Annotated in this window: 68 protein-coding genes and 2 other annotated features (1 of these 70 cut by a window edge); of the genes, 64 read left to right on the forward strand and 4 right to left on the reverse strand. The window is 40.7% G+C overall.

Annotated elements, in window-relative coordinates:
* The first annotated feature begins 396 nt into the window (after window positions 1-396).
* From V7161_RS18795 to tuf, 31 genes are all read left to right on the forward strand, one after another.
* Complete coding sequence (locus V7161_RS18795; protein ID WP_335714473.1) at window positions 397-858, forward strand: CtsR family transcriptional regulator; 462 nt, start codon at window positions 397-399, stop codon at window positions 856-858.
* A gap of 25 nt (window positions 859-883) precedes the next feature.
* The gene (locus tag V7161_RS18800) at window positions 884-1432 is read left to right on the forward strand and encodes a UvrB/UvrC motif-containing protein (protein ID WP_335714474.1); all 549 of its coding nucleotides are present in this window, start codon (window positions 884-886) and stop codon (window positions 1430-1432) included.
* A 4-nt stretch (window positions 1433-1436) separates the two neighbouring features.
* Window positions 1437-2519 (forward strand): protein arginine kinase, encoded by a 1083-nt coding sequence (locus tag V7161_RS18805; RefSeq protein ID WP_335714475.1) that lies wholly within the window; start codon window positions 1437-1439, stop codon window positions 2517-2519.
* A gap of 4 nt (window positions 2520-2523) precedes the next feature.
* A complete protein-coding gene (gene clpC, locus V7161_RS18810) occupies window positions 2524-4965 on the forward strand; it encodes an ATP-dependent protease ATP-binding subunit ClpC (RefSeq protein ID WP_289989277.1) in 2442 nt (813 codons plus the stop codon).
* 114 nt (window positions 4966-5079) lie between these two features.
* Window positions 5080-6462, forward strand: a complete 1383-nt coding sequence (gene radA, locus V7161_RS18815; protein WP_335714476.1) for a DNA repair protein RadA — start codon at window positions 5080-5082, stop codon at window positions 6460-6462.
* A gap of 3 nt (window positions 6463-6465) precedes the next feature.
* Window positions 6466-7539, forward strand: coding sequence for a DNA integrity scanning diadenylate cyclase DisA (disA, locus tag V7161_RS18820; protein ID WP_335714477.1), 1074 nt, complete (start codon window positions 6466-6468; stop codon window positions 7537-7539).
* Between the two features lie 162 nt (window positions 7540-7701).
* On the forward strand, window positions 7702-8790 hold the full coding sequence (locus V7161_RS18825; protein WP_335714478.1) for a PIN/TRAM domain-containing protein: 1089 nt from the start codon (window positions 7702-7704) through the stop codon (window positions 8788-8790).
* 14 nt (window positions 8791-8804) lie between these two features.
* Window positions 8805-9506 carry a 2-C-methyl-D-erythritol 4-phosphate cytidylyltransferase gene (gene ispD / locus V7161_RS18830; protein ID WP_335714479.1) on the forward strand — a complete coding sequence of 234 codons (702 nt, stop codon included), beginning with the start codon at window positions 8805-8807 and terminating at the stop codon, window positions 9504-9506.
* An 81-nt stretch (window positions 9507-9587) separates the two neighbouring features.
* The gene (gene ispF, locus V7161_RS18835; RefSeq protein WP_335714480.1) at window positions 9588-10064 is read left to right on the forward strand and encodes a 2-C-methyl-D-erythritol 2,4-cyclodiphosphate synthase; all 477 of its coding nucleotides are present in this window, start codon (window positions 9588-9590) and stop codon (window positions 10062-10064) included.
* 51 nt (window positions 10065-10115) lie between these two features.
* Complete coding sequence (gltX, locus tag V7161_RS18840) at window positions 10116-11573, forward strand: glutamate--tRNA ligase (protein WP_335714481.1); 1458 nt, start codon at window positions 10116-10118, stop codon at window positions 11571-11573.
* 46 nt (window positions 11574-11619) lie between these two features.
* Window positions 11620-11851, forward strand: a binding site (T-box leader).
* Window positions 11852-11902: 51 nt separating this feature from the next.
* Window positions 11903-12571 (forward strand): serine O-acetyltransferase, encoded by a 669-nt coding sequence (gene cysE / locus V7161_RS18845; RefSeq protein ID WP_223595897.1) that lies wholly within the window; start codon window positions 11903-11905, stop codon window positions 12569-12571.
* Complete coding sequence (gene cysS, locus V7161_RS18850) at window positions 12552-13949, forward strand: cysteine--tRNA ligase (protein WP_335714482.1); 1398 nt, start codon at window positions 12552-12554, stop codon at window positions 13947-13949. Before cysE ends, cysS begins: the two co-directional genes overlap by 20 nt.
* Window positions 13950-13953: 4 nt before the next feature.
* Window positions 13954-14379 carry a Mini-ribonuclease 3 gene (locus V7161_RS18855; RefSeq protein WP_289989286.1) on the forward strand — a complete coding sequence of 142 codons (426 nt, stop codon included), beginning with the start codon at window positions 13954-13956 and terminating at the stop codon, window positions 14377-14379.
* Entirely contained in the window at window positions 14376-15119 is a 744-nt protein-coding gene (gene rlmB / locus V7161_RS18860) for a 23S rRNA (guanosine(2251)-2'-O)-methyltransferase RlmB (protein ID WP_223595891.1), read from the forward strand. The genes V7161_RS18855 and rlmB overlap by 4 nt, the downstream gene beginning before the upstream one ends.
* A gap of 2 nt (window positions 15120-15121) precedes the next feature.
* Window positions 15122-15631, forward strand: coding sequence for an NYN domain-containing protein (locus V7161_RS18865; protein ID WP_223595889.1), 510 nt, complete (start codon window positions 15122-15124; stop codon window positions 15629-15631).
* A 70-nt stretch (window positions 15632-15701) separates the two neighbouring features.
* A complete protein-coding gene (gene sigH, locus V7161_RS18870; RefSeq protein WP_335714483.1) occupies window positions 15702-16352 on the forward strand; it encodes an RNA polymerase sporulation sigma factor SigH in 651 nt (216 codons plus the stop codon).
* 100 nt (window positions 16353-16452) lie between these two features.
* On the forward strand, window positions 16453-16599 hold the full coding sequence (gene rpmG / locus V7161_RS18875; RefSeq protein WP_335714484.1) for a 50S ribosomal protein L33: 147 nt from the start codon (window positions 16453-16455) through the stop codon (window positions 16597-16599).
* Between the two features lie 50 nt (window positions 16600-16649).
* Window positions 16650-16832, forward strand: coding sequence for a preprotein translocase subunit SecE (gene secE, locus V7161_RS18880; RefSeq protein ID WP_223595884.1), 183 nt, complete (start codon window positions 16650-16652; stop codon window positions 16830-16832).
* A 115-nt stretch (window positions 16833-16947) separates the two neighbouring features.
* On the forward strand, window positions 16948-17481 hold the full coding sequence (gene nusG / locus V7161_RS18885; protein WP_223595883.1) for a transcription termination/antitermination protein NusG: 534 nt from the start codon (window positions 16948-16950) through the stop codon (window positions 17479-17481).
* Between the two features lie 179 nt (window positions 17482-17660).
* Window positions 17661-18086, forward strand: coding sequence for a 50S ribosomal protein L11 (rplK, locus tag V7161_RS18890; RefSeq protein WP_223595882.1), 426 nt, complete (start codon window positions 17661-17663; stop codon window positions 18084-18086).
* Window positions 18087-18195: 109 nt separating this feature from the next.
* Window positions 18196-18894: a 50S ribosomal protein L1 gene (gene rplA / locus V7161_RS18895; protein ID WP_335714485.1), complete on the forward strand. Its 699-nt coding sequence runs from the start codon at window positions 18196-18198 to the stop codon at window positions 18892-18894.
* A 53-nt stretch (window positions 18895-18947) separates the two neighbouring features.
* Window positions 18948-19093, forward strand: a sequence feature (ribosomal protein L10 leader region).
* A gap of 33 nt (window positions 19094-19126) precedes the next feature.
* Entirely contained in the window at window positions 19127-19627 is a 501-nt protein-coding gene (gene rplJ, locus V7161_RS18900; RefSeq protein WP_335714486.1) for a 50S ribosomal protein L10, read from the forward strand.
* Window positions 19628-19684: 57 nt separating this feature from the next.
* Window positions 19685-20047 (forward strand): 50S ribosomal protein L7/L12, encoded by a 363-nt coding sequence (gene rplL, locus V7161_RS18905; protein ID WP_223595879.1) that lies wholly within the window; start codon window positions 19685-19687, stop codon window positions 20045-20047.
* An 88-nt stretch (window positions 20048-20135) separates the two neighbouring features.
* Window positions 20136-20735: a class I SAM-dependent methyltransferase gene (locus V7161_RS18910; protein ID WP_335714487.1), complete on the forward strand. Its 600-nt coding sequence runs from the start codon at window positions 20136-20138 to the stop codon at window positions 20733-20735.
* A 257-nt stretch (window positions 20736-20992) separates the two neighbouring features.
* Window positions 20993-24553, forward strand: coding sequence for a DNA-directed RNA polymerase subunit beta (rpoB, locus tag V7161_RS18915; protein ID WP_335714488.1), 3561 nt, complete (start codon window positions 20993-20995; stop codon window positions 24551-24553).
* 101 nt (window positions 24554-24654) lie between these two features.
* Entirely contained in the window at window positions 24655-28254 is a 3600-nt protein-coding gene (gene rpoC, locus V7161_RS18920; RefSeq protein ID WP_335714489.1) for a DNA-directed RNA polymerase subunit beta', read from the forward strand.
* A gap of 136 nt (window positions 28255-28390) precedes the next feature.
* The gene (locus tag V7161_RS18925; RefSeq protein WP_335714490.1) at window positions 28391-28639 is read left to right on the forward strand and encodes a 50S ribosomal protein L7ae-like protein; all 249 of its coding nucleotides are present in this window, start codon (window positions 28391-28393) and stop codon (window positions 28637-28639) included.
* Between the two features lie 103 nt (window positions 28640-28742).
* Window positions 28743-29165 carry a 30S ribosomal protein S12 gene (gene rpsL / locus V7161_RS18930; RefSeq protein ID WP_027322663.1) on the forward strand — a complete coding sequence of 141 codons (423 nt, stop codon included), beginning with the start codon at window positions 28743-28745 and terminating at the stop codon, window positions 29163-29165.
* 41 nt (window positions 29166-29206) lie between these two features.
* On the forward strand, window positions 29207-29677 hold the full coding sequence (gene rpsG, locus V7161_RS18935; RefSeq protein ID WP_223595871.1) for a 30S ribosomal protein S7: 471 nt from the start codon (window positions 29207-29209) through the stop codon (window positions 29675-29677).
* Between the two features lie 48 nt (window positions 29678-29725).
* Window positions 29726-31807, forward strand: a complete 2082-nt coding sequence (gene fusA / locus V7161_RS18940; protein WP_223595869.1) for an elongation factor G — start codon at window positions 29726-29728, stop codon at window positions 31805-31807.
* Window positions 31808-31938: 131 nt separating this feature from the next.
* Window positions 31939-33126: an elongation factor Tu gene (gene tuf / locus V7161_RS18945; RefSeq protein WP_335714491.1), complete on the forward strand. Its 1188-nt coding sequence runs from the start codon at window positions 31939-31941 to the stop codon at window positions 33124-33126.
* A 67-nt stretch (window positions 33127-33193) separates the two neighbouring features.
* On the opposite strand, the gene V7161_RS18950 is transcribed toward tuf, so the two are convergent.
* The 3 genes from V7161_RS18950 to V7161_RS18960 all read right to left on the reverse strand — a co-directional run bounded on the left by V7161_RS18950 (window position 33194) and on the right by V7161_RS18960 (window position 36765).
* The gene (locus tag V7161_RS18950) at window positions 33194-34285 is read right to left on the reverse strand and encodes a GerAB/ArcD/ProY family transporter (protein ID WP_335714492.1); all 1092 of its coding nucleotides are present in this window, start codon (window positions 34283-34285) and stop codon (window positions 33194-33196) included.
* A gap of 61 nt (window positions 34286-34346) precedes the next feature.
* Window positions 34347-35543: a Ger(x)C family spore germination protein gene (locus V7161_RS18955; RefSeq protein ID WP_335714493.1), complete on the reverse strand. Its 1197-nt coding sequence runs from the start codon at window positions 35541-35543 to the stop codon at window positions 34347-34349.
* A gap of 19 nt (window positions 35544-35562) precedes the next feature.
* On the reverse strand, window positions 35563-36765 hold the full coding sequence (locus V7161_RS18960; protein WP_335714494.1) for a Ger(x)C family spore germination protein: 1203 nt from the start codon (window positions 36763-36765) through the stop codon (window positions 35563-35565).
* A gap of 187 nt (window positions 36766-36952) precedes the next feature.
* Between V7161_RS18960 and V7161_RS18965 the strand changes: the two genes are divergently transcribed.
* A complete protein-coding gene (locus V7161_RS18965; protein WP_335714495.1) occupies window positions 36953-37186 on the forward strand; it encodes a hypothetical protein in 234 nt (77 codons plus the stop codon).
* A 2-nt stretch (window positions 37187-37188) separates the two neighbouring features.
* Entirely contained in the window at window positions 37189-38334 is a 1146-nt protein-coding gene (locus tag V7161_RS18970; protein WP_335714496.1) for a GerAB/ArcD/ProY family transporter, read from the forward strand.
* Window positions 38335-38403: 69 nt separating this feature from the next.
* Here V7161_RS18970 and V7161_RS18975 read toward each other — a convergent pair whose 3' ends face one another.
* A complete protein-coding gene (locus V7161_RS18975; protein WP_420491644.1) occupies window positions 38404-40023 on the reverse strand; it encodes a spore germination protein in 1620 nt (539 codons plus the stop codon).
* 163 nt (window positions 40024-40186) lie between these two features.
* Here V7161_RS18975 and V7161_RS18980 point away from each other — a divergent pair, with 163 nt between their 5' ends.
* The 31 genes from V7161_RS18980 to V7161_RS19130 all read left to right on the forward strand — a co-directional run.
* The gene (locus V7161_RS18980; RefSeq protein WP_335714497.1) at window positions 40187-41302 is read left to right on the forward strand and encodes a GerAB/ArcD/ProY family transporter; all 1116 of its coding nucleotides are present in this window, start codon (window positions 40187-40189) and stop codon (window positions 41300-41302) included.
* Between the two features lie 352 nt (window positions 41303-41654).
* Window positions 41655-41963: a 30S ribosomal protein S10 gene (gene rpsJ / locus V7161_RS18985; protein ID WP_007085291.1), complete on the forward strand. Its 309-nt coding sequence runs from the start codon at window positions 41655-41657 to the stop codon at window positions 41961-41963.
* Between the two features lie 39 nt (window positions 41964-42002).
* Window positions 42003-42629 carry a 50S ribosomal protein L3 gene (gene rplC, locus V7161_RS18990; RefSeq protein WP_335714498.1) on the forward strand — a complete coding sequence of 209 codons (627 nt, stop codon included), beginning with the start codon at window positions 42003-42005 and terminating at the stop codon, window positions 42627-42629.
* 29 nt (window positions 42630-42658) lie between these two features.
* Window positions 42659-43282, forward strand: coding sequence for a 50S ribosomal protein L4 (gene rplD / locus V7161_RS18995; protein WP_335714499.1), 624 nt, complete (start codon window positions 42659-42661; stop codon window positions 43280-43282).
* Window positions 43282-43566 carry a 50S ribosomal protein L23 gene (gene rplW, locus V7161_RS19000; RefSeq protein ID WP_335714500.1) on the forward strand — a complete coding sequence of 95 codons (285 nt, stop codon included), beginning with the start codon at window positions 43282-43284 and terminating at the stop codon, window positions 43564-43566. Before rplD ends, rplW begins: the two co-directional genes overlap by 1 nt.
* A gap of 27 nt (window positions 43567-43593) precedes the next feature.
* Window positions 43594-44424 (forward strand): 50S ribosomal protein L2, encoded by an 831-nt coding sequence (gene rplB, locus V7161_RS19005; protein ID WP_335714501.1) that lies wholly within the window; start codon window positions 43594-43596, stop codon window positions 44422-44424.
* Window positions 44425-44484: 60 nt separating this feature from the next.
* Window positions 44485-44763: a 30S ribosomal protein S19 gene (gene rpsS, locus V7161_RS19010; RefSeq protein ID WP_026565526.1), complete on the forward strand. Its 279-nt coding sequence runs from the start codon at window positions 44485-44487 to the stop codon at window positions 44761-44763.
* A gap of 17 nt (window positions 44764-44780) precedes the next feature.
* Window positions 44781-45122: a 50S ribosomal protein L22 gene (gene rplV / locus V7161_RS19015; RefSeq protein ID WP_223595858.1), complete on the forward strand. Its 342-nt coding sequence runs from the start codon at window positions 44781-44783 to the stop codon at window positions 45120-45122.
* 3 nt (window positions 45123-45125) lie between these two features.
* The gene (gene rpsC / locus V7161_RS19020; RefSeq protein ID WP_289989307.1) at window positions 45126-45782 is read left to right on the forward strand and encodes a 30S ribosomal protein S3; all 657 of its coding nucleotides are present in this window, start codon (window positions 45126-45128) and stop codon (window positions 45780-45782) included.
* Between the two features lie 2 nt (window positions 45783-45784).
* Complete coding sequence (gene rplP, locus V7161_RS19025) at window positions 45785-46219, forward strand: 50S ribosomal protein L16 (protein ID WP_223595855.1); 435 nt, start codon at window positions 45785-45787, stop codon at window positions 46217-46219.
* The gene (rpmC, locus tag V7161_RS19030; protein ID WP_007085282.1) at window positions 46209-46409 is read left to right on the forward strand and encodes a 50S ribosomal protein L29; all 201 of its coding nucleotides are present in this window, start codon (window positions 46209-46211) and stop codon (window positions 46407-46409) included. Before rplP ends, rpmC begins: the two co-directional genes overlap by 11 nt.
* Before the next feature lie 21 nt (window positions 46410-46430).
* On the forward strand, window positions 46431-46694 hold the full coding sequence (rpsQ, locus tag V7161_RS19035; protein ID WP_019157093.1) for a 30S ribosomal protein S17: 264 nt from the start codon (window positions 46431-46433) through the stop codon (window positions 46692-46694).
* Between the two features lie 39 nt (window positions 46695-46733).
* Window positions 46734-47102: a 50S ribosomal protein L14 gene (gene rplN, locus V7161_RS19040; protein WP_335415953.1), complete on the forward strand. Its 369-nt coding sequence runs from the start codon at window positions 46734-46736 to the stop codon at window positions 47100-47102.
* Between the two features lie 36 nt (window positions 47103-47138).
* Window positions 47139-47447, forward strand: a complete 309-nt coding sequence (gene rplX / locus V7161_RS19045; protein WP_335513421.1) for a 50S ribosomal protein L24 — start codon at window positions 47139-47141, stop codon at window positions 47445-47447.
* A 26-nt stretch (window positions 47448-47473) separates the two neighbouring features.
* A complete protein-coding gene (rplE, locus tag V7161_RS19050; protein ID WP_335714502.1) occupies window positions 47474-48013 on the forward strand; it encodes a 50S ribosomal protein L5 in 540 nt (179 codons plus the stop codon).
* Window positions 48014-48037: 24 nt separating this feature from the next.
* Window positions 48038-48223, forward strand: coding sequence for a type Z 30S ribosomal protein S14 (locus V7161_RS19055; RefSeq protein ID WP_034676107.1), 186 nt, complete (start codon window positions 48038-48040; stop codon window positions 48221-48223).
* A 30-nt stretch (window positions 48224-48253) separates the two neighbouring features.
* Window positions 48254-48652 (forward strand): 30S ribosomal protein S8, encoded by a 399-nt coding sequence (gene rpsH, locus V7161_RS19060; RefSeq protein WP_223595849.1) that lies wholly within the window; start codon window positions 48254-48256, stop codon window positions 48650-48652.
* Between the two features lie 31 nt (window positions 48653-48683).
* Window positions 48684-49220, forward strand: coding sequence for a 50S ribosomal protein L6 (rplF, locus tag V7161_RS19065; RefSeq protein WP_335714503.1), 537 nt, complete (start codon window positions 48684-48686; stop codon window positions 49218-49220).
* Between the two features lie 32 nt (window positions 49221-49252).
* Entirely contained in the window at window positions 49253-49615 is a 363-nt protein-coding gene (gene rplR / locus V7161_RS19070) for a 50S ribosomal protein L18 (protein WP_335714504.1), read from the forward strand.
* A 24-nt stretch (window positions 49616-49639) separates the two neighbouring features.
* A complete protein-coding gene (gene rpsE / locus V7161_RS19075; RefSeq protein ID WP_223595843.1) occupies window positions 49640-50140 on the forward strand; it encodes a 30S ribosomal protein S5 in 501 nt (166 codons plus the stop codon).
* 13 nt (window positions 50141-50153) lie between these two features.
* Complete coding sequence (rpmD, locus tag V7161_RS19080; protein ID WP_223595841.1) at window positions 50154-50333, forward strand: 50S ribosomal protein L30; 180 nt, start codon at window positions 50154-50156, stop codon at window positions 50331-50333.
* Window positions 50334-50365: 32 nt separating this feature from the next.
* Window positions 50366-50806 (forward strand): 50S ribosomal protein L15, encoded by a 441-nt coding sequence (gene rplO, locus V7161_RS19085; protein WP_223595839.1) that lies wholly within the window; start codon window positions 50366-50368, stop codon window positions 50804-50806.
* Complete coding sequence (gene secY, locus V7161_RS19090; protein WP_335714505.1) at window positions 50806-52101, forward strand: preprotein translocase subunit SecY; 1296 nt, start codon at window positions 50806-50808, stop codon at window positions 52099-52101. The genes rplO and secY overlap by 1 nt, the downstream gene beginning before the upstream one ends.
* A gap of 58 nt (window positions 52102-52159) precedes the next feature.
* Window positions 52160-52810: an adenylate kinase gene (locus V7161_RS19095; RefSeq protein WP_335714506.1), complete on the forward strand. Its 651-nt coding sequence runs from the start codon at window positions 52160-52162 to the stop codon at window positions 52808-52810.
* Window positions 52811-53089: 279 nt separating this feature from the next.
* The gene (gene infA / locus V7161_RS19100) at window positions 53090-53308 is read left to right on the forward strand and encodes a translation initiation factor IF-1 (RefSeq protein ID WP_007085268.1); all 219 of its coding nucleotides are present in this window, start codon (window positions 53090-53092) and stop codon (window positions 53306-53308) included.
* Window positions 53309-53345: 37 nt separating this feature from the next.
* Window positions 53346-53459, forward strand: coding sequence for a 50S ribosomal protein L36 (gene rpmJ / locus V7161_RS19105; protein ID WP_000868344.1), 114 nt, complete (start codon window positions 53346-53348; stop codon window positions 53457-53459).
* 23 nt (window positions 53460-53482) lie between these two features.
* Window positions 53483-53848 (forward strand): 30S ribosomal protein S13, encoded by a 366-nt coding sequence (gene rpsM / locus V7161_RS19110; protein ID WP_223595834.1) that lies wholly within the window; start codon window positions 53483-53485, stop codon window positions 53846-53848.
* Between the two features lie 21 nt (window positions 53849-53869).
* Window positions 53870-54259 (forward strand): 30S ribosomal protein S11, encoded by a 390-nt coding sequence (rpsK, locus tag V7161_RS19115; protein WP_026574109.1) that lies wholly within the window; start codon window positions 53870-53872, stop codon window positions 54257-54259.
* A 173-nt stretch (window positions 54260-54432) separates the two neighbouring features.
* The gene (locus V7161_RS19120; protein ID WP_223595916.1) at window positions 54433-55377 is read left to right on the forward strand and encodes a DNA-directed RNA polymerase subunit alpha; all 945 of its coding nucleotides are present in this window, start codon (window positions 54433-54435) and stop codon (window positions 55375-55377) included.
* A gap of 52 nt (window positions 55378-55429) precedes the next feature.
* Complete coding sequence (rplQ, locus tag V7161_RS19125; RefSeq protein ID WP_223595833.1) at window positions 55430-55792, forward strand: 50S ribosomal protein L17; 363 nt, start codon at window positions 55430-55432, stop codon at window positions 55790-55792.
* A 347-nt stretch (window positions 55793-56139) separates the two neighbouring features.
* Window positions 56140-56158, forward strand: the beginning of a protein-coding gene (locus tag V7161_RS19130; protein ID WP_335714507.1) for an energy-coupling factor ABC transporter ATP-binding protein. It continues 821 nt past the right edge of the window; 19 of the gene's 840 nt are visible here — the first part of the coding sequence; its start codon is at window positions 56140-56142; the stop codon falls past the right edge of the window.

Below are 56158 nucleotides of genomic sequence, written 5' to 3' on the forward strand. Positions count from 1 at the left end.
TGCCAGGCACATGAAAAAGACAACCCGAGAGGGTTGTCTTTTTTGCATTAAGGACAAAACTTCTGGCTAAAATAATCGAATTGTCCCTAATAGCCCTTATTGAGGATAAAATTAACTATCAAACGAAACAAAATGTCCTTAATAAGCAATATGCAAAACAAGGCTAGATGTTAAATTATCAAAACTGCCCATCATCTCCATCCAATCCCACCCTCCATTCAGAATCACTCAAATCAACCACAAACAAATCAACATAAAAAAATTCACACGTTTCCCATCTGCAGAATTTGGAGAAAATCATTAGTAGCGAAACGTTGCATCCAGATAAAAAAATGAGTATAATTTATGTCAAATATAGTCAAAGTCAGATAAAATAATAACAAAGGGGGTGGGAAGATGAGAAACATCTCCGATATTATTGAAAAATATTTGAAGCAAGTATTAGAAATGAGTGATGAGGACCTTGTTGAAATAAAGCGGAGTGAAATCGCCGATAAATTTCAATGCGTTCCGTCCCAAATCAATTACGTCATCAATACACGCTTTACCATCGAAAGAGGTTACATTGTTGAGAGTAAAAGAGGAGGCGGTGGGTATATACGAATTATGAAGGTTCAATCCCATGATTTAGCTCATCTAATCGACCATTTGCTATCGTTGATTCAAAGTCGAATTAGTCAAACAAGTGCTGAAGACGTCATCCTCAGGCTTGTCCAGGAAGAAATTATAACAACCAGAGAAGCAAAAATCATGTTAAGTGTCATTGACCGTTCTGTTTTATATATTGATCTTCCACACCGAGACGAATTACGAGCCAGAATGCTAAAAGCTATGCTAACATCTTTAAAATATAAATAACTCAAGCTGCTGGAGAGGTGAAAGTATGATTTGCCAAGAGTGTAATCAAAGACCTGCAGCACTTCATTTTACAAAAATCATAAATGGTGAAAAAACAGAAGTGCATCTTTGTGAGAAATGTGCTCAGGAAAAAGGCGAAATGTTTATTTTTAATGGAGAGTCGGGTTTCGCATTTAATAATCTGTTGGCCGGATTACTAAATATCGACCCTTCTTTTAAAAAGCCCAGCCAAAGTCCATTTCATCAGGAGGAAGTTCTACAATGTGATCGCTGCTCAATGACTTTTCCTCAATTTTTAAAGGTAGGCCGTTTCGGTTGTACACATTGCTATGAAACCTTCAAAGAACAGCTTAAACCTGTTTTGGGACGTCTTCACAGCGGCAACTGGGCACATAATGGAAAAATCCCTAAAAGAATTGGCGGTGGAATTCATCTTCGCAAGCAATTAGATGAACTGAAAAGCGCACTAAGAGATTCCATCATCAGTGAAGAATTCGAGAAAGCTGCTGAGATTCGTGATAAAATACGGAACTTAGAAAAACAACTAGCAAGCAGCCATGAGGGAGGGGAATAAAGGCGTGTCACTCGAACGTTTTCTTAATCAAGCGGTCAGTTCATGGATGAGTGCGGAAGGACCTGATTCCGATATTGTCCTAAGTTCTCGAATACGATTGGCCCGAAATTTTTATGAATATCGTTTTCCAACTTTATTTTCACACGAAGAGGCGAAAAAGATTATTTTAGAAATGGAAGAGATTTTAAAAACTTCGCCGTTCCAAAAATTTGGCCAAATGGAATTGTTGAAAATTGATGAAATACAGCCGCTCCAAAAAAGAGTCTTGGTGGAAAAGCATATAATCAGCCCACATTTAGCGGAAGATTCACCATATGGTGCAGTTCTATTAACCGAAAATGAAGAAGTTAGTATTATGATTAATGAAGAGGATCATATCCGAATACAATGCTTGTTCCCAGGCATGCAATTATCAGAAGCACTGGATGCTGCAAATGAAATTGATGATTGGCTGGAGAGTAATATTCAATATGCTTTTGATGAAAAACACGGCTATTTAACTAGCTGTCCTACTAATGTAGGAACAGGCCTACGCGCTTCCGTTATGATGCATTTGCCGGGGCTGATGTTAACCCAGCAAATCAACCGGATTATTCCTGCCATTCATCAATTAGGACTGGTGGTTAGAGGGATTTATGGTGAAGGAAGTGAGGCGCTGGGGAATATATTTCAAATCTCCAATCAAATTACATTAGGAAAATCGGAAGAGGATATCAGCCGTGACCTGATGGGCGTTGTCAGCCAGCTAATTTCGCAAGAAAGGTCGGCGCGCGAAGCATTACGAAAGACTTCTAACATACAATTAGAAGACAGGGTGTTCCGCTCCTTGGGCGTGTTATCTAATAGCCGGATTATTGAATCAAAGGAAGCTGCAAAGTGTTTATCCGATGTTCGGCTTGGAATAGATATGGGGTATATCAATGATATGCCAAAAACGATATTAAATGAATTAATGATATTAACCCAGCCGGGATTTTTGCAGCAGTATGCCGGCGGACCATTAAGACCTCATGAGAGAGATATCAGACGCGCAGCATTAATACGGGAACGACTAAATTTGGAGAAAGAAAAAATAGGTGAGGAGTGAGAGTATGATGTTCGGCCGTTTTACTGAGAGAGCACAAAAAGTTTTAGCTTTAGCACAAGAGGAAGCCATTCGTCTTGGTCACAACAATATTGGGACAGAGCATATTTTATTAGGGTTAATTCGTGAAGGAGAAGGGATCGCAGCAAAAGCCCTTTATGGACTGGGATTAGGTTCTGATAAAATCCAAAAAGAAGTTGAAAACTTAATTGGCAAAGGACAAGAGACGTCTCAAACCATTCACTATACTCCTAGAGCAAAAAAAGTCATTGAACTTTCCATGGACGAGGCACGTAAACTAGGCCATTCCTATGTCGGTACAGAGCATATTCTCCTTGGTTTAATTCGTGAGGGAGAAGGGGTTGCGGCCCGTGTACTTAATAATCTTGGTGTCAGCTTAAATAAAGCGCGCCAGCAGGTCCTTCAATTATTAGGCAGCAATGAATCTGGCGGCCATCAAGGCGGCGGGGCAGTAAGCGCTAATACTCCAACACTTGATAGCCTTGCTCGTGATTTAACCGCGATTGCAAGAGAAGGAAGCCTGGACCCAGTAATTGGACGCAGCAAGGAAATTCAGCGCGTTATCGAGGTCCTAAGCCGCCGGACAAAAAATAACCCGGTTTTAATCGGGGAGCCTGGTGTAGGTAAAACTGCGATTGCAGAAGGGCTTGCCCAGCAAATCGTGAATAATGAAGTGCCAGAAATCCTCCGTGACAAGCGTGTCATGACGCTTGATATGGGAACCGTTGTTGCCGGAACGAAGTACCGCGGTGAATTTGAAGATCGTCTGAAAAAAGTAATGGATGAAATTCGCCAAGCCGGCAATATTATTCTATTCATTGATGAACTTCATACCTTAATTGGAGCAGGTGGTGCGGAAGGTGCGATTGACGCTTCCAATATTTTAAAACCATCGCTTGCCCGCGGTGAGCTTCAATGTATCGGAGCTACGACGCTTGATGAATACCGTAAATATATTGAAAAAGATGCTGCCTTAGAACGTCGTTTCCAACCAATCCGTGTTGATGAACCAACGGCTGAGGAATCAATTCAAATTTTAGAGGGACTGCGTGATCGTTATGAAGCACACCACCGTGTATCGATCACTGATGAAGCGATTGAGGCGGCGGTAAAGCTTTCGGACCGTTATATTTCGGACCGCTTCCTGCCTGATAAAGCCATCGATTTAATTGATGAAGCGGGCTCGAAGGTACGTCTTCGCTCCTATACCACTCCTCCTAATTTAAAAGAATTAGAGGTAAAGCTTGAGGATGTTAGAAAAGAGAAGGACTCTGCCGTTCAAAGCCAAGAGTTTGAAAAAGCAGCTTCCTTAAGAGATACAGAGCAGCGTCTTCGTGAACAGCTCGAAGAAACGAAGAAAACGTGGAAAGAAAAACAAGGAAAAGAAAATAACGAAGTAACCGTTGAGGATATTGCCAGTGTCGTTTCCAGCTGGACGGGAGTACCTGTTTCGAAGCTTCAACAAACAGAAACTGCAAAACTTCTAAATCTAGAGGAAGTTCTCCATTCCCGTGTTATTGGTCAAGAGGAAGCTGTTATTGCGGTGTCTAAAGCGGTCCGCCGTGCGAGAGCGGGGCTAAAAGATCCGAAGCGCCCAATCGGTTCCTTCGTCTTCCTTGGACCTACTGGTGTCGGAAAAACTGAATTAGCACGAGCGCTTGCTGAAGCGATGTTTGGCGATGAGGATGCAATGATTCGTATTGATATGTCTGAGTATATGGAGAAGCATTCTACCTCCCGTCTTGTCGGATCCCCTCCAGGTTATGTCGGCTATGAAGAAGGCGGGCAATTAACCGAGAAGGTTCGGAGAAAACCATACTCTGTCATCTTGCTGGATGAAATTGAAAAAGCACATCCGGATGTATTTAATATCCTTCTTCAAGTCCTTGAAGATGGACGCTTAACAGATTCCAAAGGAAGAACGGTTGATTTCCGGAATACCGTCTTAATCATGACCTCCAATGTCGGAGCTGAAGCATTGAAACGCAACAAATATGTCGGCTTTAATATTCAGGACAGTGCCCAGGATTATAAGGATATGAAGGGGAAAGTAATGGAGGAGTTAAAGAAAGCCTTCCGCCCGGAATTCCTGAACCGTATCGATGAAATCATCGTCTTCCATGCACTCGAGAAGAAGCATTTAGACGAAATTGTCACTCTATTATCAGAACAGTTAGTTAAACGCTTAAAGGAACAAAATATTTCAATTGAACTTACGCCTGCAGCAAAAGGCAAAATTTCAGAGGAAGGGTACGACCCAGAATATGGAGCTAGACCATTAAGACGTGCGATTCAAAAGCATATTGAAGACCGTCTATCTGAAGAACTGCTAAAAGGTACATTATTAACAGGCCACCATGCTATAATAGATGTTGATAATGGTGAATTTGTTGTTAAATCGGCTGAGAAAACAAGCTTAGCGAAATAAAATAGTTAAAGTTCTGCAAAAAATAACTGTAGTTACTCAAGTAGAGGTACACGTGAATAAAGTCCAACCGTGTACCTCTTTTTTCATTTTTGCAGTTATAAGGAAGGATAAGAAATGGCTAAACGAAAAACGAAGTTTATGTGCTCAGAGTGCGGATATGAATCGCCAAAATGGATGGGAAAATGTCCAGGGTGCGGTTCGTGGAATAAGATGGTCGAGGAAGTAGAGGTAACCGGTGCGAATAGAAGAGGGGCTTTTGCCCATTCACAAGGCACTTCAACAATCCTATCAAAACCAACTCCGATCACATCAATCGAAATGATAAGTGAACCAAGAATTCTTACCGATTTAAATGAATTGAACCGAGTTCTCGGCGGTGGGGTCGTTAAAGGTTCTTTAGTTTTGATTGGCGGGGACCCGGGTATCGGTAAATCAACGCTGCTTCTACAAGTATCCTCCCAGCTGGCGGGTAAAGGCAATCAGGTTTTGTACATATCGGGTGAGGAATCATTGAGGCAAACCAAACTCCGTGCTGAACGTTTGGGAATCAAATCAGAAAATCTGCTTGTCTATGCGGAAACAAATCTCGAAGAAATTAATCGAACGATTGATAGTACGAACCCAAGTTTCGTCATCATCGATTCCATCCAAACCGTCTTCCACCCGGATATTACTTCAGCACCGGGGAGCGTTTCTCAGGTCCGTGAGTGTACCTCTGAACTCATGAGAATTGGAAAAACGAAAGGGATCGCCATTTTTATCGTTGGGCACGTCACCAAGGAAGGCTCCATTGCCGGTCCGAGACTATTAGAGCATATGGTGGATACGGTGCTTTATTTTGAAGGAGAGCGGCACCATACGTATCGAATATTACGGGCAGTCAAAAATCGCTTTGGCTCTACAAATGAAATGGGTATTTTTGAAATGAAGGAGTTTGGCCTCGAGGAAGTAGAAAACCCATCTGAAATTTTTCTGGAAGAACGTTCAAGGGGGGCGGCAGGGTCTACGGTGGTGGCCTCGATGGAAGGAACACGCCCTGTTCTTGTAGAAATCCAGGCGTTAATCTCTCCAACTAGCTTCGGAAACCCGCGCAGAATGGCAACCGGAATCGACCATAACCGAGTGCCGCTATTAATGGCCGTCCTCGAGAAACGAGTGGGAATGCTCCTGCAAAATCAAGATGCCTATTTAAAGGTTGCCGGCGGCGTAAAATTGGATGAGCCGGCAATTGATTTAGCTGTAGCGGTCAGCATCGCCTCGAGCTTTAGAGATAAACCGACTAGGCCGACCGATTGCATTATCGGTGAAGTGGGGCTGACCGGTGAGGTTAGACGGGTATCAAGAATCGAGCAGCGCGTCCAGGAAGCTGCAAAGCTTGGATTTGAGCGGGTTATCCTGCCAGCCAATAATTTAAGCGGCTGGAAAGGGACGGCAGGAGTTGAACTAATTGGTGTTTCGTCAGTAAGCGAAGCACTAAAAGCTGCGTTGGGGGAGTAGCGGATGGATCATAAAAAGCTTGGCGAACATACTGTTAGTGATGTATTACAGCTTATTGCCCCGGGTACGCCTCTTCGTGATGGCATTGATAATGTTCTGAGAGCCAATACTGGGGGGCTCATTGTAATTGGGTATAACGATAAGGTTAAAAGTATTGTCGACGGCGGCTTTGCAATCAACTGTCCTTTTTCGCCAAGCTTTTTATATGAATTGGCCAAAATGGATGGAGCCATTATTCTAAATGAAACCGGAAATAAAATTCTATTCGCAAATGCCCAGCTTGCGCCTGACGCGGATATTACCTCGACTGAAACGGGGATGCGGCACCGTACGGCTGAGAGAGCTGCCAAACAAACGAAAGCTCTAGTCATAGCTATTTCACAAAGACGAAATGTCATTACCTTGTATCAAGGAAATCTTCGTTATGCGTTAAAAGATATTGCGGTTATTTTAACGAAAGCCAATCAAGCCATTCAAACACTAGAGAAATATAAAGCGGTTTTGGAACAGAGTATTACCAATTTAAGTATTTTAGAGTTTGAGGAATCAGTTACATATAATGATTTTTTACTGGTTCTTCATCGGTTCGAGATGGTATTAAAAATTAAAAATGAACTATTAACCTACTTGTATGAACTGGGGACAGAAGGCAGGCTTATCCGCTTGCAAATGAATGAAATTTTGACGGAGCTTGAAGAGGAAATCATGTTGATTATCAAGGACTATGCCTATGATCGCGATGTGAAAGCCCGTGAGGTCCTTCAAAGGATGCAGGTGCTGGCCAATAGCGGTACGATTGAAGATATGGTGTTATTAAAGCTAATGGGCTACCTAGGGTATGTTCATTTAGATGAAAATAAAAATCCTCGTGGTTATCGGATTCTGAATAAAATACCGCGGCTGCCAGCCATCATTATCGAAAACCTCATCACTTGTTTCGATGAGCTTTCCAATATTATTCCTGCCACCGTTGAAGAACTGGACGAAGTTGAGGGAATTGGCGAGGTTCGGGCCAAGAAAATTAAAGAAGGATTTAAATTGATTAAAGAGCGGCTCTATACGGACCGCCATTTGTAATTGGTAATTATTTGACACAAAAATTTTCCAATGCTACCCTATGAGGAGTAAGATTTTAACAACACTACTTTATTTCAAGACCATTACAATTTGGAAAAATAATCAACATTTCAAGGTTTCAAACTTACGAATCTGTTTATAATGAGTAGAGGAGGTGAAGGAATGTTAAAACGAATTGTGCAGGCTTGCTTCCTCATAATAGGTGGTACGCTTGGGATCTTGTTTTTACCGAATTTGTTCAATCTACTTCATATTAATGACATTCCCGTTCTTAATAATTCTTATGTCACTGCTATTTTAGGTGCTATTATTTTTTATCTTATTACCTTTTGGGCAGTAGATTATGTGTTTAATTTTATTACATGGGCTGAAGATTCATTGGTGAAAATTCCTGTTACGGATGTTTTGTTTGGCAGTCTAGGTCTCATTTTTGGTCTGTTGGTTGCCTTTTTAGTCGGCTTTGCGCTAAACGCTGTTCAGGTGCCGGTGTTAAATGCGGTTGCACCCATTATGCTGACTCTCTTATTTGGTTACTTAGGCTTTCAAGTGGGCTTTAAAAAACGGGATGAGCTCTTAGGTCTTTTTGGAAAGGGCAGCAGCAAGAAAAAGTCATCGGAAGAAGAGACTGAAAAGGAAGCTAAGGAATCTTTAAAAATATTAGATACAAGTGTCATTATCGATGGACGTGTTGCTGATATTTGCCAAACAGGATTTTTAGAAGGGACGATTGTGATTCCCCAGTTTGTTTTGGCGGAATTGCAGCATATTGCAGACTCTTCTGATGTCTTAAAGAGAAATCGCGGCCGACGAGGCTTGGATATTTTAAACAGAATTCAAAAGGAGCTCGCCATTAAAGTTGAAATTTACGAGGGCGATTTTGAAGAGATTAGTGAAGTGGATTCAAAGCTTGTCAAGCTGGCGAAAATTACAAATGGTATTCTTGTTACCAATGATTTTAATCTTAATAAAGTATGTGAATTGCAGAACGTCTCTGTATTAAATATTAATGATTTAGCCAATGCCGTTAAGCCGGTTGTTCTTCCAGGGGAGGAATTAACGGTTCAAGTTATTAAAGACGGAAAAGAATATCATCAAGGCGTTGCTTATTTAGATGATGGAACAATGATTGTCGTAGAAGAGGGAAGAGAATATATCGGGAAAAGAATTGAGGTTCTGGTTACGAGTGTCCTTCAGACTTCTGCCGGCCGAATGATTTTTGCTAAACCGAAATTATTAGAAAAAGCTTTATAGATTGAGGTATTTATATGTCTTACCAAGTCATTCTCCCAGCTGCGGGCCAGGGAAAAAGAATGGGAGCGGGGAAAAATAAACTGCTGCTCACACTTAATGAAATTCCAGTTCTCATTCATACCTTAAGGGTGTTTGATGAAGACGAGGCCTGCGATGGCATCATTCTTGCCATTCATCCTCAAGATGAAGCGGAATTTATAGCTTTGTTAAAAAAGCACAAAATCAAAAAAGTTATCAATTTAGTTCCTGGTGGAAAGGAACGTCAGCATAGTATCTATAATGCACTGAAAACAGTGAAATGCGCAGGGGTTATTCTTGTTCATGATGCAGCAAGACCATTTATTCAAAAAGAGCATATTCATCGTTTAACAGAGAAGGCAGTTGAAACAGGTGCTGCCATTATCGGAGTACCTGCGAAGGACACGATGAAAAAGGTTCAGGATGGTATTGTTGCTGAAACTGTCGAACGTTCAAGCTTGTGGGCTGTTCAAACCCCGCAAGCTTTTCGTATTTCGCTGCTTAAAGAGGCCTATGAAAATGCTGAGAAGGACCAGTTTCTTGGCACAGATGATGCGAGTTTAGTTGAACGCCTCAACCATCCTGTAGCCATGGTCGAAGGTGATTACGATAATATCAAGCTGACAACACCTGAAGATCTATTCTTTGCGGAAGCGATACTAGAAAAGCGGAAGCGCCTTGATCAGGGAAAAAAGTAGTTCATTTTTTGTAGGGAAAAAAGTAGTTCATTTTTTGCTAGGCGCTTTAGCTAGACAATAGAAAAAAAGGAGTTTTTAATCATGTTTCGAATTGGTCAAGGCTTCGATGTTCATCAATTAACGGAGGGGCGGCCGCTTATTATTGGCGGTATTACCATCCCCTACGAAAAGGGGCTGTTAGGTCACTCCGATGCAGACGTATTATTGCATACGGTGTCTGATGCCTGTCTGGGTGCAATTGGGGCAGGGGATATCGGCAAGCATTTCCCTGATACTGACCCGAATTTCAAGGATGCAGACTCCGCTAAGCTGATGGAGCATGTATGGCAGTTAGTAAAAGAAAAAGGCTATGAGCTAGTGAATGCCGATTGTACAATCATAGCCCAGAAGCCGAAAATGGCTCCTTATATTGAGCAGATGCGCGTACGGATTGCTGAATTGTTAGAAGCTGATCCGGAACAGATCAATGTAAAGGCAACAACAACAGAAAAGCTTGGCTTCACGGGTAGAGGGGAAGGCATTGCCTCCCAAGCAGTAGTTTTATTGAAAAAGAAGTGATAAAATAGTCAGTTGAAAACCATCTGAATTAACATGGAGGCATTATAAATCATGTCAAACGAAGTTCGTGTAAGGTATGCACCTAGTCCGACAGGACATTTACATATCGGAAACGCCCGTACTGCGTTATTTAATTATTTATACGCACGCAGCAAAGGCGGGAAATTTATCATCAGGATTGAAGATACCGATAAAAAGCGGAATATCGAGGGCGGAGAAGAAAGCCAATTAAAATACTTAAAATGGCTTGGTATGGATTGGGATGAAAGTGTCGATGTAGGTGGCGAGTATGGTCCCTATCGTCAATCTGAAAGAAACGATATTTATGAAACATACTATAATCAATTATTAGATCAGGGCCACGCTTATAAGTGTTATTGTACAGAGGCGGAGCTTGAAGCAGAGCGTGAAGCACAGACGGAAAGAGGCGAAACGCCGCATTATTCCGGGAAATGCCGTCATTTGACTCCGGAAGAGCGTCAGCAGCTGGAAAGTGAAGGCCGCGAGCCAAGCCTCCGTATTGCCGTTCCTGAAGGAAAAACCTATACCTTTGATGATATGGTTAAAGGCGTCGTTTCCTTTGAATCAGAAGGAATGGGTGACTGGGTCATCGTTAAAAAAGATGGAACGCCTACCTATAACTTTGCAGTTGCCATTGATGATCATTTAATGAAAATTTCTCATGTCCTTCGCGGAGATGATCATATCTCGAACACACCAAAGCAGCTGATGGTATATGAAGCATTAGGCTGGGAACCGCCTATTTTTGGACATATGACCTTAATTGTCAACGAAAGCCGCAAAAAGTTAAGCAAGCGCGATGAATCGATTATTCAATTCATTGAGCAATACGAGGAATTAGGCTATTTGCCGGAAGCTTTATTTAACTTTATTACCTTACTTGGCTGGTCGCCAGCAGGTGAAGAGGAACTATATTCTAAGGCTGAATTTATTGAAATATTTGATGCCAACCGACTGTCAAAATCACCGGCATTATTTGATAAACAAAAGCTTACCTGGATGAACAATCAATATATGAAAAAGATTGATGTTGACCGGGTTGTGGAACTAGCGCTGCCTCATTTAATGAAAGCAGGTCGCATCAGCGGAAATCCGACCGAAGAAGAGAGAAACTGGGTACATGGCTTAGTTGCGCTTTTACAGGAAAAAATGAGCTTTGGCGCCGAAATCGTCGAGCTGTCCGATATGTTCTTTACAGACGAAGCAGTATATGAGGATGATGCAAGGGAAATACTGACAGGTGAGCAGGTTCCAGAAGTTTTAAAGGCATTCTCCCAAGAACTCGATCAACTCGAAAGCTTCGAGGCAGATGGCATTAAGGCAGCCATGAAGGCTGTTCAAAAATCCACTGGTCAAAAAGGAAAAAATCTGTTCATGCCGATTCGTGCTGCGGTGACAGGCCAAACCCATGGACCAGATCTCCCTCAGGCAATTGAACTTTTAGGCAAGCAAAAGGTCCAAATGAGAATTAATAAAATTATTAGTTAACATTACAGACAAAATGTAATATAGTATATGTAAGAATTTTTTATATATTAAAGCGACGAAGAGGAAAAGTAGATAAATGATGCTTTTTAGAGAGAACCATCACCGGCTGAAAGTGGTTTAAGCCTCTCATTGATTGAAATGCACCTCTGAGCCCCAGTTCGAAAGAGTCAACTCCTGTAGATTTGGGCGGAACAATTCCGTTAACAAGTAAGAGTGAGATTAGTAAGCGATTAGCTTACAGTCTAATCAGAGTGGAACCACGCATAAGCGTCTCTGTCGTTATGACAGGGGCGTTTTTTATTTTTACAAAAACAAGGGGGAAATGGCTAATGTTTAGAAGGATGAGGGAGGATATTGAAGTTGTTTTTGAGCAGGATCCAGCAGCACGAAGCTATTTAGAAGTGGTTCTAACCTATTCAGGCTTACATGCTATTTGGGCACATCGCGTTGCCCATGCACTCTTTAAACGGAAATTATTTTTCTTAGCCCGGGTTGTTTCCCAAATCAGCCGCTTTTTTACGGGAATTGAAATCCATCCGGGGGCAAAAATAGGCAGGAGATTTTTCATCGATCACGGGATGGGAGTTGTCATCGGTGAAACATGTGAAATCGGCGATAATGTTACTGTTTTCCAAGGGGTTACGCTCGGAGGTACTGGTAAAGAAAAAGGAAAGAGGCATCCTACTATTAAGGATAATGCCCTCATTGCCACCGGTGCGAAAGTTCTCGGTTCGATTACGGTAGGGGAAAATTCCAAAATCGGTGCAGGTTCAGTCGTATTAAAGGAAGTACCGCCAAACTCAACGGTTGTAGGGGTGCCGGGAAGAGTTGTCATTCAGGATGGCAAGCGGATTAATAAAGATTTCAATCATTGCGACCTGCCGGATCCAGTTGCTGATCGTCTGCGGGATATGCAATTTGAACTAAACCAGTTAAAAGTAGAACTCGAAGAATTGAAGGAAGAAAGGATAAAGGTCAATGGCCATTCAACTTTATAATACACTCACTCGCAAAAAGGAAGATTTCATTCCGCTTGAGGAAGGGAAAGTAAAAATGTATGTTTGCGGGCCGACTGTCTATAATTATATTCATATAGGCAATGCCCGCCCGGCAATCGTGTTTGATACGGTGCGCCGCTATTTAGAATTCCGCGGTTTTGATGTGCAGTATGTGTCCAATTTTACGGATGTCGACGATAAATTAATCCGTGCTGCCAATCAATTAGGGACGGATGTTCCAACAGTAGCAGAACGATTTATCAATGCTTATTTTGAAGATGTTTCGGCGTTAGGCTGCAAAAAGGCGGATGTCCATCCACGCGTTATGGAAAATATGGATATCATCATTGATTTTATCAGCCAGTTAGTTGAGAAAGGCTACGCTTATGAATCCGAAGGAGATGTCTATTTCCGTACTAGAAGCTTCGATGAATACGGCAAGCTTTCCCACCAATCGATTGATGATCTGCAGGTTGGCGCAAGAATTGAAGTAGGCGATAAAAAACAGGATGATTTAGATTTTGCCCTATGGAAAGCGGCAAAGGAAGGGGAAATCTACTGGGAAAGCCCGTGGGGCATTGGCCGTCCAGGCTGGCATATCGAATGTTCGGCAATGGCGAAAAAATATCTTGGTGACACAATTGATATTCATGCAGGCGGACAGGATTTAACCTTCCCTCATCATGAAAATGAGATTGCCCAGTCAGAAGCACTTTCAGGTAAGCTATTTTCCCGCTACTGGATGCACAACGGCTATATCAATATTGATAATGAAAAAATGTCAAAGTCACTTGGCAACTTCGTCTTAGTGCATGACATTATCAAGCAGCATAATCCACAGGTAGTAAGATTTTTCATGCTGTCCGTCCATTATCGCAATCCAATTAACTATAGTGAGGAATTATTAGAGAGCACGAAGGCTGCGCTCGAACGCTTAACGACCTCATACCAAAATTTAAAACACCGCAAGGAAGCAAGTACTGACTTGACTCATAATAATCAAGAGTGGCTTGAAAAAATAGCCGCTTTACGCGAGCAGTTTATTGAAGCGATGGATGATGATTTTAATACAGCAAAAGCCATTTCAGTTCTTTTTGATCTTTCCAAGCTGGCCAATTATTATCTATTAGAAAAAAATACAGCAATAGAAGTCATTGATGCCTTTACCAAACAATTTGAAGAGCTTTTTCAGGTGCTTGGTTTGACGATGGAAAAAGAAGAAATGCTCGACGAAGAGATTGATGCCTTAATTGAAAAACGCATCCAGGCACGTAAGGACCGAAACTTCCAATTGTCTGACCAAATTCGTGACCAATTGAAGGATATGAATATTATTTTAGAGGATACACCACAGGGTACCAGATGGAAAAGAGGCTAATTCAATGCTTGATTATGAACAATCAATCGACGCTAAACAATTGAATAGTCTCGCCCTTGCTTACATGGGTGATGCTATTTTTGAAACATATGTCAGGCGTCATCTTTTGTACGGGGGCCAGGTTCGGCCCCATCAGCTTCACCGGGCTGGTACAAGATATGTATCGGCGAAAGCGCAGAGTCAAATTCTTTTTCAAATGATGGATGATCATCTCTTAAATGAAGAAGAAATGGCTGTCGTCATGCGCGGCAGGAACGCTAAGTCAGGAACTGTCCCCAAAAACACCGATGTTCAAACTTATCGTTACAGTACTGCTTTTGAGGCGTTGATGGGTTATTTATACTTAACGGATCATATCACTCGTTTAGAGGAACTCATTCAGAAGGCATTTTTATATGTTGATGAAAAAAGAAAGGAGGAAAAAGGATGAACCAGGAATACATCATTGGGAAAAATCCGGTTATGGAAGCACTGAAATCAGGACGGGATATTAATAAAATTTTAATTGCAGAAGGTTCACAGCGCGGCCAGATGCAGCAAGTGACTCAATTGGCAAAAGAAGCGAACGTGCTTGTGCAATTTGTCCCAAAGAAAAAAATTGACCAAGTGACGGACCAAAATCATCAAGGAGTCCTTGCTTATGTTGCGGCCTATCAATATGCCGAAATGGATGATTTGTTTGCTGCGGCAGAAAAGAAAAACGAACCTCCTTTCTTTTTATTGCTTGATGAAATTGAGGATCCTCACAACCTCGGGTCGATTATGAGGACGGCCGATGCTGTTGGAGCTCATGGCATCATTATCCCGAAGCGCAGGGCCGTTGGCCTTACGGCGACGGTTGCCAAGGCCTCGACGGGTGCAATTGAATATATCCCGGTTGTCCGTGTCACGAATATGGCGCGAACGATTGAGGAATTAAAGGAACGCGGTGTATGGATTGCCGGTACTGATGCGAAAGGAAAACAAGATTACCGGCAAATGGATGGAACACTTCCGCTTGGTTTAGTCATTGGCAGTGAAGGGAAAGGAATGGGAAGGCTGATTCGCGATAAATGTGATTTTCTCATCCATTTACCGATGGCCGGAAAAGTTACATCCTTAAATGCTTCTGTTGCGGCTGCCTTGCTGATGTATGAGGTATATCGAAAACGTCATAAATTAGAGGGATAGCCATGGATATCCTGCTAGTTGACGGATACAACATTATCGGAGCCTGGCCAGAACTAAGGGAGTTAAAGGACCGTGACCTCCCTGCTGCTAGAGACCGCTTAGTTGAAAGAATGGCTGAATATCAAGCCGTTTCTGGTTATCGCGTTATTGTTGTTTTTGATGCCCACTATGTACAAGGGACGGAAAAAAAATATAAAAACCATAAAGTAGAAGTGATTTTTACAAAAGAAAATGAAACAGCTGATGAGCGGATAGAAAAAATGGCCATTAGTTTAAATAATCGAAGAACACAAATTCATGTGGCGACCTCCGATTTTACAGAACAATGGGCTATTTTTGGACAAGGGGCGCTAAGAAAATCCGCTCGTGAGCTCCTTGTTGAAATGTCTTCCATTGAGAAGGGCATCGAAAAGAAAGTGAAGAAGATCCAAGAAAAGAAACCTGTTTCCAAAATACCGATTAGCGATGAAATGGCGGAAATTTTTGAAAAATGGCGCAGAGGGCAGAAATGAGCATAGTATTTTCATAGTTTGTCATGTATAATAATACCTATCTATGCTTGTTCGGTGGAGGGGATCTACTTTGAGTACGGACTTCGGGACAAAAACCAACGAAGAGTTTTTTCGGATGGAAGACGAAGAAATTGTCGATTTAGTGCACCAGGGTGATAGTGAAGCATTGGATTATTTAATCCATAAGTATCGTAATTTTGTGCGTGCAAAAGCAAGATCCTATTTTTTAATTGGAGCCGATAAAGAAGATATTGTGCAAGAAGGAATGATTGGTCTATATAAAGCCATTCGTGACTTTCGTGAGGACAAGCTTACCTCATTCAAAGCGTTTGCGGAGCTGTGCATAACCCGGCAAATTATTACAGCGATTAAGACAGCCACCCGGCAAAAGCATATTCCGTTGAATTCTTATGTTTCTTTGGACAAGCCTATCTATGATGAAGAGTCTGACCGGACCTTGATGGATGTTTTGTCAGGTGCCAAGGTACTTGACCCGGAAGAATTAATCATTAATCAAGAAGAGTTTGACCATATAGAAGTAAAAATGACAGAATTATTAAGCGATTTAGAACGGAAAGTTTTAGCCCTTTACCTTGATGGACAGTCCTATCAAGAAATATCGGAAGAACTGAACCGCCATGTTAAATCCATCGATAATGCCCTTCAGCGTGTGAAAAGAAAATTGGAGCGTTACCTCGAGATACGCGAATTTTCACTTTGATTTATGGCATTATTTTGAATCCGCTCTCATGGTTATTGACATTAATTAGGACACATGTTACATTTTTAGGGATAAAAAAGATGGGTAAAGGTGCCTTATTATGAGTAAAAAAGTCATTCTTGCCTGTGCTGAATGCGGCTCGCGTAATTATACGACCGTAAGCAAGCAGGCAGTTTCAGAAAGATTAGAATTGAAAAAATTCTGTAAGACTTGCGCAACCCATACCATTCATCGAGAAACAAAATGATTTCGATAGATTTTTGCAATGCTGATTAAGATAGTCTGGGGGTTACAGAAATGCAACGCATAAAGAAATTTTTTAGTGATATTTTACGTGAAATGAGAAAAGTAAGCTGGCCAAAACGCGGCGAACTAACTCGTTCTACGATTACCGTTTTATCAACTGTTGTTTTTTTTGCGGCATTCTTTGCTGTACTAGATTTAGGAATTTCTAAATTGATTCGTTTAATTCTTGAATAATAAGTTATACTTCATGGTATAATGGTGACTAATAAAGAATTTTGAACTAAAACCCGTAGATGCGGGTTTTTTAATTTGTAAAAAAATAGGGAGGGACGGACGCGAGTCCTCTTAAATGGAAAAAAATTGGTATGTAGTCCATACTTACTCGGGTTATGAAAATAAAGTAAAGGCGAATCTAGAGAAACGTGTGGAATCGATGGGAATGGCGGATAAAATTTTCCGCGTAGTCGTTCCGGAAGAAGAAGAAACTGAAATCAAAAATGGTAAGAAAAAGGTTGTAAAGCGAAAGGTTTTTCCTGGATATGTGTTAGTTGAAATCGTAATGACCGATGATTCTTGGTATGTGGTGCGGAATACACCAGGTGTTACGGGATTTGTTGGATCTGCAGGTTCCGGATCAAAACCGACTCCGTTACTGCCTGAAGAGGTACAAGTATTATTGAAACGTATGGGTGTAGATGAAAAACGTGTGGATGTTGATTATGAAATCGGCGAGACAGTCCGCGTAAAGGAAGGTCCATTCGCGAACTTTACTGGAACAGTCGAAGAAATGGACAAGAACCACTCGAAACTTAAGGTACTTGTTAACATGTTCGGCCGTGACACACCAGTGGAGCTTGATTTTACACAAATTGAAAAACTTTAATGTAAAAAAACTTGAAATCATTTTTAAAAAATGTTAATATTTCATAGGTCAGTATGTCTCCGAATTGGAGACAAGACTTTTGTCAAGTTCTTTGTATTTATATAAAGACTAATTGCCTGAGTGGGAGGGTCCCTAAGGTACCCAATTACCACATCACGGACTTTAAGGAGGTGTGTCTCGTGGCTAAAAAAGTAATTAAAGTTGTTAAATTACAAATCCCTGCTGGTAAAGCAAACCCTGCACCACCAGTTGGTCCTGCACTAGGTCAAGCCGGTGTTAACATCATGGGATTCTGTAAGGAATTTAACGCTCGTACAGCAGATCAAGCTGGATTGATCATTCCTGTTGAAATCACGGTATTTGAAGACCGTTCATTTACATTTATTACGAAAACTCCTCCTGCTGCCGTTCTTTTGAAAGTAGCAGCTGGAATTCAGTCTGGTTCAGGCCAGCCTAACCGTAATAAAGTAGCAACAGTAAAGCGTGGTACAGTACGCGAGATTGCGGAACAAAAAATGCCTGACCTAAACGCAGCTAGCGTTGAAGCAGCAATGCGCATGGTTGAAGGTACTGCACGCAGCATGGGTATCGTAATCGAAGACTAATCCATGTAAAACTGGTTGTTTGTAATGAGGGTTGCGGAGTTTTAAACTACTGCAACCTTTTTCGTGGGAGTTATAAAACGTTAAAACCACAATTTAGGAGGAAATAAAAATGGCTAAAAAAGGTAAAAAGTACCTAGAAGCTGTAAAGCTTGTAGATCGTACAAAGGCTTACCCAATTGCAGAAGCAATTGAACTTGCTAAGCAAACAAACTTTGTAAAATTTGATGCATCTCTTGAAGTTGCTTTCCGCTTAGGTGTTGACCCTAAGAAAGCTGATCAGCAAATCCGTGGAGCTGTTGTGCTTCCAAACGGAACTGGTAAAACTCAACGCGTATTAGTATTCGCAAAGGGTGAAAAAGTGAAAGAAGCTGAAGCAGCTGGTGCTGATTATGTAGGCGATGCTGAATACATCAACAAAATCCAACAAGGTTGGTTTGATTTTGATGTAATCGTTGCAACTCCTGACATGATGGGTGAAGTTGGTAAGCTTGGTCGTGTATTAGGACCTAAAGGCTTAATGCCAAACCCTAAAACAGGAACAGTTACATTTGATGTAACTCGTGCTATCAATGAAATCAAAGCAGGTAAAGTAGAATACCGTGTTGACAAAGCTGGTAATATCCATGTGCCAATCGGTAAAGCTTCTTTCGAAAACGAAAAGCTTGTAGAAAACTTTACAACTGTATTTGAAACAATGTTAAAAGTTAAACCATCTGCTGCGAAAGGTACTTACATGAAGAACGTAACCGTTACTTCAACAATGGGACCTGGCGTTAAAGTAGATCCTTCTACAGTAGCGGCTAGATAATTTTACCAATTGACAAATACAACAACATCTTATACAATATATTTTGTTGTTTAATATTATAAACATTTGTACTGTAGACAGCAGGTGCCGTAAGGCTTAATGTCCTGCCGAGGTAGAGCGAATAAATTCAACTGAGTCGTTCAGTTGTTATATGCTGCCTCCATGTCTTAGATCGATATGGAGGCTTTTACTTGCCTGGTATAAATGTAGACATTCTACAGGAGGTGTAAAGATGAGCAGTGCAATCGAAGCAAAAAAACATATTGTTGAAGAAATCACCGATAAATTAAAAAGCAGCGTATCTACAATCGTTGTTGATTACCGCGGACTAACAGTTGCTGAAGTAACTGAACTTCGTAAACAACTTCGTGAAGCTGGTATTGAGTTCAAAGTTTACAAAAACACTATGACTCGCCGTGCTGCAGAAGCTGCTGAGCTTGCTGGCTTAAATGATGCATTAACAGGTCCAAACGCAATCGCGTTCAGTACTGAAGATGTAGTTGCTCCAGCGAAGATCCTTAACGATTTCGCGAAAAAGCATGAAGCACTTGAAATTAAAGCAGGTGTAATCGAAGGTAATGTTGCAACAGTTGAAGAGGTTAAAGCTCTTGCTGAACTTCCTTCACGCGAAGGCTTGCTATCTATGCTACTCAGCGTACTACAAGCTCCAATCCGCAATCTTGCTCTTGCTACAAAAGCTGTGGCAGAACAAAAAGAAGAACAAGGCGCGTAAGTTAATCTTTATCGCAATTTAAAAATAGTAAACGAAAACTAAGGAGGAAATATTATCATGACTAAAGAACAAATCATTGAAGCAGTTAAAAATATGACTGTTTTAGAACTTAACGACCTAGTAAAAGCAATCGAAGAAGAATTCGGCGTAACTGCTGCTGCTCCTGTAGCAATGGTAGGCGGAGCTGGTGCGGCTGCTGTTGAAGAAAAAACAGAATTCGACGTAATCCTAGCTGGCGCTGGAGATCAAAAAATCAAGGTTATCAAAGTTGTTCGTGAAATCACTGGTCTTGGACTTAAAGAAGCAAAAGACCTTGTTGATAACACTCCAAAGCCAATCAAAGAAGGCGTTTCTAAAGAAGATGCTGAAGCAATCAAAGCTAAGCTTGATGAAGTTGGAGCTAACGTTGAAGTTAAGTAATTTTGATATAAGAAAGCTCGCTGCATAAGCGGGCTTTTTTCTACTTCCTCAATTTTCTACAATATATACTCCCCTGGAGGTGAGTCTATTGTCAGAACACTACTATTCTCGAACCCAAAAGGTTGAAAGTGATCCGAAATATTGGGATTTCAGCTTAAGAAACCATAACTTTCGTTTTAAAACGGATAATGGAGTTTTTTCAAAAAGAGAAGTAGATTTTGGCTCAAGGTTATTAATTGAATCTTTTGAAATGCCGGCTGTGGAAGGATTTGTACTGGATGTTGGCTGTGGTTATGGACCGATTGGATTGTCTTTAGCGAAAACCTATCAAGATCGACTTGTACATATGGTTGATGTAAATGAACGAGCGCTTGAATTAGCTAAAGAAAATGCGTCACTAAACCGTATTGACAATGTGAACATTTATGAAAGTGACCGACTGGAAAATGTGAAGGAGAATTCCTTCGCGGTTATTCTTACAAATCCGCCGATTAGAGCTGGAAAAAAGACGGTTCATGATATTTTTGAACAAAGCTATGAACATCTTGTTACACAGGGAGAGCTGTGGGTAGTCATTCAAAAGAAGCAAGGTGCACCATCCGCGCTTGAAAAATTAAAAACTTTATTTTCCCATGTAGAAACTATTGACAAATCGAAAGGTTATTTTATCATTAAGGCGATAAAATAGTTGACTCGGAATTGTCGTTGTGTTAGCATTATAAAATGCCATCATAATATTTACCGAATTATTCCTTAAAATACTTATTTTTTTAGTATAAATTTGGAGTAATAAGGAAATGATGACAAAATAATAGTCAAAATGTGAAAATGTGGTTTTTGAGGAAAAAACCCTTTTTCTTTTTGTCTTATAGAAAGACCTACAGTTTTTTCTATAAGATGTAATAGATTATTTTTAAATAACGCTTGATTTGAGGGGTGAATCAGTTGACAGGTCAACTAGTTCAGTATGGACGACACCGCCAACGAAGAAGTTACGCGCGAATCAGTGAAGTTTTAGAATTACCAAATCTAATCGAAATTCAAACCTCTTCCTATCAATGGTTTCTTGATGAGGGGTTGCGTGAAATGTTCCAGGATATTTCACCGATTGAAGACTTTACTGGTAACCTATCACTAGAATTTATTGATTACAGTCTTGGCGATCCAAAGTATTCTGTTGAAGAGTCTAAAGAACGGGACGTTACATATTCAGCTCCATTGCGTGTGAAAGTACGTCTTGTAAACAAAGAAACAGGCGAAGTAAAAGATCAGGATGTCTTCATGGGTGATTTCCCGCTCATGACTGAAACAGGCACATTTGTTATCAATGGTGCAGAACGCGTTATTGTATCACAATTAGTGCGCTCACCGAGTGTCTATTTCAGTGGCAAGCTTGATAAAAACGGAAAAAAAGGATTTACAGCAACTGTAATTCCGAACCGCGGCGCTTGGCTGGAATATGAAACAGATGCCAAAGATGTCGTATATGTCAGAATAGATCGTACTCGGAAACTGCCCGTTACGGTTCTTTTGCGTGCCCTTGGGTTCGGCTCTGATCAGGAAATCATTGAATTGATTGGTGACAACGAATATATTCGCAATACGCTTGAAAAGGACAATACGGAAGGTGTAGACAAAGCGTTACTAGAAATCTATGAACGCCTTCGTCCAGGTGAACCGCCTACCGTAGATAACGCAAAAAGCTTATTAGTTTCCCGTTTCTTCGATCCAAAGCGCTATGACCTTGCCAATGTAGGTCGTTACAAAATTAATAAGAAGCTTCACATTAAAAACCGTTTATTCAATCAACGTTTAGCGGAATCACTTGCTGATCCTGACACAGGCGAAATCATTGCTGAAAAAGGATTAGTACTTGATAGAAGGAACCTTGATAGAATTTTACCGGCGCTTGAAAAACATATTAATTTCAAGAACTTTAATCCTGTTGGCGGCGTAGTGGAAGAAGATATTACCCTTCAGGGCATTAAAATTTATGCGCCTGGTGATGAAAACGAAAAAGTTATTAATGTACTCGGCAATGCCTATGTGGCAGAACCAATTAAAAATATTACTCCTGCAGACATCATTGCATCAATCAGCTATTTCTTTAACCTGCTGCATGGTGTAGGTGATACAGATGATATCGACCACTTAGGTAACAGACGTCTTCGTTCTGTTGGAGAGCTATTGCAAAATCAATTCCGTATCGGTTTATCCCGTATGGAGCGTGTAGTTCGTGAAAGAATGTCAATTCAAGACACAGCAACGATTACTCCGCAGCAGTTAATTAATATTCGTCCAGTAATAGCGTCAATTAAAGAATTCTTCGGAAGCTCACAATTATCGCAGTTCATGGATCAAACGAATCCGTTAGCTGAATTAACACATAAAAGACGTCTATCAGCATTAGGACCAGGTGGATTAACACGTGAACGTGCAGGCTTTGAAGTACGTGACGTTCACTATTCTCACTATGGTCGGATGTGTCCGATTGAAACACCGGAAGGTCCGAACATCGGGTTGATTAACTCCTTATCATCCTATGCGAAGGTAAATCGTTTCGGATTTATTGAAACACCATATCGCAGAGTTGACCCGGATACTGGAAAAGTAACAAGCAGGATTGATTACTTAACAGCAGACGAAGAAGATAACTACGTTACGGCACAGGCGAACTCTCGTCTTGGAGATGATGGATCATTCTTGGATGAAGATATCGTTGCTCGTTTCCGTGGTGAAAACACAGTAGTTAAACGTGAACGTATTGACTATATGGATGTATCACCAAAACAGGTTGTTTCTGCGGCGACTGCGTGTATTCCGTTCCTTGAAAACGATGACTCCAACCGTGCCTTAATGGGTGCGAACATGCAGCGTCAAGCAGTGCCGTTAATGCAGCCAGAAGCACCAAGGGTAGGAACAGGTATGGAATATGTATCTGGTAAAGACTCCGGTGCAGCTGTTATTTGTAAGCACGAAGGTATTGTTGAGCACGTAGAAGCGCGCGAAGTATGGGTTCGTCGTATTAAAGAGGTAGACGGACAAGAAGTGAAAGGCGATCTTGATAAATATCGCATGTTAAAGTTCATTCGTTCCAACCAAGGAACTTGCTATAACCAACGCCCAATTGTAGCTGTTGGAAACCGTGTAACAAAGGGTGAAATTCTCGCTGACGGTCCATCCATGGAGCTAGGGGAGTTAGCGCTTGGACGTAATGTTCTCGTTGCCTTTATGACATGGGATGGTTACAACTACGAAGACGCGATTATCATGAGTCAGCGTCTAGTAAAAGAAGATGTATACACATCGATCCACATCGAAGAATATGAATCAGAATCTCGTGATACGAAACTTGGACCAGAAGAAATTACTCGTGATATTCCAAACGTAGGGGAAGATGCCCTTCGCAACTTGGATGAGCGCGGTATTATCCGCACTGGTGCTGAGGTAAAAGATGGAGACCTGCTTGTTGGTAAAGTAACGCCTAAGGGTGTAACGGAGCTGACTGCAGAAGAGCGTCTTCTTCATGCGATCTTTGGTGAAAAGGCCCGTGAAGTTCGTGATACATCACTTCGCGTTCCACATGGCGGCGGCGGTATTGTTCTTGACGTTAAAGTCTTTAATCGTGAAGACGGTGATGAACTGCCACCAGGCGTGAATCAGCTTGTCCGCGTATATATCGTTCAGAAACGTAAGATCTCTGAAGGAGATAAAATGGCGGGACGCCACGGTAACAAAGGGGTTATCTCAAGAATTTTACCAGAGGAAGATATGCCATACCTTCCAGACGGTACACCAGTTGATATCATGTTAAACCCATTAGGGGTACCATCTCGTATGAACATCGGACAGGTGCTTGAGCTCCATCTTGGGATGGCGGCACGCTACCTAGGCATTCATGTTGCATCACCTGTATTTGACGGAGCCCGTGAAGAAGATGTTTGGGGCACGATTGAAGAAGCAGGCATGGCGCGGGATGCGAAAACCGTTCTGTATGATGGACGTTCCGGTGAACCATTTGATAACCGTGTTTCTGTTGGGGTCATGTATATGATTAAGCTGGCACACATGGTTGATGATAAATTACATGCTCGTTCAACAGGTCCTTACTCACTTGTTACGCAGCAGCCACTTGGCGGTAAAGCGCAATTTGGCGGTCAGCGTTTCGGTGAGATGGAGGTTTGGGCACTTGAAGCATATGGTGCTGCATACACGCTACAAGAAATTCTTACTGTTAAATCAGATGATGTCGTTGGCCGTGTGAAAACATATGAAGCCATCGTAAAAGGTGAAAATGTTCCAGAACCAGGCGTCCCTGAGTCATTCAAAGTATTAATTAAAGAGCTTCAGAGTCTTGGTATGGATGTTAAGATCCTATCCGGTGATGAAAAAGAAATAGAAATGCGCGATACGGAAGATGACGAAGACTTACAGCAAGTCGACACGTTAAACATTGTTCCTGATGCACAAAGCTTTGAATCTGAAAAGGTTGGTTCAAAAGAATAGATTTTCAAGCTAAAAGCGCACAACCAATGTGTGTGCGCTTTTGTCATTTATACTTCGCAATTAGAGGGTAAAACCTGGAGATTGAAAGGGAGGTAGGCCCCTTGATAGACGTTAATAATTTTGAGTATATGAAAATTGGTCTTGCTTCACCGGATAAAATCCGTTCATGGTCGTTCGGAGAAGTCAAAAAGCCAGAAACCATTAACTATCGTACGTTAAAGCCAGAAAAGGACGGTTTATTCTGTGAGCGTATCTTCGGTCCAACAAAGGACTGGGAATGTCATTGCGGGAAGTACAAGCGTGTCCGTTATAAAGGTGTAGTCTGTGACCGATGCGGCGTTGAAGTAACACGTGCGAAAGTTCGCCGTGAACGTATGGGTCATATTGAGCTAGCTGCACCTGTTTCTCATATTTGGTACTTTAAAGGAATCCCAAGCCGGATGGGTCTTGTATTAGACATGTCCCCTCGAGCCTTGGAGGAAGTCATTTATTTTGCTTCCTATGTCGTTACAGAATCCGGTGACACCGCACTTGATAAAAAGCAATTGTTATCCGAAAAAGAATATCGTGCATACCGTGAAAAGTACGGCAATAAATTCCAAGCGGCCATGGGTGCAGAAGCGATTAAAAAGCTTCTTTCCGATATCGATTTAGAAAAAGAAGTAGATAGCTTAAAAGAAGAATTGAAAACTGCTCAAGGCCAGCGCCGTACGCGTGCGATCAAGCGCCTTGAAGTGTTAGAAGCATTCCGTGGTTCAGGAAATGAGCCATCTTGGATGATTCTTGATGTTCTTCCGGTTATTCCGCCGGAATTACGCCCGATGGTTCAATTAGATGGGGGCAGATTTGCGACATCTGACTTGAACGATCTTTATCGTCGTGTTATTAACCGTAATAATCGTCTAAAGCGTTTATTAGATCTTGGTGCACCAAGCATTATCGTTCAAAACGAAAAGCGAATGCTTCAAGAAGCTGTTGACGCCTTGATTGATAACGGCCGCCGCGGGCGCCCTGTTACTGGTCCTGGTAACCGTCCGTTAAAGTCACTATCTCATATGTTAAAAGGTAAGCAAGGACGTTTCCGTCAAAACTTACTTGGTAAGCGTGTTGACTATTCTGGACGTTCTGTTATCGTCGTAGGTCCAAACTTAAAAATGTATCAGTGCGGCCTTCCAAAAGAAATGGCTCTTGAATTGTTCAAGCCATTTGTCATGAAGGAATTAGTTGAAAAAGGCTTAGCACATAACATTAAATCAGCAAAACGCAAAATTGAACGAGTATCTCCTGATGTTTGGGATGTACTTGAAGATGTTATTAAGGAGCACCCGGTTCTGTTAAACCGTGCCCCTACTTTGCATAGATTAGGAATCCAGGCTTTTGAGCCTACGTTAGTTGAAGGTAGAGCAATACGCTTACACCCGTTAGTATGTACGGCATACAATGCTGACTTCGACGGTGACCAGATGGCGGTACACGTGCCCCTTTCATCTGAAGCACAAGCAGAAGCACGTCTTTTAATGCTTGCTGCACAAAACATCTTGAACCCTAAAGATGGTAAACCGGTTGTTACACCGTCTCAGGACATGGTGTTAGGTAACTATTACTTGACTCTTGAGCGTGAAGGTACAGTCGGCGAGGGTATGATTTTTAAAGATACAAACGAGGCAATCCTTGCATACCAAAATGGTTATGCTCACTTCCATACGCGTGTCGCTGTACATGCCGGATCATTAGGAAATGAAACTTTTACAGAAGAGCAAAATAATAAGTTATTAATCACGACGGTTGGTAAGCTTATTTTTAATGAAATTCTGCCAAAATCATTCCCGTATATCAATGAACCGACTCGACACAATTTAGAAGTTGAAACGCCTGCCAAATATTTTGTAGAAAAAGGCGAAGATATCTCTGCGAAAATCAAAGATATGCCATTAGTTGATCCGTTCAAGAAGAAAATCCTTGGAAATATCATTGCTGAAGTATTCAAGCGTTTCAAGATTACTGAAACGTCAAAAATGCTTGACCGCATGAAAGACTTAGGATTTAAGCATTCAACTAAAGCTGGTATTACAGTTGGTGTGGCAGATATTGTCGTACTAGGTGAAAAACAAGAAATTCTAAAAGAAGCACAAGGTAAAGTAGATAACGTCTTGAAACAGTTCAGACGTGGTTTAATTACCGAAGATGAGCGTTATGACCGTGTTATCGCCATCTGGAGTGCGGCTAAAGATACCATTCAAGGCAAGCTGATGAAATCCTTGAATAAAACGAACCCAATTTTCATGATGTCTGATTCCGGTGCCCGTGGTAACGCCTCAAACTTCACCCAGCTTGCTGGTATGCGCGGCTTGATGGCCAACCCGGCTGGACGTATTATCGAGTTACCGATTAAATCAAGTTTCCGTGAAGGATTAACGGTATTAGAGTACTTTATCTCTACACACGGTGCGCGTAAAGGTCTTGCCGATACCGCTCTTAAAACCGCTGACTCTGGTTACTTGACTCGTCGTCTTGTTGACGTTGCACAGGATGTTATTGTCCGAGAAGATGATTGCGGAACCGATCGCGGCTTTACAATCAGTGCCTTAAAAGACGGGACGGAAATCATTGAAGGCTTAGATGAACGCTTAATCGGACGCTATGCACGCAAAGCGATCAAGCATCCTGAAACAAAAGAAGTGCTTGTTCCTGAAAATGGTCTGATTACTGAAGATTTAGCGGAAATCATTGTTGACGCAGGTGTTGAAACCGTAAAAATCCGCTCTGCCTTTACATGTAATACCCGACATGGAGTATGTAAGAAGTGCTATGGACGCAACTTGGCAACTGGTCAAGAGGTCGAAGTGGGCGAAGCAGTTGGTATTATCGCTGCTCAATCCATCGGTGAACCAGGTACACAGTTAACCATGCGTACGTTCCATACGGGTGGTGTTGCCGGAGACGATATCACTCAAGGTTTACCGCGTATCCAAGAGATTTTCGAAGCTCGTAACCCTAAAGGTCAAGCTGTTATTTCTGAAATTGATGGTGTTGTTGTTGGTATTAACGAGGGCCGTGACCGTCAGCATGAAATCGTCGTTCAAGGCGAGGTTGAATCACGCACTTATAATGCACCGTATACAGCACGCTTGAAAGTAGCTGTCAATGATCAGATTGGACGTGGCCAGGAATTAACAGAAGGTTCTATTGACCCTAAAGAATTAATCAAAGTAAAAGACGTGACATCTGTTCAAGAATACCTATTGCGTGAAGTGCAAAAGGTTTACCGTATGCAAGGGGTAGAAATTGGCGATAAGCACGTTGAAGTAATGGTACGTCAAATGCTGCGTAAAATCCGTGTTAGCGATGCGGGTGAAACAGATGTACTACCAGGTACACTTCTGGACATTCACCAGTTTACGGATGCGAACGAAAAAGCATTATTGGCTGGTAAAATGCCGGCAACAGGCCGTCCGGTCTTGCTTGGTATTACAAAAGCATCACTGGAGACTGATTCATTCTTGTCAGCGGCATCGTTCCAAGAAACAACAAGAGTTCTTACCGATGCAGCGATCAAAGGCAAGCGCGATGAATTACTCGGCTTAAAAGAAAATGTTATCATCGGAAAACTTGTACCAGCTGGTACCGGCATGCAGCGCTACCGCAAAGCAGAGCCTGTCCTGAGGGATACAACTTCTGAAGAAACAGTTGCTATTGACTAACTAATTAGAGGTACCTGCTTACCTGCAGGTACCCTATTTTAAGAAAAAAATTTAATGTGTTGTTGACATCTTATTTCGAAGATGTTACTATATCAAAGGTGCTCCTATTCACCTGATACTTTGGAGGATATGATTAATGTCTTATGAAAAAGTATTACAGGCACAAAAGATCATTATAGGAACTAAACAAACAGTGAAAGCCCTAAAGGAAGGGAAAGTTCAGGAAATTTTCGTTGCAACCGATGCAGAACCAAAGGTTACTGTAAAGATTGTAGAAGAAGCTCTTGGATTAAACGTTCCGGTCCGGTATGTTGACTCGATGAAAAAACTCGGGAAAGCGTGCGGGATTGAAGTAGGTGCGGCAGCTGTAGCAATTATCCGTTAAAAACTGTTTTTGTAGATAGAGTAGTCTGCAAAAACTTTGTTTTTGCAAAAAAATGAACCACCTGGATGTGTGGGCTTACAAATAATGAAGGGAGGAAAAATTCATGCCTACTATTAACCAATTAGTGCGCAAGCCTCGTCAAACTAAAGAGGAAAAGTCAAAATCACCTGCGCTAAATAAAGGTTACAACAGCTTCAAGAAATCACAAACTAATGTATCTTCACCACAAAAACGCGGAGTATGTACTCGTGTTGGTACAATGACTCCAAAGAAACCAAACTCAGCGTTACGTAAATATGCGCGTGTACGTTTGACAAATGGTATCGAGGTGACTGCATACATTCCTGGTATCGGCCACAACCTTCAAGAGCACAGTGTTGTTCTTATCCGTGGAGGACGTGTAAAGGACTTACCGGGGGTACGTTATCACATCGTACGTGGAGCGCTTGATACAGCTGGTGTAAACAACCGTATGCAAGGCCGTTCTAAATATGGTACTAAGAGACCAAAAGCAGCAAAAAAATAATTTGACACTAAATAGAAGCTTCTTTGAAAGGAGGAAAAACAATGCCACGTAAAGGTCCTGTAGCAAAGAGAGACGTGTTACCAGATCCGCTTTACAATTCAAAATTAGTTACTCGTCTAATCAACAAAATGATGATCGACGGTAAAAGAGGTAAATCTCAAGAAATTCTTTACTCTGCATTCAATACTATCCGTGAACGTTCTGGCAAGGAGCCAATGGAAGTATTCGAAGCAGCAATGAAAAACATCATGCCAGTTCTAGAAGTAAGAGCACGCCGTGTTGGTGGTGCTAATTACCAAGTTCCAGTTGAGGTGCGTCCTGACCGCCGTACAACTCTTGGTCTTCGCTGGTTAGTTAACTATTCACGTCTTCGCGGTGAAAAAACGATGGAAGAGCGTTTAGCTAACGAAATCATGGATGCAGCTAACAACACTGGTGCATCAGTTAAGAAGCGTGAAGATACACACAAAATGGCAGAAGCAAACAAAGCGTTTGCTCACTATCGTTGGTAATTTAACCTTCAATATAAAAACTTTCATACTAGGAAGGAGAAAGACCCAATGGCAAGAGAGTTCTCCTTAAACAACACTCGTAATATCGGGATCATGGCACACATCGATGCCGGTAAAACGACGACCACTGAGCGTGTCCTTTACTACACTGGTAAGATTCATAAAATCGGTGAAACTCATGAAGGCGCATCTCAGATGGACTGGATGGAGCAGGAACAAGAACGCGGAATCACAATCACTTCCGCAGCAACAACTGCACAATGGAAAGGCCATCGCGTTAATATCATCGACACACCAGGACACGTAGACTTCACAGTTGAAGTTGAACGTTCCCTGCGTGTACTTGATGGTGCGGTAGCAGTCCTTGATGCACAATCAGGCGTTGAGCCACAAACTGAAACAGTTTGGCGCCAAGCAACAACTTACGGTGTACCACGTGTTGTTTTCGTAAACAAGATGGACAAAATTGGTGCAGATTTCTTATATTCTGTAGGAACAATTCATGACCGACTTCAAGCGAATGCACATGCGATTCAGTTACCAATCGGTGCTGAAGATCAGTTTGAAGCAATCATTGACCTTGTGGAAATGAATGCTGTATTCTACGGAAACGACTTAGGTACTGATATTGAAGTACGTGAGATTCCTGAAGAATTCCGTGCTCAAGCTGAAGAATACCGTGAGAAACTAGTAGAAGCAGTTGCTGAACTAGATGAAGAGTTAATGGAAAAGTACCTTGGTGGTGAAGAAATCACTAAAGAAGAACTTAAAGCAGGGATTCGTAAAGGTACAGTTAACGTTGAATTCTACCCAGTAATCTGTGGATCTGCATTCAAAAACAAAGGTGTTCAGCTAATGTTGGATGCGGTTATCGACTACCTTCCATCTCCACTTGATGTACCAGCAATCAAAGGTCATGCTGTAGATGATGAAGAAGAAGTCCTTGAGCGTCATTCAAGCGATGAAGAGCCATTCTCAGCTCTTGCATTTAAAGTTATGACTGACCCATATGTTGGTAAGTTAACGTTCTTCCGCGTTTACTCTGGTACTTTAGAGTCCGGTTCATATGTACAGAACTCAACTAAAGGCAAGCGTGAGCGTATCGGACGTATCCTGCAAATGCACGCAAACAGCCGTCAAGAAATCTCAAAGGTTTATGCCGGTGACATTGCAGCTGCTGTAGGTTTGAAAGATACAACAACTGGCGATACTCTATGTGATGACAAAAACCCTGTAATCCTAGAGTCTATGCAATTCCCTGAGCCAGTTATTCAGCTTTCTGTAGAACCTAAGTCAAAAGCTGACCAAGACAAGATGACTACTGCACTACAAAAGCTTCAAGAAGAAGATCCAACTTTCCGTGCACATACTGACCAGGAAACTGGACAGGTTATCATCGCTGGTATGGGTGAGCTTCACCTAGATATCATCGTTGACCGTATGCGCCGTGAATTCAAGGTTGAAGCTAATGTTGGTGCACCTCAGGTTGCTTACCGCGAAACTTTCCGTGCTTCTGCACAAGTTGAAGGTAAATTCGCTCGTCAATCTGGTGGTCGTGGACAATACGGTCACGTTTGGATCGAATTCGCTCCTAACGAAGAAGGAAAAGGATTCGAATTCGAAAACGGTATCGTCGGTGGTGTCGTTCCTCGTGAATACATCCCTGCTGTTCAAGCTGGTCTTGAAGATGCCCTTGACCGTGGTGTTCTTGCTGGATATCCATTAGTTGATATTAAAGCAAGATTATTCGACGGATCATACCATGATGTTGACTCCTCTGAAATGGCGTTTAAGATTGCCGCTTCAATGGCTCTTAAAAATGCTGCTTCTAAGTGTCAGCCTGTAATCCTTGAGCCTATGATGAGAGTTGAAGTTGTTATCCCTGAAGAATATCTAGGTGATATCATGGGACAAATCACTGCTCGTCGTGGACGTGTAGAGGGTATGGAAGCTCGTGGTAATGCACAAGTTGTTCGTTCAATGGTTCCACTTTCAGAAATGTTTGGTTATGCAACAGCACTTCGTTCAAGTACACAAGGTCGCGGAGTATTCTCTATGCACTTCGATCACTATGAAGAAGTTCCTAAATCAGTTTCTGAAGAAATCATCAAAAAAAATAAAGGTGAATAATTGCTTTTCACCTTTAGATAAAGTATAAATACTATTGTTAGATATGGTTTTTATGAAGATAGTATCGCTCTATCTTCATAAACCCATATATATACTTAACTATTTCTTTTAAATTAAAGGAGGATTTCCTAATGGGTAAAGCTAAATTCGACCGTTCAAAGCCACACGTAAATATTGGAACAATTGGTCACGTTGACCACGGTAAAACTACTTTAACTGCTGCAATCACTTCTGTTCTTGCAAAATCTGGTAAAGCAGAAGCTCGTGCATACGATCAAATCGACGGTGCTCCAGAAGAAAGAGAACGTGGTATCACAATCTCTACTGCACACGTTGAGTATGAAACAGATCTTCGTCACTATGCACACGTAGACTGCCCAGGACACGCTGACTATGTTAAAAACATGATCACTGGTGCTGCTCAAATGGACGGCGGTATCCTAGTTGTTTCTGCAACTGACGGCCCAATGCCACAAACTCGTGAGCACATCCTTCTTTCTCGTCAGGTAGGCGTACCTTACCTTGTTGTATTCATGAACAAGTGTGATATGGTTGACGACGAAGAACTTCTTGAATTAGTAGAAATGGAAATTCGTGATCTATTATCAGAATACGATTTCCCTGGCGATGACACTCCAGTTATCAAAGGTTCTGCTCTAAAAGCATTAGAAGGCGACGCTGCTTGGGAAGAAAAAATCTTTGAACTTATGACTGCTGTTGATGAGTTCATCCCAACTCCTGCTCGTGACACTGACAAGCCTTTCATGATGCCAGTTGAGGATGTATTCTCAATCACTGGTCGTGGAACAGTTGCTACAGGACGTGTTGAGCGTGGTGTAGTTAAAGTTGGTGACGTAGTTGAAATCGTAGGTTTCACTGAAGAGCCAAAATCTACTACTGTAACAGGTGTAGAAATGTTCCGTAAGCTTCTTGACTTTGCTGAAGCTGGTGACAACATTGGTGCCCTTCTTCGTGGTGTTGCTCGTGAAGAAATCGAGCGTGGTCAAGTTTTGGCTAAGCCAAAATCAATCACTCCACACACAAAGTTCAAAGCACAAGTTTACGTTTTAACAAAAGAAGAAGGTGGACGTCATACTCCATTCTTCACTAACTACCGTCCACAATTCTATTTCCGTACTTCTGATATTACTGGTATTTGTAACCTTCCAGAAGGTACTGAAATGGTTATGCCTGGCGACCACATCGAAATGACTGTTGAGCTAATCGCTCCAGTTGCGATCGAAGAAGGAACTAAGTTCTCTATTCGTGAAGGTGGCCGTACAGTAGGATCAGGTTCAATCACTGATATCACTGAGTAATCTATATATGTAAAAGCAGATGGATGACGATCCATCTGCTTTTTTTATTTGTCTATAAAAAAGAACGTTAATACCGGCCCTTTTTTCTTATCTTACTCACTATTAATAATAATAATGGAAAAAAGAGTCCAAAAGGGAGAGAAAAGGACGTCCACCATTCAGCTTGTTTGTCAGATTCAACTATATTCTTATTTATAATGAGAGAGAGAACAAGTGTTATTAACCCTAATGGAAAAGTTAAACGCTTATATTCCTTTAAATCTAGAATTTGGCCCATACATATAATGGACCCATAAAAATAAAGTGTGATTTTAATATAGATGGAAATGAACCAAATGAAGGCCATGACGGCCTCTATGCGCTGCCAAAAGCCTCCTATATTGATTTTTAGTGCTAGAGCATAGGTTACGAATTGCAAATTCTCAGAAAAATAAGTGCCTAAGCACAATATACTTAGTAATGTAACGATTGTTAAAACACTTCCACCAATAATTGTTCCAAGCAAAAAGGATTTTTTTGCTTTGGTCGTTTGGTTTACAGCGGGGAAGACCATTAAGAACAACACTAATTGCAAATAAGGTGTTCCAAGGGATTTCACAGCAGCACTAATTACGGGTTTTATCCCATTGTCTAATATGGGCTGCAGCTGCTGAAATTGAATCATAGGGAAAATCGATATGATAAAGATAAGTAAAAGTAAAAAAATGATTGGAAAGAAAATTTCTATCGCTCGAGAAAAGGTTTCTATTCCGTATCGGACGCCCATAATCATTATTGCAATTAAAAGAATATGGAGAGGTAAAATCGGCGTATCCGGGAGAATTTGTATGATTACAAAGTCACCGATTTGTCTTATGAATACAGCAAGGCTAAGAAAAAAATATATGAAATACAAAAAGGATAGGATTTTTCCAAGCCATTTTCCTAATATTTTTTCGCTATATTCAGTTAGGTTCATGGTCGGAAATCGACTTCCTAGTAAATTGAACAGAGACACTAGTAATAGCCCTAATCCCACTACAATAATATTAGCCATCCAAGCATCCTGCTTCGCACTATGTACAAGACCTGAGGGGGTATACAAAATGCTGCCTCCGACAATAAAAAATGCAATCATTATTGTATATTGATGAGGTGAAATTTTACCATTCTCAAGCATGCTTGTTCCTCACTTTTCCCAGAAAACCATATTTTTTTGAATGTGAACATCTATTTATTTGTCATTTCATTTCATGAAGTGGAGAATTATTGATTGTACCCGTTTGACGAATATTCATTTCCACTTTAACGGAAACCGGCATCTGTGAATATAGTTGCTCCCATTCCTTTTTATGTTTTTTCCAATAATCAGGTTCAGAGCGATAAAGTGCTTCGCCGAATCCGAATATATCAGTTCGAAAGTCTTTTTGTGCATGCCGTATCGTCGATTTAATAATTTTTGTAAGGGCTTCTTCTGATTCGTTTTCTAAATATGGAATCGATTTTGGATCCGTTAAATCCAAGCTTTGACAATCAACTTCTGCGACATTTCCATTTATTTTAATTTTAATAAATCCGTGCGGACGACCTTTAATAATATCGGTATTTAATTTCGATTTTGTTTTGACCACCTCAATGACCGCTTTGCCGCCTTCTGGACATTTTACAAAGCCTACGCTGCTCTTCACCTTTCCCAAGGCATAATGAACCGCCTTACTTTCTCTTTCATTCATCCAGCCAATCAGTTTATCATGTTTAAAGACTGCCAGCCCTTTATATCGCAATGAGGTTTTAGGGCTTGTCTGATCGACATTCTTATTACTTTCACCTGTTTGTACAGGTCCCTTAATTTCAATTCCAGTTAAAATAGGATTATTTCCTTGACTCACCATGTTAGAAACAAGTTTATCTATTGTTACACCTTCGGTAGGGGACCATGCTTTTGCTGATACTTCAAGCGAAGCAAATAAACTATTAGCTGGTATTTTTTCTAATGGGGTTAATATTTTTAAAACATCAGCTGCCTTTGAATTCTTGGATACTGCTATATAAAAATCATCCCGTACCTCTGAATTCCTAATAAGAGCGTCAATCATTTCGCCAATACCTTCTTTTGCTAAATCTTCACCGAAGACGAGAATTCGTAAATGGGCGAAATAAAGCTTTCTTGGGGAAACAGTGGTTATTTTTCTAACTGCTTCAAATAATGTTTCCCCCTTACTTTGATAAACAATCACAGGTGCTTTTCCACTGCCTCCTTTCTTAGAAGCAATTTCACTTGGATTTACCACTTGTGCCGTGATAATATATTGCTCGTTTTCTTTATCAATCCCCAATCCAAGTAAGATGGACAGTTCATTTAATTCTCTTTTGTTCCAGCAGCCGGTAAGGAGGATAAAAGAGCTGAAAAATATAATCAAGAGGATTTTTCGTTTCATTTCATGCCTCCAATCCGAGTTAGTTCTTAATTTCATTGAGCGGGGAGTTTTTAATTTTTCCTATGTTATGTATTTTTACCTTTACATCTATTTCTACCGGCATGTTTTCAAAGATTTGCAGCCAATCCTTCTGAATTAAATGCCAATAATCAGGGTTGGAACGATGCAAGGCTTCACCAAAACCAAATGGGTCTATTTTATATTTTTTTTGTGCTGCATATAAAGATTTGTAAATGGTATGTTCAATATTTTTCCTTGTTTCATTTTCTAAAAATCTTATGGTTTCTGGTTTGGTCAAATCCAGTGTCTTACACTGGACATTTCCAACATTACCCACTGTCGTAATTTTTATGATTCCTTTTGGCTTATGGTCTGAAACCTCTGTTTTTAATTCTGATGTTGTATGAATCAATTCAATGGCGGTTTTCCCTTTTTGGGGGCAAGGTATCGTTACAACTGTACTTGTAACATTCCCCAAGGCATAGTTGAGACCTTTGCTTTCGTTTTCTGATAACCAGCCAATAAATTTATCCTTTCTAAATACTCCAATTGAATCATATTTCAGGAATGCATTAGGCTTCGTTTGCTGTGTGTTTTCCAAATTTTCTCCCTCTTGAACCCCTCCAATTAACTTAATTCCGGTTAATTTGGCACTTATGCCCTCACTAATAATATCGTAAATCAATTGATCCATCGTAATTTGTATGGTTGTTGCCCAGGCTTTCTCAGAAGATAGAAGTGATTCAAATACTTTTTGGGCTGGTATTCTTTCCATAGTAGTTACAATTTTTAAGATATCTCCTGCTTTTTTATTTTTAGCTATTACAATATAAAAATCTGTTCGCATTTCTGGATCCCTTGATAACAAGTCTAACGTTTTTGCAATCCCTTTTTTGGCAAATTCCTCTCCCAAAACGAGGAGCCGAAGATGGGAAAAATATAATTTTCGTGGTGAAACCGTGGTGATTCTTCTAATTGCTTCAAACAAGGTATTTCCTTTTTCTTGATAAACGACCACGGGTGATTTTCCCCCGCCGCCTTGTGATTCAGCTATCTCTCCAGGGTTTACGACTTGTACAGTCACAACAAATTTATCGTCCACAATATCAATCCCCATTCCAACTACAATGGCCAATTCGTTTAACTCTTTTCGGTTCCAACATGAAGTCAGAAGGAAAAGAGAGCATAAAGAAATGATGATTAAAAGGAATTTTCGGTTCATGCCATTACTCCTTTTAGAATAAAAACTAGTTATATGGTCCCCAAAATATGGCTTTTTAAGTAATGGAAAGCAGTAAAATAAGCCTAAGGCAAGAATGGGAACGTAGGGAATTGGATATTTTATCTAGTAATTATGATAAATATAGGAAGGTTTCCGATGAAAATTTGAATAGAGGGAGCATTTGCATATGCTTGGTGTTGCAGGAACAATAGTCGCAGCAATAATAATGATTGCATTTGAAATTCCTGACCTGAGGAGAAAGAAATTGAAGAAAGAATTATGGGTATTTTCTTTCTTAATGCTGTTTGCTGTAGGATTAGGCATTGCCCATAGTTTGAATTGGCCCATTCCGAATCCGCTTGATGGAATTAGGACTGTTTTGCAGCCATTTAGTGATTTTATTTACGGATTGCTGAAATAGGTATGATGAAGTATATGTTAAAAACGGTTAAAATTAGTGCGCGGCAATTCGCAATATTAGTCATCCTATTTTCTGTAGGTACTACTATATTGGTGATACCTGGAATTCTTGCACAGGAGGTAAAACAAGATGCTTGGTTGGCAGCATTAATCGGTACAGTTATTGGTTTGTTAATTGTGGCCTTATACATTGCCATCGTGAGAAAGTTCCCGACGATGACTCTAGTTGAAATCATTGAAACACTTCTAGGCAAATGGGTGGGGAAGGCCGTTTCACTTTCGTTTGTTTTCTATTCATTTATCGGCGCATCAGAGTTACTGTATTATGTTGGGGCATTCTTGACAACTCAACTTATTAAGGAAACACCACCTGCTGCAATCCATATTATATTCGCTGGCATCTTAGTGATGGGAGTACGTCTTGGCCTAGAAACGATAGCACGTTCAGCAGAATTGTTATTTCCTATCTTTATTTTATTATTTTTATTAATAATGTTCTCTGTGATAGTAACTCCTGAATTATGGAAGATTGATAACCTGCAGCCTATATTGAAAACAGGAATAAAGCCGATGACACGTGCTGTTATTCTTTTTTCCAGTGTTTTCTCCTTGCCGTTGAATATTTTTTTAATGATTTTTCCAATCTCAGTGACTAAGCCCAAGGAAGCTGAGAAACATTTTTTTAGTGCCATTTTTATAGGTGGTGTATGTTTATTTATCCTAATCACTTTAACTATTTTAGTTTTAGGTCCAGAAACTAGTTCCAGACAGTTGTATCCAAGCTATACATTAGCAAGGAGGTTAAAAGTAGGAGATTTTTTGCAGCGAATCGAAGCTATATTAGCGATCATGTGGGAAATAACGATCTTTTTTAAGATGACGATATATTTTTACGCATCCATTACAGGTCTTGTACAAACCTTGAACATAAAAGATTATCGGCCGCTTGTAATACCGTTAGGGATGATCATGGTTACCATTTCTTTGGTTTCACACCCTAATGTTATCCATTCTGCCAAATTTGACTATGAGATTTGGCCCGTTTATGCTTTAACTTATGGTCTTGTACTACCTTTACTCCTATTAGTTGTCTATATAATAAGAAAATTAATAAATTTTGATAAAAAACTGTTTGTAAAAAATGAATAGAAGCTGCCCTCATAGAGAAAAGGCAGCTTCTATTCATTTTATTATCATTAAACCAAATCGTTTTAGAACTTATTTTGGATCCGCTTTTGGGGCAGGGGTGTCTTCGCGTGTTATATTCGTCTGACTAATTAAACGAGGTCGTGAAAACATGGCCCATCTTGGGAAACGGAAAATAGCATCCTTTTGATCATCTTTAATAAAAGGGCCGAATGGAGCCATATAAGGTATCCCAAATGAACGTAAACTGCACATATGAAGAATTAACGCAATTAATCCTACAATGATGCCGAATAAACCAAATGATGCTGCAATCGCCATGAAAGGAAAGCGTAACATCCTGATAGAAATTGCTAATTCATAATTACTAACAATAAAGCTAGAAATGGCGGTAATGGCGACTACGATTACCATAGCTGCTGACACAAATCCGGCTTCAACAGCTGCAGACCCAATGACTAGTGTTCCAACGATGGATACAGCCTGGCCAATCGCTTTTGGCATTCTTAAGCCTGCTTCACGTAAAATTTCAAAGCTGACCTCCATCGCTAGGGCTTCGATAAAGGCTGGAAATGGAACACCTTCTCGCTGGGCAGCTAGGGTAATAAGTAATTGCGTGGGCAGCATTTCTTGATGAAAGGTTGTAATCGCAATATAAAATGAAGGTGCTAACAATGCAATAAAAAAACCGACATATCGCAGGAAACGAAGAAGTGTTGTAATATCTGCCCGGTTATAATAATCCTCGGGCGACTGTAAAAATTGGGCGAATATGACTGGTATTGTAATGACAAAGGGTGTACCATCAACAAGGATCGCAATGCGGCCCTCTAACAAATCGGCAGCAATGGCATCTGGCCGTTCTGAATGATACATGGTAGGAAAAGGTGACCATTTTGCATCCTGAATTAATTCTTCGATATAACCGGTTTCTAAAATACTGTCAATCTTAATTCGATCGAGTCTTTTACGTAGCTCTTCTACAATCTTATCATTTGCAATACCATTGATATACATAATGGAGACGTTGGTTTTAGATACTTTTCCAATTTTCCTAGATTCAATCCATAGGTTGTGATCTCTAATTTTTCTTCTTAGTAAAGAAGTGTTGACCCGTATATTTTCTGTAAATCCCTCACGGGGGCCCCTGATTGTTGTTTCGGTTGTAGGTTCCTCAACTGACCGTTCTTTTCCGCCTTTCATCTCAACTGCGAAGCCTTGGGAATATCCTTCAAACAAAAGAATTACTTTCCCATTTAGAAGAGAATCGAGCAGATTCGTAAAATCATTTATATCCTGAATGTCTCCGACCGTTAAAACCATATCTTTTAAATGGTGTAAAAGGTTATATCCAGTGACTGATTCTGAATCTATACCAGTTGTACGCCAATCAATCATTAACGATTCCATGATGAAGTTTTGAGCGGATTGACTATCAATCAAACCGTCGGTAAAAATGATACAAGCTTTAATCCTGCCTTCCTTACCAATCCTGATTTCACGCATAATAATGTCGTCACTGTTTCCGAACAACTCTTTAATTTTCTGGAGGTTATCAGTTAAACTCGGTTCTAAAGGTTCCCTTATTTCTTCATGTGGCTTTGTTTGAATCGTTTGTTCAGCAGCTCTTCTTTGTAAGTCTTCCCACTTGAATTTAATTGATCTTTTGTTTTTCGTTTTGAAAAAATTCAAAGTTTTCCCCTCATATTCCTGCTGTTTTTAAGGTTATTATTTCCACTTAAAACAGGCATATTCCATACATGTTTAGATGAGATAATAGGAGGTTTAATTTACCAATAAAAAGTTAAAAATATAAAATGGTAATTTTCGTACTAATGGGAAGGAATTTATATTAATGGAAAATGCGAAAATTGATTCAAAGCAATTGTTTTCTCTTATGTTTCTATTTCAATTAGGAACCGGAATTGTGACAAGAATGGGGATGCAAGCGAAACAAGATGCATGGATATCAATCACGCTTGGCATGCTTGGCGCACTCATTCTTTTTTTCTTTGTATACGTCCAAATATTCAAACGGTATCCAAACCTTCCTTTTACCGGAATTTTAATTAAAGTATTTAGCAAATACATCGGACTACCATTAAGCCTAGTATATATTTGCTACTTTTCCTTTGTAGCCGCATTTAATGCGCGGCATTTAGGAGATACAATGGGCACGTATATTTTATCGGAAACGCCGGTTCCCGTAATTATTTTTATCGGCCTGTTATTGGTTTCTTATGCCTGCTATTTAGGGATTGAAGTGGTGGGAAGAACGGCAGAGATCCTCGTTGGCGCAATGGCTGCTTTCGGAATAGTTGGTAATTTAACGGTTTTTGCTTCCGGAATTATCAAAATTAAGAATGTACAGCCTGTTTTAGAATTTGGCTGGCTGCCGGTTTTAAAACACGCTATACCCCTAACGTTGTTTTTCCCTTTTGGGGAAATTTTTCTTTTCCTCATGTTTTTCCCTTACTTGAATAAGCCCGAATTAGTCAAAAGAACGGGCTTACTGTCCATTTTGTTAAGTGGGTTAGGTCTTACCTGGACCTTTCTATTAATTATTAGTGTAATTGGTAATGGTGCTCAGGCTGTTGAAATCCCATTGCTTCTTACAGTTGAAAAGATAAACGTTGGCCATATTATCCAGAGGATGGACTCCATTGTTGTTGGGACATTTGCAGTAGGATTTTTCATAAAAATTATTCTTTATGTCTATGCAGTTTTGATTGGGTTAAGGGACATTTTCAAATTTAAAAGGTATCAGCCTTTGATTATCCCCGTAATATCTCTCATCTTTATTTACTCATTGATTGGGTCGAAAAATAAGATTGCCTATCAAGATTTTTTTTATAATAAAATGCCATATTTGGTGGGGTTCCCACTATTAGTGGGAATACCCATCATTGCTCTAATAATGATTTTAGTTCGAGCCTATTTTGATAAATCACGAGCAAATATATCAGAGTAAAGTGTTATTGTTTTAAGCTGAAATCAGTTTCTTCTATTATATATGTACATAATAAATTGATTAAATATTTAGAGTAATAAATTAGGAGAATATTGGAGATTACATTTAGGGATTGAAATTGAAAATGTCAGCCGCTATAATTAAAAAAGTGTTCAGCGCAGAAAGCATAAAAAAATTCGTAATAACTGTTGCGTTTGCTTTATGTTTTATGTATAATAGACAATGTTGGTCTTTGACTGCGATGAGGTGGAAGGTTGCTGACACACCCGGCCGCTTTGCCATGGCGAGTGTGTGGGAAATTTTCACTGAGAACTGTCTATTTCGAAAATAGGCGAATAAAGGAGGGAAAATAATGGCAAAACAAAAAATTCGTATCCGCTTAAAAGCATATGATCACAGAATTCTAGATCAATCTGCAGAAAAAATCGTTGAAACAGCAAAACGTTCAGGTGCGGCAGTTTCTGGTCCGATCCCGCTTCCAACTGAAAAGTCTGTTTACACAATTCTTCGTGCGGTTCATAAGTACAAAGATTCTCGTGAACAGTTCGAAATGCGGACACATAAGCGTCTAATCGACATCGTTAACCCAACTCCACAAACAGTTGATGCGTTAATGCGTTTAGATCTACCATCTGGCGTAGATATCGAAATTAAACTTTAATCAAAATAAATGAACAAATATACAGGAGGTGTGACTTAAATGACCAAAGGAATCTTAGGAAGAAAGATTGGTATGACTCAAGTATTCGCTAGTAATGGCAACTTAATCCCTGTAACTGTAGTTGAGGCGGCTGCTAACGTAGTTCTTCAAAAGAAATCAGTTGAAACTGACGGTTATACTGCAGTTCAAGTTGGTTTTGAAGACAAGCGTGAGAAGTTATCTAACAAACCAGAAAAAGGCCATGTTGCTAAAGCAAATACTGCTCCTAAGCGCTTCGTTCGCGAATTCCGCGGAGACGACTTAGCAGCACTTGAAGTTGGTCAAGAAGTCAAAGTTGATATTTTCGCTGCAGGCGATATTGTAGATGTAACAGGAATCTCAAAGGGTAAAGGTTTCCAAGGCTCGATCAAGCGCCACGGACAATCACGCGGCCCGATGGCTCACGGTTCACGTTACCACCGTCGTCCTGGTTCAATGGGACCTGTTGCTCCAAACCGTGTATTCAAAGGTAAAGCATTACCTGGACGTATGGGCGGAGAACAAGTTACTGTACAAAACCTTGAAATCGTTAAGGTTGACGTAGAGCGCAACCTACTATTGATCAAAGGCAACGTTCCAGGAGCGAGAAAAGCATTATTAAAAATCAAAGGTGCGGTAAAAGCATAGTTACTTTTTGAGAAAGGAGGAACAAAGGAATGCCAAAGGTAGCATTATTAAACCAAAACGGATCACAAGTTGGTGATATCGAGCTTAATGAATCAGTTTTTGGTATTGAGCCTAACCAACACGTATTATTCGAAGCGATCGTTATGCAACGTGCTTCATTACGTCAAGGAACTCATAAAACTAAAATTCGTTCTGAAGTTGCAGGCGGTGGCCGCAAGCCATGGCGTCAAAAAGGAACTGGCCGTGCTCGTCAAGGGTCAATCCGTTCTCCACAATGGCGCGGAGGTGGTACTGTATTTGGTCCAACACCACGCAGCTACAGCTATAAATTACCTAAGAAGGTTCGTCGCCTAGCGATCAAATCTGCGCTATCTTCTAAAGTATTAGATGAAAATATCTTAGTACTAGAAAGCTTAGCGATTGAAACTCCAAAAACAAAAGATTTCAAAGCTGTTTTAAACGGTCTTTCTGTTGAGAAAAAAGCACTTATTGTTACAGCAAACCTAGATGAAAATGTAGCGCTTTCTGCTCGCAACATTCCTGGTGTAACAGTAGTAACAGCTGATGGAATCAACGTATTAGATGTTGTAAACCATGATAAATTAATCATGACTAAAGCAGCGGTTGAAAAAGTAGAGGAGGTGCTTGCATAATGGATGCACGCGATATCATTAAGCGCCCCGTTATCACTGAGCGTTCTACTGACCTAATGGCTGAAAAGAAATATACGTTCGAAGTTGATGTGAGAGCTAACAAAACACAAGTTAAAGATGCTATTGTAGCAATCTTTGGCGTTGATGTTGAGAAAGTTAACATCATGAACTATAAAGGTAAATTCAAGCGTATGGGTAAATTCGGCGGATACACAAACAAGCGTCGTAAAGCAATCGTAAAATTAACAGCTGACAGCAAAGAAATCGAATTCTTTGAAAGCTAAAAACTAACAAGAAGAGGAGGGAATAAAATGGCGATTAAAAAGTACAAACCTACCTCCAATGGTCGTCGCGGAATGACTAGCTCTGATTTCGCTGAAATCACAACTAGCACTCCAGAAAAGTCTCTATTAGCTCCATTAACGAGAAAAGGCGGCCGTAATAACCAAGGTAAGTTAACTGTTCGTCATCAAGGTGGCGGCCATAAGCGTCAATATCGTTTAATCGACTTTAAACGTAACAAAGATGGCATTCCAGGACGCGTTGCCACTATCGAGTATGATCCAAACCGTTCTGCAAATATTGCATTAATCAATTATGTTGATGGAGAGAAGCGTTATATCTTAGCTCCTAAAAACCTTCAAGTAGGCATGGAAGTAATGTCTGGCCCTGAGGCAGACATTAAAGTGGGTAACGCACTTCCACTAGCAAACATCCCTGTTGGTACTGTGGTACACAACATCGAGCTAAAGCCTGGTAAAGGTGGACAATTAGTCCGTTCTGCTGGAACTAGCGCACAAGTTCTAGGTAAAGAAGGAAAGTACGTACTAGTTCGTTTAACTTCTGGTGAAGTTCGCATGATCCTTTCTGAGTGCCGTGCATCTATCGGTCAAGTTGGTAACGAACAACATGAACTTATTAAAATTGGTAAAGCAGGTCGTTCTCGTTGGTTAGGCAAACGCCCAACTGTTCGTGGATCTGTAATGAACCCTAACGATCACCCACACGGTGGTGGTGAAGGACGTTCACCAATCGGACGTAAGTCACCAATGACTCCATGGGGTAAACCAACTCTTGGATACAAAACTCGTAAGAAGAAAAACAAATCAGATAAATTTATCGTACGTCGTCGTAAAAAATAACGTGTCTTTCCTACGGTTCACAGAACGAACCGTAGAACAGTCACGAAGGGAGGTACCTTCATGGGTCGCAGCTTAAAAAAAGGACCATTCGTTGATGATCATTTAATGGTTAAGGTCGAAAAGTTAAATGAAACTGAGAGCAAACAAGTTATTAAGACTTGGTCTCGCCGTTCTACGATCTTCCCACAATTTATCGGCCACACAATCGCAGTTTATGATGGTCGCAAACATGTGCCTGTATATGTTACTGAAGACATGGTAGGTCACAAGCTTGGAGAATTCGCTCCAACACGTGCTTACAAAGGGCATGGTAATGATGATAAGAAAACAAGACGTTAAGAGAGGAGGGCATCCAAATGCAAGCTAAAGCTGTTGCAAGAACAGTTCGTATTGCTCCTCGTAAAGCACGTTTAGTCGTTGATTTAATCCGAGGAAAGCAAGTTGGTGAAGCTGTGGCGATTTTAAATCTCACACCTAAGGCTGCTTCTCCAATCGTTGAAAAAGTATTAAAATCTGCTATGGCAAACGCTGAGCACAACTATGAAATGGACGTTAACACTCTAGTTGTTACTCAAGCATTCGTTGACGAAGGACCAACTTTAAAACGTTTCCGTCCTCGCGCAATGGGCCGTGCAAGCCAAATTAACAAACGCACAAGCCATATTACAATCGTTTTAACAGAAAAGAAGGAGGGATAAGCTGTGGGTCAAAAAGTAAATCCAGTCGGTTTGCGTATCGGAATCATCCGTGATTGGGAATCTAAATGGTACGCAGGTAAAGACTTCGCTGATCTTTTACACGAAGACCTTAAAGTTCGTGAGTATATCACGAAGCGTTTAAAAGATGCTTCTGTTTCTAAAGTAGAAATCGAACGTGCTGCTAACCGTGTTAACGTAACAGTTCATACAGCTAAGCCTGGTATGGTTATCGGTAAAGGCGGTACAGAAGTTGAAGCACTTCGTAAAGCATTAAATCAACTTACTGGCAAACGTGTTCACATCAACATCCTTGAAATCAAAAGAGCTGATCTTGATGCGAAACTAGTTGCTGAAAATATTGCTCGTCAATTAGAAAATCGTGTATCTTTCCGTCGTGCACAAAAGCAAGTTATTCAACGTGCAATGCGCGCAGGTGCAAAAGGTATTAAAACAATGGTATCCGGTCGTCTTGGTGGCGCTGATATCGCTCGTTCTGAACACTATAGCGAAGGAACTGTTCCTCTTCATACTCTTCGCGCTGATATCGACTATGCTACAGCTGAAGCTGATACTACTTACGGTAAGCTTGGCGTAAAAGTGTGGATCTATAAGGGAGAAGTCCTTCCTACTAAGAAGAAAAATGCGGAAGGAGGCAAATAATAATGTTATTGCCAAAACGCGTAAAATATCGCCGTCAACACCGTGGAAATATGCGCGGTCAAACAAAAGGCGGAGCTGAAGTAACATTCGGTGAATTTGGCCTTCAAGCAATGGAAGCTTCTTGGATTACAAACCGTCAAATCGAAGCAGCCCGTATTGCAATGACACGTTACATGAAACGTGGCGGTAAAGTATGGATTAAAATCTTCCCTCATAAGCCTTACACTGCAAAGCCTCTAGAAGTGCGGATGGGTTCCGGTAAAGGTTCACCTGAAGGCTGGGTAGCAGTTGTAAAACCAGGGAAAGTTATGTTTGAAATCGCGGGTGTTTCTGAAGAAATCGCACGTGAAGCATTACGACTTGCTATGCACAAACTTCCAGTAAAATGTAAGTTTGTAAAACGTGAAGAAATTGGTGGTGAATCAAATGAAAGCTAATGAACTTCGTGACCTTACCACTGCAGAAATTGAACAAAAAGTAAAATCTCTTAAAGAAGAGCTTTTCAACCTACGCTTTCAATTGGCGACAGGACAACTAGAAAATACTGCTCGCATTCGTGAAGTACGCAAAGCGATCGCTCGTATGAAAACTGTTGTTCGCGAAAGAGAAATCAGCGTTAACAAGTAATAAATGAGAGGAGGTTCACAGATGAGTGAACGTAACCAACGCAAAGTTTACACAGGACGCGTTGTTTCTGACAAGATGGACAAAACAGTTACAGTTCTTGTTGAAACGTACAAAAAGCATCCTTTATACGGTAAACGCGTTAAGTACTCTAAAAAGTATAAAGCTCATGATGAGCAAAATCAGGCAAAAATCGGTGATGTTGTTCGCATTATGGAAACTCGCCCACTTTCAGCTACTAAACGCTTCCGTTTAGTCGAAGTTGTAGAAAAAGCCGTTATTATTTAATTGTTCGGATAAGCTTCAATCCGAAGGGAGGTTACACACATGATTCAACAAGAATCACGTTTAAAAGTTGCTGACAACTCTGGTGCTCGTGAAGTACTTACGATTAAAGTTCTTGGTGGCTCTGGTCGTAAAACTGCTGGTATTGGTGATGTGATCGTTTGTACAGTAAAACAAGCAACACCAGGTGGCGTTGTTAAAAAAGGTGACGTTGTTAAGGCTGTTATCGTTCGTACAAAGAGTGGCGCTCGCCGTCCAGATGGTTCTTACATTCGTTTCGATGAAAACGCATGTGTAATCATTAAAGATGATAAGAGCCCACGTGGAACACGTATCTTCGGACCAGTTGCCCGCGAACTTCGCGATAGCAACTTTATGAAAATCGTTTCTCTTGCTCCAGAAGTATTATAATTTTAAAATCAATTGCCTTTAAGGAGGTGCGACAAGATGCATGTAAAAAAAGGTGATAAAGTCAGAGTTATTTCTGGCAAGGATAAAGGCAAAACAGGTGTTATCCTAGCTGCTTATCCTAAAGACAGCCGTGTTCTAGTAGAAGGCGTAAACATCGTGAAAAAGCACTCAAAGCCTTCTCAAGTGAATCCACAAGGCGGAATTATCAGCTTTGAGGCTCCAATTCATGTATCAAACGTTATGCCTATCGATCCTAAATCAGGTAACCCAACTCGTGTAGGTTACACAACGGTTGATGGCAAAAAAGTACGCGTAGCAAAATCCGGTGAAGTATTAGATAAATAGTTTAAATTAAGAAGGGAGGTACACACATGAACCGCCTAAAAGAAAAGTTTGTTAAAGAAGTTACTCCTGCTCTAATGAGCAAGTTCAACTATAAATCAGTTATGCAAGTTCCTAAGATTGAAAAGATCGTTGTAAACATGGGTGTTGGTGATGCAGTTGCAAACGCAAAAGCACTTGATAACGCTGTTGAAGAATTAGCAACGATCACTGGTCAAAAGCCACTTATCACTCGTGCGAAAAAATCTATCGCTGGCTTCCGTCTTCGTGAAGGTATGCCAATCGGTGCAAAGGTTACTCTTCGTGGTGAGCGCATGTACGAATTCTTGGATAAATTAGTTTCTGTTTCTTTACCTCGTGTACGTGACTTCCGTGGTGTTTCTAAGAAAGCTTTCGACGGTCGCGGTAACTATACTTTGGGTGTTAAAGAACAATTAATCTTCCCTGAAATTGATTACGATAAAGTAAGCAAAGTTCGTGGTATGGATATCGTTATCGTAACGACTGCTAACACTGATGAAGAATCTCGTGAACTTTTAACTCAATTTGGAATGCCATTCCAAAAGTAATCGCTAAATAAGGGAGGCGAAAACGTGGCTAAGAAGTCAATGATTGCGAAACAAAAACGCACGCCTAAATATGCTGTACAGGAGTACACTCGCTGCGAACGATGCGGCCGTCCGCACTCTGTATACCGTAAATTTAAGCTTTGCCGTATTTGTTTCCGTGAATTAGCATACAAAGGACAAATTCCTGGTGTTAAAAAAGCTAGCTGGTAAAACCCAGAGTTGTGGAAGGAGGTAAAAATAATGGTCATGACAGATCCAATTGCAGATATGCTTACTCGCATTCGTAATGCGAACATGGTACGTCACGAAAAGTTAGAAGTGCCTGCTTCTAATATGAAAAAAGAAATCGCTGAAATCTTAAAGCGTGAAGGTTTCGTACGTGACGTTGAGTTTATCGACGACAACAAACAAGGTATCATCCGTATCTTCTTAAAGTACGGTACAAATAATGAGCGTGTTATTACTGGTCTTAAGCGCATAAGTAAGCCTGGTCTTCGTGTTTATGCAAAATCTACTGAGGTACCACGTGTTCTTAACGGTCTTGGTATCGCACTAGTATCTACATCACAAGGTGTTATTACAGATAAAGAAGCTCGTGCAAAACAAATCGGTGGAGAAGTTTTAGCATACGTTTGGTAATCGAGTTTTTGAATGAATGGAGGTGCACTAAATGTCTCGCGTAGGAAAAAAACCTATCGAAATTCCAGCTGGAGTTACGGTTACTTTAAATAACAATACAGTTACAGTAAAAGGCCCTAAAGGCGAACTTACTCGTACTTTTAATCCTGAGATTACGATCACTGTTGAAGAGAACATCATTACAGTGGCTCGTCCATCTGATGTAAAAGAAATCCGCGCATTACATGGTACTACTCGTGCTGTGATTGCGAACATGGTTGAAGGTGTTTCCAAAGGCTTCGAAAGAGGTTTAGAATTAATCGGGGTTGGTTACCGTGCGCAAAAGCAAGGTACTAAGCTTGTATTAAACGTTGGTTACTCTCATCCAGTTGAAATGGAACCTGAAAAAGGTCTTGAGATTGAAGTACCTACTAACACAAAGATCATTGTTAAAGGTACTGATAAAGAACGTGTTGGTGCATTAGCTGCCAATATTCGCGGAGTTCGTCCTCCAGAGCCATATAAAGGCAAAGGAATTCGTTACGAAGGCGAATTTGTTCGTCGCAAAGAAGGTAAAACAGGTAAGTAATGCCGCATAGGTAAACGAAAGGAGTGACGTAAATGATTACGAAGCTTGATAAAAACGCTACTCGCAAGAAAAGACATGCTCGTGTTCGTGCGAAACTTAGCGGAACTTCAGCTCGTCCACGTCTAAATGTGTTCCGTTCAAACCAACACATTTATGCTCAAATTATCGATGACATGAATGGAGTTACTTTAGCAAGTGCTTCTACAATAGAAAAAGACTTCGGTCTTGAATCTACAAGCAACGTTCAAGCTGCACAAAAAGTCGGAGAATTAGTTGCTAAACGTGCGGTTGAAAAAGGGATCTCTTCAGTTGTATTTGACCGTGGAGGATACCTATACCATGGACGTATTCAAGCATTAGCTGATGCTGCTCGTGAAAACGGCCTACAATTTTAATAGACAAAGGAGGGACACTTAAAGATGCGTCGTATTGATCCAAACAAACTTGAACTTGAAGAACGCGTAGTTACAGTTAACCGTGTTGCGAAGGTTGTTAAAGGTGGACGTCGTTTCCGTTTCTCTGCACTTGTCGTAGTGGGAGATAAAAACGGTCATGTCGGCTTCGGTACTGGTAAAGCCCAAGAGGTACCTGATGCAATTCGTAAAGCTATCGAAGATGCAAAGAAAAACTTAGTGGAAGTACCAATGGTTGGAACTACTGTTCCTCACCAAGTAATTGGACGTTTTGGTGCTGGTGAAATTCTTCTTAAGCCTGCTTCTGAAGGTACAGGAGTTATCGCTGGTGGTCCAGTTCGTGCGGTTCTTGAATTAGCTGGGGTAGCAGATATCCTTTCTAAATCATTAGGCACAAACACTCCAATTAATATGGTACGTGCTACAGTTGATGGTTTAAAACAATTAAAACGTGCTGAAGACGTAGCGAAATTACGTGGTAAATCAGTAGAAGAACTGTTAGGATAAGGGGGGAAATCAAATGGCGAAACTTTTAATTACCCTCAACAAGAGCGTTATAGGTCGCCCTGAGGACCAACGTGCAACAGTTACAGCGCTAGGTTTACGTAAATTAAATCAAACAGTTGAGCACCAAGATAACGCTGCGATTCGCGGTATGATTAACAAAGTTGCTCACCTTGTAACAGTAAAAGAACAATAATCCATTGTTTTCTTTCATAAGGAGGTGCCAATATGAAACTTCATGAATTAAAACCTGCCGAAGGTTCTCGTAAAGAGCGCAAACGTTTAGGACGCGGGATCGGTTCTGGCCAAGGAAAGACTGCAGGTAAAGGTCATAAAGGTCAAAACGCTCGTTCTGGCGGCGGTGTACGTGTTGGTTTTGAGGGTGGTCAAACACCTTTATTCCGTCGTTTACCAAAACGCGGTTTCACTAACATTAGCCGTAAAGAATACGCAGTTGTGAATCTTGATGCATTAAACCGCTTCGAAGAAGGTACAGAAGTTACTCCAGAACTTCTTATCGAAACAGGCGTTGTAAGTAACGAAAAAGCAGGAATTAAAGTTCTTGCAAAAGGGAACGTAGAGAAAAAGCTGACTGTGAAAGCTCACAAATTCTCCTCTGCTGCTAAGGAAGCTATCGAAGCTGCTGGTGGAACTACTGAGGTGATCTAATGTTCCAGACAATCTCCAATTTTATGCGCGTGGGTGAGATAAGGAATAAAATTATTTTCACCCTTTTAATGTTAGTCGTTTTTCGACTAGGTACATTTATCCCTGTACCGAATGTAAATGCTGAGGTTCTTGCTAATCAGGATAAGCTAAGTGTCTTCGGGATTTTAAATACCTTTGGCGGTGGAGCATTGAAACAATTCTCCATCTTTGCAATGGGTATCATGCCGTATATCACTGCTTCGATTATCATTCAGCTTTTACAGATGGATGTTGTTCCGAAATTTACGGAATGGTCCAAGCAAGGGGAAGCAGGACGTCGTAAGATTGCTCAATTCACTCGCTATTTCACTGTTGTGCTTGGATTTATCCAAGCATTAGGTATGTCATATGGCTTTAATAACTTAGCCAGTGGCCAACTAATTGAAAACCCTGGAATCGGAACTTATCTATTGATTGCTACGGTTTTAACTGCTGGTACATCTTTCTTGATGTGGTTAGGTGAGCAAATAACCTCAAAGGGTGTCGGAAATGGTATTTCGATCATCATCTTCGCTGGTATTGTTGCTGCGATTCCTAACACAGTTAATCAAATTTATGTTCAACAGTTCGAAAATGCAGGAGAAGCTTTGTTCCTACGTATTGTTACAGTTGCATTAATTGTTCTTGCTGTCATTGCCATTGTTGTTGGAGTTATTTTCATCCAGCAAGCAACACGTAAAATTCCTATTCAATATGCGAAACGCGTTGTAGAAGGCCGCAATCCGGTGGGTGGCCAATCCACTCATATGCCGTTAAAAGTTAACGCAGCCGGTGTTATCCCTGTCATCTTTGCCGTTTCATTCATTGTAACGCCAAGAACAGTTGCCTCATTCTTTCCAACGAATGATGTTACACTTTGGATTACAAAAGTATTTGACTATTCTCATCCAATTGGGATGACTCTTTATGCAGCATTAATTATCGCGTTTACTTATTTCTATGCCTTTATCCAAGTTAACCCTGAACAAGCAGCGGAAAACTTACAAAAGCAAAGCGGCTATATTCCTGGCATACGTCCTGGTAAGAGCACGCAAGAATACTTAACACGCGTCTTATATCGTTTAACATTTGTTGGTGCGATCTTCTTATCTGTTATTGCGGTTCTTCCTGTTATATTCATTAAATTAGCGAACCTGCCGCAATCGGCACAAATTGGCGGAACAAGCTTGCTCATCGTTGTTGGTGTTGCACTTGAAACGATGAAACAACTTGAAGCACAACTTGTTAAACGTCACTATAAAGGTTTTATAAAGTAAAAGGTTTTGGGGACCTATTGGCCCCTGAAACCAAATATAGCACGAGGGGGGAACACGTGTGAATTTAGTATTAATGGGGCTTCCGGGTGCCGGAAAGGGTACTCAGGCTGAAAGAATCGTAGAGCAATACGGCATCCCTCATATCTCAACTGGAGATATGTTCCGTGCAGCGATGAAAGAAGGAACTGAACTAGGATTACAAGCTAAATCCTTCATGGACAAAGGTGAACTTGTTCCTGATGAAGTAACAATCGGCATTGTTCGTGAACGATTAGGCAAAGATGACTGTGAAAGAGGCTTTTTGCTAGATGGCTTTCCTAGAACAGTACCTCAAGCAGATGCGTTGGAAAACTTACTAGTTGATTTAAATAAAAAAATTGACTATGTAATTAATATTAACGTTGATAAAAGTATATTAATGGAACGTTTGACTGGACGTCGGATTTGTAAAGACTGCGGGTCCACTTATCATCTAGTATTTAATCCTCCTGCCAACGAAGGCAAATGCGACAAGTGTGGCGGCGAGCTTTATCAAAGAGCTGATGATAATGCGGAAACAGTTCAAAACCGTTTAGACGTCAACATCAAGCAACAAGAGCCATTACTTACTTTTTATGAAACAAAAGGCTATCTCCGCACGATTGATGGTCAACAGGATATTCGCAAAGTTTTTGCTGACATCGAGCAATTACTTGAGGATGTACGTTAATGATCATTGGCAACACCGAGCGGGCGACTCTCGAACATCTCTTCAAAAGAAAACAAAAGTATGTGGGAGAAAATGGCTTTTCTATTGTACTTAGTATGTACGACCGAGAGTTGGGCAAGACTTACATGAGGACTGAGAAATTCCTAAAAATGTAGAATTTACTTGCGGACAGATGCTGTACAATATGTTAAAATTTTAAGGTTGCTATTGTTGTACCTATTAGAAGATTAATTTTACATTTTCGAATACTATTTTTGAATAGAGAAGGGAGACGAGTTGATGGCCAAGGATGATGTAATTGAAATTGAGGGTAAAGTCATTGAAACTTTGCCAAATGCGATGTTTAAGGTAGAATTAGAAAATGGTCATACTGTGCTGGCTCATGTTTCTGGTAAGATCCGCATGCACTTCATCAGGATTCTTCCTGGAGACAAGGTTACTGTTGAGCTTTCTCCATATGACTTGACACGCGGAAGAATTACTTACCGCTTCAAATAATTCGCTTGCACTCCGTACTACTAAGGAGGTTAGGATAATGAAAGTAAGACCATCTGTTAAACCGATCTGCGAAAAGTGCAAAGTTATCCGTAGACGCGGAAAAGTTATGGTTATCTGTGAAAACCCTAAACATAAACAAAAACAAGGTTAATCATTGAAGGAGGTGCGCTCATTATGGCACGTATTGCTGGTGTAGATATTCCACGTGAAAAGCGTGTAGTTATCTCTTTAACTTACATTTATGGTATTGGTAAAAATACTGCACAAAAAGTATTAGCAGAAGCTGGTGTTTCTGAAAATACTCGTGTACGTGATTTAACAGAAGACGAATTAAACAAAATCCGTGACATCATCGACAAATTAAAAGTCGAAGGTGATCTTCGCCGTGAAGTTTCTCTTAACATTAAGCGTTTAATGGAAATCGGCTGCTACCGCGGATTACGTCATCGTCGTGGTTTACCGGTTCGTGGACAAAATACGAAAAACAACGCTCGTACACGCAAAGGTCCTCGTAAGACTGTTGCGAACAAGAAGAAGTAATCGGCAAAGGAGGTTATTTAAATGGCACGTAAAACTAATACACGTAAGCGTCGTGTTAAAAAGAATATTGAATCAGGTATTGCTCATATCCGTTCAACTTTCAACAACACGATCGTAACAATCACTGATGTTCATGGTAATGCAATTTCTTGGTCAAGTGCTGGTGCGCTTGGATTTAAAGGTTCTCGTAAATCTACTCCATTCGCAGCACAAATGGCAGCTGAAACGGCAGCTAAGACTTCCATTGAACATGGTATGAAAACTTTAGAAGTTACTGTTAAAGGACCTGGTGCAGGCCGTGAAGCTGCAATCCGTGCTCTTCAAGCTGCTGGTCTTGAAGTAACTGCTATCAAAGACGTTACACCAGTTCCTCATAATGGATGCCGTCCACCAAAACGTCGTCGCGTTTAATTTTTCTGTATAGATTTTGTATCATATGTCTATAATGGGATATGATATTAAATTTTGGCAACATACAGAAGATTTATTCCAGTTGTTGTGCACAAAACGGGAACGTAAACATGGGGGAATTTCGGTTAGCTTACTAACTAATCGAGTTTCGACGTTTTGAAGGAGGGTTAATGATGATCGAAATAGAAAAACCAAAAATCGAAACGGTTGAGATCAACGATGATGCCAAGTATGGCAAGTTCGTCGTAGAACCACTTGAGCGCGGATATGGTACTACTTTGGGTAACTCCTTACGTCGTATCCTATTATCTTCACTCCCAGGTGCCGCTGTTACATCGATTCAAATCGATGGGGTACTTCATGAGTTCTCAACAATTGAAGGCGTCGTAGAGGATGTAACATCCATCATTTTAAACATTAAAAAGCTAGCTTTAAAAATCTACTCTGATGAAGAAAAATCACTTGAAATTGATGTGCAAGGTGAAGGACCTGTAAAAGCAAGCAACATTACCCATGATAGTGATGTTGAGATTTTAAATCCAGATCTTCATATTGCAACATTAGCATCAAATGGTCATCTTCGCATGCGTTTAACGGCTAAACGTGGTCGTGGTTATACACCGGCTGATCAGAATAAGAGAGAAGATCAACCAATTGGTGTAATTCCAATTGACTCGATTTATACGCCAGTTGCTCGTGTGGCTTTCCAGGTAGAAAATACACGTGTTGGCCAAATGTCAAATTATGATAAGCTTACGCTTGATGTTTGGACAGATGGAAGCACTGGGCCAAAAGAAGCGATTGCTCTGGGTTCGAAAATTTTGACCGAGCATTTGAACATCTTTGTTGGTTTAACTGATGAAGCACAAAATGCTGAAATCATGATCGAAAAAGAAGAAGACCAAAAAGAAAAGGTTCTAGAAATGACTATTGAAGAACTTGATCTTTCTGTTCGTTCTTATAACTGCTTGAAGCGTGCTGGCATCAACACTGTTCAGGAATTAGCCAATAAGACTGAAGAAGATATGATGAAAGTTCGTAACTTAGGCCGTAAATCACTTGAAGAAGTGAAGGCAAAACTAGAAGAGCTTGGATTAGGCTTACGCAAAGACGACTAGTCGTGCGTTATGATAATCCGTTTTATGACTTCAACAAAGGAGGGAACCCTTCATGGCATACAGAAAGTTAGGACGCACAAGTGCACAGCGTAAAGCTATGCTACGTGATTTAACTACAGATTTAATTATCAACGAGCGCATCGAAACAACTGAAACTCGCGCGAAAGAACTTCGTGTGACAGTTGAAAAAATGATCACTTTAGGTAAGCGCGGCGATTTACATGCTCGTCGTCAAGCATCTTCTTACGTTCGTAACGAAGTTGCTAACGCTGAAAACGGTCAAGATGCTGTACAAAAACTTTTCACTGATATCGCTCCACGTTACCAAGAGCGTCAAGGTGGATACACTCGTATTATGAAACTTGGACCTCGCCGCGGTGACGGTGCGCCAATGGTTATTATCGAGTTAGTTTAATACCTTTTAACAGACAACAAGGGCGCTGGACAGTTTACAAACAAACTTGTTCTTTGCCCTTTTTCTGTAAAATGCAATTCAATATTTTATAGTTTTACCAAGCCAAACGAGTGTTATGATGAGCGTGACTCCACTAAAGTGGAGCGATGATTTTTTCCCGGAAGGATTACTTCTATTCCTTTTTGCGTCTTGTCTAGCTCATGCACCTCCTCCCATTTCTATTATAGAAATCCCTTTTATTGCAGTCTCTGAAGCGCAGTGCTGCAACTGGGTCGAGGTGCAGGCTTTTTTTGTATTTAAAAGAATATAAGAGATGAGAATAGTCTAGCTTAGTGGGGGATTGCTTGATGAAAAAGTCAATAGTAT

Origin of the sequence: Neobacillus drentensis (assembly GCF_036965425.1) — a bacterium.
Classification (GTDB): domain Bacteria; phylum Bacillota; class Bacilli; order Bacillales; family Cytobacillaceae; genus Neobacillus; species Neobacillus drentensis_F.

What these genes read in the sequence shown, in the direction of transcription:
- V7161_RS18795 (WP_335714473.1), top strand. Translation starts at nt 397, where the DNA reads ATGAGAAACATCTCCGATATTATTGAAAAATATTTGAAGCAAGTATTA.
- V7161_RS18800 (WP_335714474.1), top strand. Translation starts at nt 884, where the DNA reads ATGATTTGCCAAGAGTGTAATCAAAGACCTGCAGCACTTCATTTTACA.
- clpC (WP_289989277.1), top strand. Translation starts at nt 2,524, where the DNA reads ATGATGTTCGGCCGTTTTACTGAGAGAGCACAAAAAGTTTTAGCTTTA.
- radA (WP_335714476.1), top strand. Translation starts at nt 5,080, where the DNA reads ATGGCTAAACGAAAAACGAAGTTTATGTGCTCAGAGTGCGGATATGAA.
- disA (WP_335714477.1), top strand. Translation starts at nt 6,466, where the DNA reads ATGGATCATAAAAAGCTTGGCGAACATACTGTTAGTGATGTATTACAG.
- V7161_RS18825 (WP_335714478.1), top strand. Translation starts at nt 7,702, where the DNA reads ATGTTAAAACGAATTGTGCAGGCTTGCTTCCTCATAATAGGTGGTACG.
- ispD (WP_335714479.1), top strand. Translation starts at nt 8,805, where the DNA reads ATGTCTTACCAAGTCATTCTCCCAGCTGCGGGCCAGGGAAAAAGAATG.
- ispF (WP_335714480.1), top strand. Translation starts at nt 9,588, where the DNA reads ATGTTTCGAATTGGTCAAGGCTTCGATGTTCATCAATTAACGGAGGGG.
- gltX (WP_335714481.1), top strand. Translation starts at nt 10,116, where the DNA reads ATGTCAAACGAAGTTCGTGTAAGGTATGCACCTAGTCCGACAGGACAT.
- cysE (WP_223595897.1), top strand. Translation starts at nt 11,903, where the DNA reads ATGTTTAGAAGGATGAGGGAGGATATTGAAGTTGTTTTTGAGCAGGAT.
- cysS (WP_335714482.1), top strand. Translation starts at nt 12,552, where the DNA reads ATGGCCATTCAACTTTATAATACACTCACTCGCAAAAAGGAAGATTTC.
- V7161_RS18855 (WP_289989286.1), top strand. Translation starts at nt 13,954, where the DNA reads ATGCTTGATTATGAACAATCAATCGACGCTAAACAATTGAATAGTCTC.
- rlmB (WP_223595891.1), top strand. Translation starts at nt 14,376, where the DNA reads ATGAACCAGGAATACATCATTGGGAAAAATCCGGTTATGGAAGCACTG.
- V7161_RS18865 (WP_223595889.1), top strand. Translation starts at nt 15,122, where the DNA reads ATGGATATCCTGCTAGTTGACGGATACAACATTATCGGAGCCTGGCCA.
- rpmG (WP_335714484.1), top strand. Translation starts at nt 16,453, where the DNA reads ATGAGTAAAAAAGTCATTCTTGCCTGTGCTGAATGCGGCTCGCGTAAT.
- secE (WP_223595884.1), top strand. Translation starts at nt 16,650, where the DNA reads ATGCAACGCATAAAGAAATTTTTTAGTGATATTTTACGTGAAATGAGA.
- nusG (WP_223595883.1), top strand. Translation starts at nt 16,948, where the DNA reads ATGGAAAAAAATTGGTATGTAGTCCATACTTACTCGGGTTATGAAAAT.
- rplA (WP_335714485.1), top strand. Translation starts at nt 18,196, where the DNA reads ATGGCTAAAAAAGGTAAAAAGTACCTAGAAGCTGTAAAGCTTGTAGAT.
- rplJ (WP_335714486.1), top strand. Translation starts at nt 19,127, where the DNA reads ATGAGCAGTGCAATCGAAGCAAAAAAACATATTGTTGAAGAAATCACC.
- rplL (WP_223595879.1), top strand. Translation starts at nt 19,685, where the DNA reads ATGACTAAAGAACAAATCATTGAAGCAGTTAAAAATATGACTGTTTTA.
- V7161_RS18925 (WP_335714490.1), top strand. Translation starts at nt 28,391, where the DNA reads ATGTCTTATGAAAAAGTATTACAGGCACAAAAGATCATTATAGGAACT.
- rpsL (WP_027322663.1), top strand. Translation starts at nt 28,743, where the DNA reads ATGCCTACTATTAACCAATTAGTGCGCAAGCCTCGTCAAACTAAAGAG.
- rpsG (WP_223595871.1), top strand. Translation starts at nt 29,207, where the DNA reads ATGCCACGTAAAGGTCCTGTAGCAAAGAGAGACGTGTTACCAGATCCG.
- fusA (WP_223595869.1), top strand. Translation starts at nt 29,726, where the DNA reads ATGGCAAGAGAGTTCTCCTTAAACAACACTCGTAATATCGGGATCATG.
- tuf (WP_335714491.1), top strand. Translation starts at nt 31,939, where the DNA reads ATGGGTAAAGCTAAATTCGACCGTTCAAAGCCACACGTAAATATTGGA.
- V7161_RS18950 (WP_335714492.1), bottom strand. Translation starts at nt 34,285, where the DNA reads ATGCTTGAGAATGGTAAAATTTCACCTCATCAATATACAATAATGATT.
- V7161_RS18955 (WP_335714493.1), bottom strand. Translation starts at nt 35,543, where the DNA reads ATGAAACGAAAAATCCTCTTGATTATATTTTTCAGCTCTTTTATCCTC.
- V7161_RS18960 (WP_335714494.1), bottom strand. Translation starts at nt 36,765, where the DNA reads ATGAACCGAAAATTCCTTTTAATCATCATTTCTTTATGCTCTCTTTTC.
- V7161_RS18965 (WP_335714495.1), top strand. Translation starts at nt 36,953, where the DNA reads ATGCTTGGTGTTGCAGGAACAATAGTCGCAGCAATAATAATGATTGCA.
- V7161_RS18970 (WP_335714496.1), top strand. Translation starts at nt 37,189, where the DNA reads ATGATGAAGTATATGTTAAAAACGGTTAAAATTAGTGCGCGGCAATTC.
- V7161_RS18980 (WP_335714497.1), top strand. Translation starts at nt 40,187, where the DNA reads ATGGAAAATGCGAAAATTGATTCAAAGCAATTGTTTTCTCTTATGTTT.
- rpsJ (WP_007085291.1), top strand. Translation starts at nt 41,655, where the DNA reads ATGGCAAAACAAAAAATTCGTATCCGCTTAAAAGCATATGATCACAGA.
- rplC (WP_335714498.1), top strand. Translation starts at nt 42,003, where the DNA reads ATGACCAAAGGAATCTTAGGAAGAAAGATTGGTATGACTCAAGTATTC.
- rplD (WP_335714499.1), top strand. Translation starts at nt 42,659, where the DNA reads ATGCCAAAGGTAGCATTATTAAACCAAAACGGATCACAAGTTGGTGAT.
- rplW (WP_335714500.1), top strand. Translation starts at nt 43,282, where the DNA reads ATGGATGCACGCGATATCATTAAGCGCCCCGTTATCACTGAGCGTTCT.
- rplB (WP_335714501.1), top strand. Translation starts at nt 43,594, where the DNA reads ATGGCGATTAAAAAGTACAAACCTACCTCCAATGGTCGTCGCGGAATG.
- rpsS (WP_026565526.1), top strand. Translation starts at nt 44,485, where the DNA reads ATGGGTCGCAGCTTAAAAAAAGGACCATTCGTTGATGATCATTTAATG.
- rplV (WP_223595858.1), top strand. Translation starts at nt 44,781, where the DNA reads ATGCAAGCTAAAGCTGTTGCAAGAACAGTTCGTATTGCTCCTCGTAAA.
- rplP (WP_223595855.1), top strand. Translation starts at nt 45,785, where the DNA reads ATGTTATTGCCAAAACGCGTAAAATATCGCCGTCAACACCGTGGAAAT.
- rpmC (WP_007085282.1), top strand. Translation starts at nt 46,209, where the DNA reads ATGAAAGCTAATGAACTTCGTGACCTTACCACTGCAGAAATTGAACAA.
- rpsQ (WP_019157093.1), top strand. Translation starts at nt 46,431, where the DNA reads ATGAGTGAACGTAACCAACGCAAAGTTTACACAGGACGCGTTGTTTCT.
- rplN (WP_335415953.1), top strand. Translation starts at nt 46,734, where the DNA reads ATGATTCAACAAGAATCACGTTTAAAAGTTGCTGACAACTCTGGTGCT.
- rplX (WP_335513421.1), top strand. Translation starts at nt 47,139, where the DNA reads ATGCATGTAAAAAAAGGTGATAAAGTCAGAGTTATTTCTGGCAAGGAT.
- rplE (WP_335714502.1), top strand. Translation starts at nt 47,474, where the DNA reads ATGAACCGCCTAAAAGAAAAGTTTGTTAAAGAAGTTACTCCTGCTCTA.
- rpsH (WP_223595849.1), top strand. Translation starts at nt 48,254, where the DNA reads ATGGTCATGACAGATCCAATTGCAGATATGCTTACTCGCATTCGTAAT.
- rplF (WP_335714503.1), top strand. Translation starts at nt 48,684, where the DNA reads ATGTCTCGCGTAGGAAAAAAACCTATCGAAATTCCAGCTGGAGTTACG.
- rplR (WP_335714504.1), top strand. Translation starts at nt 49,253, where the DNA reads ATGATTACGAAGCTTGATAAAAACGCTACTCGCAAGAAAAGACATGCT.
- rpsE (WP_223595843.1), top strand. Translation starts at nt 49,640, where the DNA reads ATGCGTCGTATTGATCCAAACAAACTTGAACTTGAAGAACGCGTAGTT.
- rpmD (WP_223595841.1), top strand. Translation starts at nt 50,154, where the DNA reads ATGGCGAAACTTTTAATTACCCTCAACAAGAGCGTTATAGGTCGCCCT.
- rplO (WP_223595839.1), top strand. Translation starts at nt 50,366, where the DNA reads ATGAAACTTCATGAATTAAAACCTGCCGAAGGTTCTCGTAAAGAGCGC.
- secY (WP_335714505.1), top strand. Translation starts at nt 50,806, where the DNA reads ATGTTCCAGACAATCTCCAATTTTATGCGCGTGGGTGAGATAAGGAAT.
- infA (WP_007085268.1), top strand. Translation starts at nt 53,090, where the DNA reads ATGGCCAAGGATGATGTAATTGAAATTGAGGGTAAAGTCATTGAAACT.
- rpmJ (WP_000868344.1), top strand. Translation starts at nt 53,346, where the DNA reads ATGAAAGTAAGACCATCTGTTAAACCGATCTGCGAAAAGTGCAAAGTT.
- rpsM (WP_223595834.1), top strand. Translation starts at nt 53,483, where the DNA reads ATGGCACGTATTGCTGGTGTAGATATTCCACGTGAAAAGCGTGTAGTT.
- rpsK (WP_026574109.1), top strand. Translation starts at nt 53,870, where the DNA reads ATGGCACGTAAAACTAATACACGTAAGCGTCGTGTTAAAAAGAATATT.
- V7161_RS19120 (WP_223595916.1), top strand. Translation starts at nt 54,433, where the DNA reads ATGATCGAAATAGAAAAACCAAAAATCGAAACGGTTGAGATCAACGAT.
- rplQ (WP_223595833.1), top strand. Translation starts at nt 55,430, where the DNA reads ATGGCATACAGAAAGTTAGGACGCACAAGTGCACAGCGTAAAGCTATG.